50 protein-coding genes, 1 tRNA gene and 1 riboswitch (2 of these 52 cut by a window edge) are annotated in these 56332 nt (G+C 60.3%); of the genes, 22 read left to right on the forward strand and 29 right to left on the reverse strand.

From position 1 onward, the window contains the following. Positions 1 to 1155: the 3' portion of a DEAD/DEAH box helicase gene (locus tag LEPTO7104_RS0125420; protein ID WP_017301407.1), read on the forward strand. The gene continues 420 nt to the left of window position 1, outside the view; 1155 of the gene's 1575 nt are visible here — the last part of the coding sequence; the start codon falls outside the window, past its left edge; it ends in the stop codon at positions 1153 to 1155. 139 nt (positions 1156 to 1294) lie between these two features. On the opposite strand, the gene LEPTO7104_RS0125425 is transcribed toward LEPTO7104_RS0125420, so the two are convergent. Beyond that, positions 1295 to 2497 (reverse strand): glycosyltransferase family 2 protein, encoded by a 1203-nt coding sequence (locus LEPTO7104_RS0125425; RefSeq protein WP_017301408.1) that lies wholly within the window; start codon positions 2495 to 2497, stop codon positions 1295 to 1297. 193 nt (positions 2498 to 2690) lie between these two features. Beyond that, positions 2691 to 3512: an HAD-IIB family hydrolase gene (locus LEPTO7104_RS0125430; RefSeq protein WP_017301409.1), complete on the reverse strand. Its 822-nt coding sequence runs from the start codon at positions 3510 to 3512 to the stop codon at positions 2691 to 2693. 284 nt (positions 3513 to 3796) lie between these two features. Between LEPTO7104_RS0125430 and LEPTO7104_RS0125435 the strand changes: the two genes are divergently transcribed. Together LEPTO7104_RS0125435 and LEPTO7104_RS0125440 are read left to right on the forward strand one after the other, a co-directional pair. Then, positions 3797 to 4243 (forward strand): T3SS (YopN, CesT) and YbjN peptide-binding chaperone 1, encoded by a 447-nt coding sequence (locus tag LEPTO7104_RS0125435; protein ID WP_026073077.1) that lies wholly within the window; start codon positions 3797 to 3799, stop codon positions 4241 to 4243. A gap of 101 nt (positions 4244 to 4344) precedes the next feature. Further along, the gene (locus LEPTO7104_RS0125440; protein ID WP_225887044.1) at positions 4345 to 5127 is read left to right on the forward strand and encodes a peptidoglycan recognition protein family protein; all 783 of its coding nucleotides are present in this window, start codon (positions 4345 to 4347) and stop codon (positions 5125 to 5127) included. 139 nt (positions 5128 to 5266) lie between these two features. On the opposite strand, the gene LEPTO7104_RS35310 is transcribed toward LEPTO7104_RS0125440, so the two are convergent. From LEPTO7104_RS35310 to LEPTO7104_RS0125460, 4 genes are all read right to left on the reverse strand, one after another. Further along, the gene (locus LEPTO7104_RS35310) at positions 5267 to 5944 is read right to left on the reverse strand and encodes a hypothetical protein (protein ID WP_017301412.1); all 678 of its coding nucleotides are present in this window, start codon (positions 5942 to 5944) and stop codon (positions 5267 to 5269) included. A gap of 156 nt (positions 5945 to 6100) precedes the next feature. After that, complete coding sequence (locus tag LEPTO7104_RS0125450; protein WP_017301413.1) at positions 6101 to 6787, reverse strand: response regulator transcription factor; 687 nt, start codon at positions 6785 to 6787, stop codon at positions 6101 to 6103. A gap of 254 nt (positions 6788 to 7041) precedes the next feature. After that, the gene (locus LEPTO7104_RS0125455; RefSeq protein ID WP_017301414.1) at positions 7042 to 7803 is read right to left on the reverse strand and encodes a response regulator transcription factor; all 762 of its coding nucleotides are present in this window, start codon (positions 7801 to 7803) and stop codon (positions 7042 to 7044) included. Positions 7804 to 7917: 114 nt separating this feature from the next. Beyond that, positions 7918 to 9249 carry an aminopeptidase P family protein gene (locus LEPTO7104_RS0125460; RefSeq protein WP_017301415.1) on the reverse strand — a complete coding sequence of 444 codons (1332 nt, stop codon included), beginning with the start codon at positions 9247 to 9249 and terminating at the stop codon, positions 7918 to 7920. Positions 9250 to 9488: 239 nt separating this feature from the next. Here LEPTO7104_RS0125460 and LEPTO7104_RS0125465 point away from each other — a divergent pair, with 239 nt between their 5' ends. The 3 genes from LEPTO7104_RS0125465 to LEPTO7104_RS0125475 all read left to right on the forward strand — a co-directional run bounded on the left by LEPTO7104_RS0125465 (position 9489) and on the right by LEPTO7104_RS0125475 (position 11210). After that, positions 9489 to 9806, forward strand: a complete 318-nt coding sequence (locus LEPTO7104_RS0125465) for a hypothetical protein (RefSeq protein ID WP_155523775.1) — start codon at positions 9489 to 9491, stop codon at positions 9804 to 9806. Between the two features lie 171 nt (positions 9807 to 9977). Next, positions 9978 to 10181, forward strand: a riboswitch (cobalamin riboswitch). 116 nt (positions 10182 to 10297) lie between these two features. After that, positions 10298 to 10735, forward strand: a complete 438-nt coding sequence (locus tag LEPTO7104_RS0125470) for a hypothetical protein (RefSeq protein WP_017301417.1) — start codon at positions 10298 to 10300, stop codon at positions 10733 to 10735. 82 nt (positions 10736 to 10817) lie between these two features. Next, positions 10818 to 11210: a DUF1636 domain-containing protein gene (locus tag LEPTO7104_RS0125475; RefSeq protein ID WP_040697560.1), complete on the forward strand. Its 393-nt coding sequence runs from the start codon at positions 10818 to 10820 to the stop codon at positions 11208 to 11210. Positions 11211 to 11298: 88 nt separating this feature from the next. Here the strand turns inward: LEPTO7104_RS0125475 and LEPTO7104_RS0125480 are convergent, their stop codons facing one another. Next, on the reverse strand, positions 11299 to 11799 hold the full coding sequence (locus LEPTO7104_RS0125480; RefSeq protein WP_017301419.1) for an ureidoglycolate lyase: 501 nt from the start codon (positions 11797 to 11799) through the stop codon (positions 11299 to 11301). A 202-nt stretch (positions 11800 to 12001) separates the two neighbouring features. Between LEPTO7104_RS0125480 and LEPTO7104_RS0125485 the strand changes: the two genes are divergently transcribed. After that, on the forward strand, positions 12002 to 12244 hold the full coding sequence (locus LEPTO7104_RS0125485) for a hypothetical protein (protein ID WP_017301420.1): 243 nt from the start codon (positions 12002 to 12004) through the stop codon (positions 12242 to 12244). A 32-nt stretch (positions 12245 to 12276) separates the two neighbouring features. On the opposite strand, the gene LEPTO7104_RS40415 is transcribed toward LEPTO7104_RS0125485, so the two are convergent. From LEPTO7104_RS40415 to LEPTO7104_RS0125510, 5 genes are all read right to left on the reverse strand, one after another. Further along, positions 12277 to 12873: a hypothetical protein gene (locus LEPTO7104_RS40415; RefSeq protein WP_155523776.1), complete on the reverse strand. Its 597-nt coding sequence runs from the start codon at positions 12871 to 12873 to the stop codon at positions 12277 to 12279. 453 nt (positions 12874 to 13326) lie between these two features. Further along, a complete protein-coding gene (locus LEPTO7104_RS35315) occupies positions 13327 to 13614 on the reverse strand; it encodes a hypothetical protein (protein WP_017301422.1) in 288 nt (95 codons plus the stop codon). Between the two features lie 771 nt (positions 13615 to 14385). Continuing rightward, positions 14386 to 14802, reverse strand: coding sequence for a hypothetical protein (locus LEPTO7104_RS0125500; protein WP_017301423.1), 417 nt, complete (start codon positions 14800 to 14802; stop codon positions 14386 to 14388). Between the two features lie 31 nt (positions 14803 to 14833). Beyond that, positions 14834 to 15058 (reverse strand): addiction module protein, encoded by a 225-nt coding sequence (locus LEPTO7104_RS0125505; RefSeq protein WP_017301424.1) that lies wholly within the window; start codon positions 15056 to 15058, stop codon positions 14834 to 14836. Positions 15059 to 15250: 192 nt separating this feature from the next. After that, entirely contained in the window at positions 15251 to 19636 is a 4386-nt protein-coding gene (locus LEPTO7104_RS0125510; protein ID WP_071527306.1) for a tetratricopeptide repeat protein, read from the reverse strand. Positions 19637 to 20087: 451 nt separating this feature from the next. On the opposite strand from LEPTO7104_RS0125510, the gene LEPTO7104_RS0125515 reads away from it, so the two are divergent. Next, positions 20088 to 21236, forward strand: a complete 1149-nt coding sequence (locus LEPTO7104_RS0125515; protein WP_017301426.1) for a pyridoxal-phosphate-dependent aminotransferase family protein — start codon at positions 20088 to 20090, stop codon at positions 21234 to 21236. Positions 21237 to 21304: 68 nt separating this feature from the next. Here the strand turns inward: LEPTO7104_RS0125515 and LEPTO7104_RS0125520 are convergent, their stop codons facing one another. The 4 genes from LEPTO7104_RS0125520 to psbZ all read right to left on the reverse strand — a co-directional run bounded on the left by LEPTO7104_RS0125520 (position 21305) and on the right by psbZ (position 23129). Then, positions 21305 to 21976, reverse strand: a complete 672-nt coding sequence (locus LEPTO7104_RS0125520; RefSeq protein ID WP_017301427.1) for a MarC family protein — start codon at positions 21974 to 21976, stop codon at positions 21305 to 21307. Between the two features lie 203 nt (positions 21977 to 22179). Then, positions 22180 to 22251: transfer RNA gene (locus tag LEPTO7104_RS0125525), tRNA-Gly, on the reverse strand. Positions 22252 to 22351: 100 nt separating this feature from the next. Continuing rightward, on the reverse strand, positions 22352 to 22927 hold the full coding sequence (ribH, locus tag LEPTO7104_RS35320; RefSeq protein WP_051158538.1) for a 6,7-dimethyl-8-ribityllumazine synthase: 576 nt from the start codon (positions 22925 to 22927) through the stop codon (positions 22352 to 22354). A gap of 13 nt (positions 22928 to 22940) precedes the next feature. Further along, positions 22941 to 23129 carry a photosystem II reaction center protein PsbZ gene (psbZ, locus tag LEPTO7104_RS0125535; RefSeq protein ID WP_017301429.1) on the reverse strand — a complete coding sequence of 63 codons (189 nt, stop codon included), beginning with the start codon at positions 23127 to 23129 and terminating at the stop codon, positions 22941 to 22943. Positions 23130 to 23274: 145 nt separating this feature from the next. On the opposite strand from psbZ, the gene LEPTO7104_RS0125540 reads away from it, so the two are divergent. The 7 genes from LEPTO7104_RS0125540 (at position 23275) to LEPTO7104_RS0125570 (ending at position 33209) form a co-directional block, all read left to right on the forward strand. Next, entirely contained in the window at positions 23275 to 26067 is a 2793-nt protein-coding gene (locus LEPTO7104_RS0125540) for a CBS domain-containing protein (RefSeq protein ID WP_017301430.1), read from the forward strand. 87 nt (positions 26068 to 26154) lie between these two features. After that, positions 26155 to 27684 carry a hypothetical protein gene (locus LEPTO7104_RS0125545; RefSeq protein WP_017301431.1) on the forward strand — a complete coding sequence of 510 codons (1530 nt, stop codon included), beginning with the start codon at positions 26155 to 26157 and terminating at the stop codon, positions 27682 to 27684. A 123-nt stretch (positions 27685 to 27807) separates the two neighbouring features. Continuing rightward, positions 27808 to 28131: a DUF6825 family protein gene (locus LEPTO7104_RS0125550; RefSeq protein WP_017301432.1), complete on the forward strand. Its 324-nt coding sequence runs from the start codon at positions 27808 to 27810 to the stop codon at positions 28129 to 28131. Positions 28132 to 28445: 314 nt separating this feature from the next. Beyond that, entirely contained in the window at positions 28446 to 30161 is a 1716-nt protein-coding gene (locus LEPTO7104_RS0125555) for an ABC1 kinase family protein (RefSeq protein WP_225887106.1), read from the forward strand. A 20-nt stretch (positions 30162 to 30181) separates the two neighbouring features. After that, entirely contained in the window at positions 30182 to 30937 is a 756-nt protein-coding gene (locus LEPTO7104_RS0125560) for a protein phosphatase 2C domain-containing protein (RefSeq protein ID WP_017301434.1), read from the forward strand. Between the two features lie 514 nt (positions 30938 to 31451). Further along, positions 31452 to 31646, forward strand: a complete 195-nt coding sequence (locus tag LEPTO7104_RS0125565; protein WP_017301435.1) for an NblA/ycf18 family protein — start codon at positions 31452 to 31454, stop codon at positions 31644 to 31646. 690 nt (positions 31647 to 32336) lie between these two features. After that, positions 32337 to 33209: a universal stress protein gene (locus LEPTO7104_RS0125570; protein WP_017301436.1), complete on the forward strand. Its 873-nt coding sequence runs from the start codon at positions 32337 to 32339 to the stop codon at positions 33207 to 33209. Positions 33210 to 33418: 209 nt separating this feature from the next. On the opposite strand, the gene LEPTO7104_RS0125575 is transcribed toward LEPTO7104_RS0125570, so the two are convergent. Continuing rightward, positions 33419 to 34297 carry an IS982 family transposase gene (locus LEPTO7104_RS0125575; RefSeq protein WP_017296738.1) on the reverse strand — a complete coding sequence of 293 codons (879 nt, stop codon included), beginning with the start codon at positions 34295 to 34297 and terminating at the stop codon, positions 33419 to 33421. Positions 34298 to 34654: 357 nt separating this feature from the next. Here LEPTO7104_RS0125575 and bchE point away from each other — a divergent pair, with 357 nt between their 5' ends. Next, positions 34655 to 36670, forward strand: a complete 2016-nt coding sequence (gene bchE / locus LEPTO7104_RS35325) for a magnesium-protoporphyrin IX monomethyl ester anaerobic oxidative cyclase (protein ID WP_017301437.1) — start codon at positions 34655 to 34657, stop codon at positions 36668 to 36670. 320 nt (positions 36671 to 36990) lie between these two features. Here bchE and LEPTO7104_RS0125585 read toward each other — a convergent pair whose 3' ends face one another. Beyond that, entirely contained in the window at positions 36991 to 38415 is a 1425-nt protein-coding gene (locus LEPTO7104_RS0125585) for an MFS transporter (protein WP_017301438.1), read from the reverse strand. A 274-nt stretch (positions 38416 to 38689) separates the two neighbouring features. On the opposite strand from LEPTO7104_RS0125585, the gene LEPTO7104_RS0125590 reads away from it, so the two are divergent. Beyond that, positions 38690 to 39220 (forward strand): phosphoribosyltransferase, encoded by a 531-nt coding sequence (locus LEPTO7104_RS0125590; protein WP_017301439.1) that lies wholly within the window; start codon positions 38690 to 38692, stop codon positions 39218 to 39220. Here LEPTO7104_RS0125590 and LEPTO7104_RS37380 read toward each other — a convergent pair. The 6 genes from LEPTO7104_RS37380 to gloB form a co-directional block, all read right to left on the reverse strand. After that, complete coding sequence (locus LEPTO7104_RS37380) at positions 39186 to 40373, reverse strand: tetratricopeptide repeat protein (protein WP_196358151.1); 1188 nt, start codon at positions 40371 to 40373, stop codon at positions 39186 to 39188. The two genes, LEPTO7104_RS0125590 and LEPTO7104_RS37380, sit on opposite strands and share 35 nt — an antisense overlap. 249 nt (positions 40374 to 40622) lie before the next feature. Continuing rightward, entirely contained in the window at positions 40623 to 41270 is a 648-nt protein-coding gene (locus LEPTO7104_RS0125600; protein ID WP_155523777.1) for a hypothetical protein, read from the reverse strand. Between the two features lie 102 nt (positions 41271 to 41372). Further along, on the reverse strand, positions 41373 to 43010 hold the full coding sequence (locus LEPTO7104_RS0125605; protein WP_017301442.1) for a CHAT domain-containing protein: 1638 nt from the start codon (positions 43008 to 43010) through the stop codon (positions 41373 to 41375). A 46-nt stretch (positions 43011 to 43056) separates the two neighbouring features. Continuing rightward, positions 43057 to 45351, reverse strand: coding sequence for a protein phosphatase 2C domain-containing protein (locus tag LEPTO7104_RS0125610; RefSeq protein ID WP_017301443.1), 2295 nt, complete (start codon positions 45349 to 45351; stop codon positions 43057 to 43059). Positions 45352 to 45598: 247 nt separating this feature from the next. Beyond that, positions 45599 to 45946: an NAD(P)H-quinone oxidoreductase subunit M gene (gene ndhM, locus LEPTO7104_RS0125615; protein WP_017301444.1), complete on the reverse strand. Its 348-nt coding sequence runs from the start codon at positions 45944 to 45946 to the stop codon at positions 45599 to 45601. A gap of 107 nt (positions 45947 to 46053) precedes the next feature. Continuing rightward, entirely contained in the window at positions 46054 to 46827 is a 774-nt protein-coding gene (gene gloB, locus LEPTO7104_RS0125620; RefSeq protein ID WP_026073079.1) for a hydroxyacylglutathione hydrolase, read from the reverse strand. 230 nt (positions 46828 to 47057) lie between these two features. Between gloB and LEPTO7104_RS0125625 the strand changes: the two genes are divergently transcribed. From LEPTO7104_RS0125625 to LEPTO7104_RS0125635, 3 genes are all read left to right on the forward strand, one after another. Continuing rightward, positions 47058 to 47264, forward strand: a complete 207-nt coding sequence (locus tag LEPTO7104_RS0125625) for a hypothetical protein (protein ID WP_017301446.1) — start codon at positions 47058 to 47060, stop codon at positions 47262 to 47264. A 174-nt stretch (positions 47265 to 47438) separates the two neighbouring features. After that, positions 47439 to 48497, forward strand: coding sequence for a potassium channel family protein (locus tag LEPTO7104_RS0125630; RefSeq protein WP_017301447.1), 1059 nt, complete (start codon positions 47439 to 47441; stop codon positions 48495 to 48497). Positions 48498 to 48658: 161 nt separating this feature from the next. Further along, positions 48659 to 49441: a Uma2 family endonuclease gene (locus LEPTO7104_RS0125635; RefSeq protein WP_017301448.1), complete on the forward strand. Its 783-nt coding sequence runs from the start codon at positions 48659 to 48661 to the stop codon at positions 49439 to 49441. Between the two features lie 252 nt (positions 49442 to 49693). On the opposite strand, the gene LEPTO7104_RS0125640 is transcribed toward LEPTO7104_RS0125635, so the two are convergent. Continuing rightward, on the reverse strand, positions 49694 to 50755 hold the full coding sequence (locus LEPTO7104_RS0125640) for a Fe(3+) ABC transporter substrate-binding protein (RefSeq protein ID WP_017301449.1): 1062 nt from the start codon (positions 50753 to 50755) through the stop codon (positions 49694 to 49696). A gap of 303 nt (positions 50756 to 51058) precedes the next feature. Between LEPTO7104_RS0125640 and LEPTO7104_RS0125645 the strand changes: the two genes are divergently transcribed. Then, complete coding sequence (locus LEPTO7104_RS0125645) at positions 51059 to 51820, forward strand: hypothetical protein (protein WP_155523779.1); 762 nt, start codon at positions 51059 to 51061, stop codon at positions 51818 to 51820. A 97-nt stretch (positions 51821 to 51917) separates the two neighbouring features. On the opposite strand, the gene LEPTO7104_RS38625 is transcribed toward LEPTO7104_RS0125645, so the two are convergent. Then, positions 51918 to 52136 (reverse strand): NblA/ycf18 family protein, encoded by a 219-nt coding sequence (locus tag LEPTO7104_RS38625; RefSeq protein ID WP_017301451.1) that lies wholly within the window; start codon positions 52134 to 52136, stop codon positions 51918 to 51920. A 295-nt stretch (positions 52137 to 52431) separates the two neighbouring features. Between LEPTO7104_RS38625 and LEPTO7104_RS0125655 the strand changes: the two genes are divergently transcribed. Further along, positions 52432 to 53166 carry a GAF domain-containing protein gene (locus tag LEPTO7104_RS0125655; RefSeq protein WP_040697574.1) on the forward strand — a complete coding sequence of 245 codons (735 nt, stop codon included), beginning with the start codon at positions 52432 to 52434 and terminating at the stop codon, positions 53164 to 53166. Positions 53167 to 53357: 191 nt separating this feature from the next. On the opposite strand, the gene LEPTO7104_RS0125660 is transcribed toward LEPTO7104_RS0125655, so the two are convergent. The 3 genes from LEPTO7104_RS0125660 to LEPTO7104_RS0125675 form a co-directional block, all read right to left on the reverse strand. Further along, positions 53358 to 54788: a di-heme oxidoreductase family protein gene (locus LEPTO7104_RS0125660; protein ID WP_017301453.1), complete on the reverse strand. Its 1431-nt coding sequence runs from the start codon at positions 54786 to 54788 to the stop codon at positions 53358 to 53360. After that, a complete protein-coding gene (locus LEPTO7104_RS0125665; protein ID WP_155523780.1) occupies positions 54785 to 56083 on the reverse strand; it encodes an imelysin family protein in 1299 nt (432 codons plus the stop codon). Before LEPTO7104_RS0125665 ends, LEPTO7104_RS0125660 begins: the two co-directional genes overlap by 4 nt. Before the next feature lie 239 nt (positions 56084 to 56322). After that, positions 56323 to 56332, reverse strand: partial view of a Fe2+-dependent dioxygenase gene (locus LEPTO7104_RS0125675; protein WP_017301456.1) — the final stretch only. It continues 653 nt past the right edge of the window; the window shows 10 of its 663 coding nt (coding positions 654–663); the start codon falls outside the window, past its right edge — the gene reads right to left on this strand; the stop codon is at positions 56323 to 56325.

Genomic DNA, 56332 nt, shown 5'->3' on the forward strand with positions numbered 1-56332 from the left:
TGGCACCTGGTGATGACCGCTACCCCCAAGCGTTTGGGCAAAGAGCAGCTGGGCGACTATATGGATACCCTGGTGGCCTCACCTGTGCCCAGCGACCTGCAGCAGCGGGGCTTTTTGGCCCCGATGAAGTACTACAGCATGCCGCCGGATGGGGTCGCCAACCTGAAGGAAGTCAAAACCGTGCGGGGCGACTACGACGAAGCCGGGCTGAAAAATGCCTGCGATCGCCCCGAGCTGATCGAAAAAATCGTCCGCGAGTGGCAGCGCCTCTGCCCCGGCAAACGCACGATCGCCTTCTGCGTCGACATTGAGCACGCCCGCCACGTGGCCGATGCCTTCAATGCCGCTGGCATCACCGCCGACACCGTGGAGGGCGGCACCCCAATCAAAGACCGCAAGCGCATGTACAGCGACCTGCGGGACGAAAAAATTCTGGTGCTCACCTCCTGCAACGTAATCAGCATCGGCTTCGACGAGCCCAGCGTGGAGGTGGGGCTCATGCTGCGGCCCACCCAGTCCAGCGCCCTGCACTTGCAACAAATTGGCCGGGTGATGCGCATCTCGCCCCAGACGGGCAAGCAGTACGGCATCATTCTCGACCAGGCGGGCAACCTGGAGCGGCTGGGCTTTCCCGAAGACATCAAGGACTACCACCTGCCGGTGCAGGAGCAAAAGAACAGCGAGGGAGGCACACCGCCGCCGACCAAGCCCTGCCCCCAGTGCGGACGCATCGTGCTGTCGTTTATCGCCAAATGCCCGGACTGTGGCCACCAGTGGATCACCGAGCGCCCGCTCAACCTGGAAGACATGGTGGAGATCTATTCCGCCGACCAGGCCCACCAGATTAACGATATTCCTACCCTGGTGGAGCTGTTCCACAGCCACCGCCGCCGCGCCTACATGCGCCGCAACGCGCCGACCTGGGCGGAGCGATCGTTTTGGGAACACTGCGGTCGGTGGCCCAAGGATGCCTGGTGCTTTGGATCGATCTTTGGCCCTCGGCCTACCCCCACCCAAATGCTGGAGTATTTCGAGTACCTGCAAAAAAGCGCCAAGCGCATCGGCAAGCGCCAGGATTGGATTGTGCAGGAGTTTGAGAAGGAGTGCGGCCCCGGCAGCTTTAATCGCCTGGCCAACCTACGCCAGGCCATTTAGCATCACCCTCTGCGGTGCATGTGTCGAAGCACAATGCACCGCAGAGGGTTCGAGGTTTTCTAGAGCGGTGCATTGCTCCGCGAATGCACCCTACGCTACATAAACTCCAAACTCGCGAATCCAAACTCCAAAGTTGACCTCAGCCGTCGCGTTCGGTGCGGATCCAGGCTTCTTCTCGCTTGGTCAAAAACTTAGAAAAGATAGAAAACTTGCTCAGCATGTAGGCGGGCACCGCCAGAATGTCTCGCAGCGACAGATCAGCGCGACCGTAGCCCACCCAGGCCAGGCCAATGCCGACGACTAAGCAGGCCAGCGCCCCCAGGGCCAGGTAGGCAGGCAGCCAGCTAAGGCCAGCCAGGGCGATAACCAGGCTGAGGAGGGCGATCGCGACCACAGCCACCACCTGAAGCGTAATCGGCAGCACCGACAGCTCCAGGGCCAGGGCCAGCAGATCGAGGCGGCCTTGCCTGACGGCCTGGCCCAGCAGCTTGGGCACGTATTCGGTAAACATTTGCAGATGGCCGTGCTCCCAGCGGGTGCGCTGAGTGGTTGCCGCCTGGTCGCCGCTGGGCAGGCGGCTGGTCACCCAGGCGGCCTGGCAAAACTGAGGTGCATAGCCCGCCAGGGCCAGATCCAGCCCTAGCTTCATATCTTCGACGATGTGGCCGCTGGCGATGCTGACCGAGGTCGCCGCCGCCCAGGGCATGGCAATACCAGTGCCCGTCAGCAGGCAGGGCTGGCCCAGGCGGTACAGCCCCAGGGGGCGAACCCAGTTTTTGACTTTAAAGGCAAAGGCCGAAACACCGTCTTTCAGCCCAGGGTTGGGGGGCTTTTCCATTAAGTAAACGGCCTGCACAGGGCGATTGGTGCGCTGGGCCTGACTGGCCAGGGAGGCTAGAGCGCCGGGATGCAGGGTGCAGTCGGCATCGACAAAAACCACTACGTCGGGGGCCTCAGCGGCCAGGTGGCGGAGGCCAAAGTCGAGGGCATAGCCCTTGCCGCGCTGGGTCGAGTCCTGACGCTCGATTACCGTGGCCCCGGTTTCACGGGCTTCGGCGGCGGTAGCATCGGTGCAGTTGTCGGCGACCACCACCAGGCGATCGCCCGGACGCAGCTGCGGCGCAATGGTAGCTAGAGTTGGCCCAATGCCCCCCGCCTCGTTGTGGGCGGGCACCAGCACCGCCAGGGAGAGATCGGCAGGCAGGGGAGGGGTGGCCGGGACCGTAGATTGCGCCCCCAGGGCAAACAGGCACTCCAGGGCCAGCCAGGCCGAGGTGACCAAGAGCAGCAGTGGAACTATGGCCAGGGCAATGGCGAGTAACCCAGTCAAACTTAGATTCATAGCGGCCAATCTTCCCCGATGAATGGTTGCTTTCAGGTTGCCCCGATCGTCGCGTCCGAATCGGCTGGCCCGATCGCCCTGGTTCCTAGCTACCCTACCGAACCAGGGCGATCGCATCCTGCCTCGGCCAACCAGATTTACCGGAGCTTCAAATATCCGTGTAGCTGCGGAGGGTAAGGGGCTGCGCCTGGGGCTAGGCGGCAATTTTGGCCAGAATATCCTCAACGGCCAAGGCCCATCCCTCCGGAGCGGGGGCGAGGGCCACAGTCCAGCCCCGGTCGGCCAGCTGGGGGTGGGCGCCGTGGGCACCGGGCAGCACAATCGGGTAATCGACGTTTTCGAGCATGTCGAGGTCGTTGGGGCTGTTGCCCAGGCCGATGGTAGCGACGGTGTGGGCGTCGGGGTTGCTGGCCTGAAAGCACTGCACCAGCTGGTGGACGGCGTTGCCTTTGCCCGCGTCGGCACCGATCAGGTGAGAAAAGCGATCGCCCATCACCACCCGAAAGCCCATCGCCTCCACCGCCTGCCGCAGCTGCTCGGCGGGCACATTTTTGGGGGTCATAAAGGGTTCGGTAAATTCTCGGGCTTTGGCCTGCTTTGCCTCACCAGGCGACAGCCCGGTAAGCTGCACGATCTGGTCTACGCTCCAGTCGCCAAAGCCCTTGAGGGGGCGGCCCAAGTCCTGGGCGATCGCCTTTAGCCCGGCCCGCGCGGTGACGTAATTGCAGCCCAGCTGGAGCACCCGGTAGCCGTCGACATCTTCTCCCGGCGGCAGGGCAAAGCGGGTTTGGTCGATGGGAAAGTAGACGGCGCTGCCGTTTTCAACCACAAAGGGATCGCGCAGCCCCACCTCCTGGCGCAGCTGGGCCACCTCCTGGCGGGTTTTGCTAGTCACCGGCACCACCGGAATGCCCAGGGCGGTGAGTTTGGCCAGGGTGGGCAGGGCCGCCTGGTAGGCGTAGGTTTCGCCGTTGAGCAGGGTGCCATCGAGATCGGTAAACAAAATGCAGACCATAGGCGCGGTCGGGGTTAGGGGTGACAGAGAAAGCGCTGCGGCAGAGCGCGGCGGAAACCATAGCGTGTAGCTATCCAAAGCCTACCGCAGGACTTGCCCCCACCTCTAGCGGGGCAGGGGCGGGGCGATCGCGCCGCCGTCTCCCCAAAATTTTCCGCCTTCCCCACTGCAAAGCCGGAGTGAGACAATACCTGGGTAACTTTTATTTCGGCCCGGTCTAGAGCTAATCTGTTAAGGCTTAGCCTACGGCTGAGGTCTTGCAGTTTGCCCTCGCGATGATTGTTATGGAGTTTAAGACCCCCGGCCAGGAAGCGGTTTATCATCGGATTTTGCCCTGGATGCACGAGCTCTTTGGGGAATCGCTGGTGCTTTTTGACGATGAGCCCCTGTTTATTGTCAACCTGGGGTCGGCGGTAGCCTCTACCCGAGTCGTGGCCTGGCATGACGACGAAACCCTGATTACAACGCGATCCTACGTCGTTACAAATATTCGCCTAACCCCTGAACTGAGCTATTACCTGCTGCGCGAAAACAACGGCATTTACTTTGGCCGCTTTGCCTACGATGCCGAAGACGACATTGTGTTTGAGCACAGCCTGGTGGGCGAAACCTGCGATCGCCGGGGGTTAAACCACTCCGTCACCACCGTCATTCGCATCGCCGACAGCTACGACGACGAAATTGTGGCCCGCTGGGGGGGCAAACGCGCCCTCGATCGATGGGCGTCCTGAGGCGGGCCGGGCCTCTGGACAGTTTTATGCCAGGGTAAGCTTCCGTTTGACCCATTTCGCGCTACAAAATAAGCTAGCCAATTGCACTGGGGGAAGCCGCCGTGGCTCGTCGCTGGATTTGGGTCGGTTTGGGAGGACTGTTGATAGTGCTGCTGAGCGTGGGGTTGTCTCCGGCCCGAGCGATCGCACCGCCACAGCCGCAGCTCACGGTAAGCCACCTGTCTCCCCTGCGAACCGTCGCCGGGGCAGACTTGAATGTCCTCAAGGCAGAGCCCCCGGACTCCCTCGCCCAGGTCGCCCCCCCGCGCCAGGTTACGGCCCTGGCCGACCCTTCTAACTACGGCGATCGCTACGCCACCGACATCAACGGCCAGGTCCTGCACAACGACTTCATCGCCGTTCTACACGAGACCGTAGGGTCAGCCCAGAGCGCCCTCAACCTGTTTCGCACCCGCCATCCCCGCGACCAGGACCAGGTCAGCTACCACGCCCTGATTGGCCGCGACGGCACCGTCTACTACATCGTGCCCCCCGAAAAACGCGCCTTTGGTGCGGGCAACTCAGTTTTTGACGGCCCCAATGGCCCAGAAACCGTACGCACCAATCCGGCGTTTCCCCCGTCGGTCAACAACTTTGCCTACCACGTTTCGCTGGAAACGCCCGGCGACGGCATGAACAACCGCCGCAGCCACAGCGGCTACACCCAGGCCCAGTACACCTCCTTAGCCTGGCTGCTGGCCCAAACCACCATTCCCGACAGCCGGATTACCACCCACAAGGCGGTCGATCGCTCTGGCACCCGCATGGACCCACGCAGTTTTGATGGTCAAGATTTCTTTGCGCTGCTGCGCCGCTACCCCACCCGCAGCGGCCTGTCGAGCTAGGGGCTGTCATCAATTAGTTGCTGATGGCTCAAAAATCAGCGGTTACAGCCCCTAGCCTGTTTTTTGGGGTCGGGCGTGGCAATGCTGGTGGAATCAGGATTTTAGCCAAAATTGATGGCACGCCCTAGGGCTGGGCTTCCTAAAACTGGGCGTCAAAGTAAACCACCATTTCGTAGACCGATGGCTTTAGTACGTCTAGATTGGGGTTGTCGCTAGCAAATAGCTCATCGCCCATAACGGCCTGGTAAGCTTCGGCGTGCTGGGCTAGGGCCGCCTCCGAAGGGTTCAACCGCAGAATCAGGTAGCCGTTATACTGCTCCAGCTGGCTTCCCTCCAGCACCACGGTGCCGCCGTAGTCCCAGGCAAAGCCGTAGAGCTGAAAGCTGCCCAGGGCTGCCTTCACGGCGACATAGGGGGCACCTACCCCCAGCCCCTCAGGGGTTTGCCAGGCTGGGCCAAAGTCTTTAATCAGCTGGGGCCGGGTTTGGCTAGCGTCCTGCCACACCACCGAAAACTGGCGATCGGGGCCAGGGTTGACCACGGTTCCCGGCTCTGTGGTGCCTTCTCCCATCTGAATGGGGCCATCCTGTAGAGCCGCCGCACCGTAGCGGGCGGACAGGTCGGCGCGGCTGGTCTCGGCGGTAACCGGGCCAACCCGCTGCCCAGGAACGACTAAAAAATCGGTAGCGGGTTGAGCGGGGGTGCCGGGGGTGGGAGATGGTGGCTCAACGGTCGGGGCATGGGAGGGTGCGGTTGGGAGACAGCTGGCCAGCGGCAGCAGTAGCAACAGCAGAACGGGGGTCAAAAAACGCGCCACAGAGAGTGATTTTGAGGATTACTTCAGATTGGGCCCTGCGGTACTGGAAGATACTAGGGGTCAGTCGAGTCACGAACGTACCCAAGATTTTTGCTTCCACCCGGGGGCGCAAGACCTGCGCCCCTACCCTGGGGCACCGTCTTTTACCGAAACGGTCTAAGGCACCAGATGGTGGCTGATGGCAAACCGCAGCAGCTCTGAGCGGTTGCTGGTTTCGGTTTTGCGCAGCAGGCTGCTGACGTACTTTTCGACGGTTCTGGGGCTGAGAAAGAGGCGATCGCCGATCTGAGCATTGGAAAGCCCGTCGGACAGCAGCGCCAGCACATCCTGCTCGCGAGCGGTGAAGTCAGCAATCAAGTCGGATGGGTTTGGCGTCCAGGGAACGACCTCCGCCAGCGCCTCGCCCGGCTGCATGGCCCGCTGCTGAGCGGTGTTCAACGCCACCTGCTGAATCCAGGCCGACTGAATCAGCTGCGATCGCTCCAGCAAATTGCGCACAATCGCCCCAATCTCCTTTAGCTCAAAGGGTTTAGGCAGGTACAGGTCACAGCCCAGCTGGTAGCCCTTAATGCGGTCTTGGGTTTGGGTGTGGGCGGTGAGAAAAATTACCGGCAGCAGCCGAAAGGCCGGGTACTGACGCACCTTTTGCACCAGGGTATAGCCGTCTAGCCCAGGCATGCCAATGTCGGTAATAATGAGCTGAGGCTGGTGGCTAAACACCTGCTGCAGAGCCATTTCACCATGGCTGGCCATCAGTACAGAGTAGCCCTCAAGCTCCAAATAGTCACACAGCGAAAGGCGAGTCCCCTCGTCGTCTTCCGCAATTAAAACGGTGAGCGGCATGACGTTATCCCAGGTCTAAAGCATCGGCAGGTAAACCTTCAGCAGCCAGCGGCCACGATCTAAACCCTGGCGCGCAGCCCTACTTTGCAGCCCCTGCCTCTTTAGGCTAAACGAGAAAGTCGGGGAAGGGTTTATTTGTTGCTGAAGTTAAACAGCACCGGGGTGAGCACTCCGCCCCTGTTTACACAGATTGCATAGAGCCTGGGAGCCGCCTCCGGCAGCGGCCACGACTAAAGACTGCCGCAAAATGTCGCCTAGCCCAGGCGATAGCCAAAGCCCCGCACCGTTTTGAGGTACTCAGGGTGGCTGGGATCCGCCTCAAGCTTCTCGCGAATCCAGCGAATATGGACATCCACGGTTTTGTTGTCGCCCATAAAATCGTGGCCCCAAACCTGGTCGATGATCTGATCCCGCGACCACACCCGCCGGGGCTGTCCCATGAACATTTCTAAAATCCGAAACTCTTTCGGGGAGAGGTTGATCTCCTCGCCCTTGAGAAAAACGCGGCATTCCTGGGGGTGCAGCGCAATATCTCCAAACTTGAGCACGTTGTCTTTTTCGGCGGTGGACTTGCCCCGCTGCCGCCGCAGCAGCGCCCGACAGCGGGCCACCAGCTCTCGCATGCCAAAGGGCTTGGTGAGGTAGTCGTCGGCGCCAATTTCTAGCCCTACCACCCGGTCCGTCTCGGTGCCCTTGGCGCTGAGCACCAGAATCGGCACGTCAATTCCCTGGTGGCGCAGCAGTCGGCACAGGTCCAGCCCATTCATGCCGGGCAGCATCAGGTCGAGCACCACCAGGTTGATCTCTGGGCGATTGGTGCGACTCGATACAGAGGTGCCCCCCAGCATGTCCAGGGCAGTGAGGCCGTCCTCGGCTATTAAAATATCAAATCCTTCCTCGGCCAGCCCCAGGGCGACCGTCTCTCGAATCAGTTCTTCGTCTTCAACTACCAATACTCGACCTAAGCCAACCCTCAAGCTCGGCTGAGCCTGGGCTGCGAGATCTACAGAATCCATAGGGAACGGTTAAAAACTGCTCACTGCAATCATATCAGCCCACTAGAGGGGTGAATAGCCCCAGGAAAGCTAAGACTTTATAAACTCTGGGTACCCAGGCACTCGCCCGGGTCGCTAAAGGCCTCCCACCAGGGCCTCGATGGCGTCGGGCCGGGTGGGGAGCGCCTCGGTCAGGACCGTGCAGCCGGTGGGGGTAATTTGGACATCGTTTTCGATGCGAATGCCGCGCACCCCCTGAAAAGCGTCCAGGCGATCCCAGTTGACGCTATCGCCATACTGGCCTGACTGCCGGGCCGGGCCTAAAATGCCGGGTACCTGATAAAACCCAGGTTCGATGGTGACGACCATATTGGACGACAAGGGCCGATCGAGCCGCAGAAACTTGAGCCCAAAGCGATCGCTGCGCACCCGCCCCGGCGCGTACCCCGCTTCATCCCCCAGATCTTCCATGTCGTGCACGTCTAGTCCCAGCAGGTGGCCTACCCCGTGGGGAAAAAAGAGGGCGTGGACATCCTGCTCGACCAGACTGTCGGGGTTGCCCCTGAGCAGCCCCAGATCGACTAACCCCGCCGCCAGGGTGCGGCAGGCCAGCAGGTGCAGGTCGCGGTACTCTACCCCCGGCTGGGCGGCGGCAATGCAGGCGTCGTGGGCGGCCAGCACTGCACCGTAAATGTCTCGCTGGGCCGCCGTAAACCGCCCCGAGACTGGCCAGGTGCGGGTAATATCTGAGGCCCAGCCGCTGGGGGCCTCGGCGCCAACATCCGCCAGCAGCAGGTCACCGGCGGCGAGGGTGTGGTGGTACCGCTCGTTGTGGAGCACTTCGCCCTGCACGGTGACAATGCTGTTGTAGGCGCAGGTCATGCCCTGGGCCATAATTACCTGCTCCATGGCGGCCCGCACCTGGGCTTCGGTGGTGGCTGGCTGGGTCGCGGCCATGCCTGCCCGGTGGGCCGCCACGGAGACCGCCGCCGCCTGCTCAATTTGCTCTAGGGCATAGTCGTCGTGGTGCAGCCGCAGGGCCACCAGGGCATTGACCAGCGCCGGGCTGGAATGGGGCGCCTCGCGGGTCTGGGCGGGCAGGGTGGCGGCTTCGGCCAGGTGGGCTTCCAGCGCTGGGTACGGATAGGCCGCCGTCGCCCCTATGTCTGCGGCAATGGTCTCGCGGCTGGGGGTGGGGCCATGCCACAGGGCCGCCTCGGGGGAGGTGTCATCCATAAACAGGGTCAGCCGACCGCCCTCTAAGTGAATGGCCGCTTTGGCCAGGGGCAGCCCCGCAAAGTACAGAAAATGGCTGCTGGCCCGAAAGGGGTAGACATTGGCCGGAAAGTTGCGCGCAACGGCCTGGCCCGACCACAGCACCACCGGCCCTGGGTGTAGCTCGGCCAGGCGATCGCGGCGCGCCTGAAGCACCTGGGCTAGCGGCAGCGCAGAGGTCTGAAAGGGCATAGGAACCGGCACCAACAACTTCCTTAAGTCTGCCACAGGGCACCAGCCCTGGGACAAGCGGGCAGCGCCAGTTCTAAATGTAGCGTTAACCCCCCAGCGCTACCCGTTAACCCCAAACCTTCCTGACATCTCCTAAAATAAAACCAATAATTAATTTTTTGTATATGCTCAGTTCAAAAATCAGTTCAAATGAACTATTGTTGGGTCTATAACGGCTAGCCTATTTCAGGTGCAGCGCTATGGCTTCCTTAACAGTTCGTCCTGGATCTCGGGTCCGCCTCAAGGGGCAAGATGACCATGTGCCAGATTTTGTCGTTGTGCGATGCGATCGCGATCGCTGCTGGATTCGCCAAGAGGGTTGGGCCCCCGACGCAGAGCTCAACGTCAGCTTCAAGCAGCTCTGGATTCCCCCCGAGCCCGGCTCTAGCCTGCCCCTTGCCCTAGCCAAGCAGGTCAAGGCGGCGGGGCTAGTGGCCAGCCACAGCGATCACCGGGCTGGCGACAACGTGGTCTATATGGCGGCCTACCGTCGCCACCAGGCTCCCCAGGGGCGCTAGGACTCGAAGGCTGAACTATGCCGACTGTGCCAGCTCGCTTGGCTCTCTAGCTCCCTTGCGCCCTTGCGATTGGCAATAGTCGTCGGACCTGTGCCGCAGTCTACCAGGGCCAGACTATGTCGCCGCAGGTCAAGAATGCAGGCGGCTGCGCGCCGTCTTACCGCCGAGGTGTTACCATGCAACTCTGTCGGTTTCAGCGGGGATCAGCCGCTGAAGGAAACGGGGAAAGCGCAGTGAAAATCTGCCACTGTCCCGCAGCTGTGAGCCGATTTTAGATTCTGGATTTTAGATTTTGGACAGATATCAATCCAAAATCGCAAATCTAAAGTCCAAAATCGTGTGAGTCAGAATGCCCGCCGATGGATGTTCACCTCATATTCCATCTGCGAGGTACAGATGACCGCTGGTAAAGTTTTAGCTGTCCTGGAGTGTTGTAGCCCAGGACTCTTTTTAATCGCTGCGTCCCCCCAGCCTCCCACAGGTTAAGGGCTATGCGTAGTCAAGATGCTGTGTGGCAGGGCTGCTTTGGCAACTGGCAGCCCCTGTTCATTGGCGAATACTGGCTGCCCATCGGCCACGCCGCCTGGCAGGGATTTGTCGAGCACGGTCGGGGCATGGTCGTGGGCGAGGTGGCGGGCGTTACCGCAGCGGTGGATTGGCGCTGTACCGCCGTATCCTACACCCTCTGCTTTGCGGCCCAGGCCGAGCTGGCGAACTGCTGGCGTCGCCAGGGTTTAGCTGCCGAGCAATGGCCGCTGCTAGAGGAGGCCGTTGCCGCCTATGACCCCGCCCAGGACGTAATTTTGCTGCTGGTGGGTGATTCACCCCCATACATCACCTACTTAAAAGGGTGGGCCGTGCCGCCGCCGGAGTGCTTTCGCCAAATGGGCGCTCGCCAGGCGGAGTTCAACCTCGCCCCAGCCCCCTGAATCTACTGCTACTGCTTTAAGTCAGCCGGTCTCGACCGATAGATCGGTGGCGATCGCTAATCACTTTATTCACCTAAACCCAATGACCCAAACGCCCACGCTATTTGTCTGCGCCCTGTGCAAATTTCCCGCTGCCGAGCCTGGCGGCGGAGATACGACCGGGGGGCAGCGCCTGCTCGACCAGCTCAGCGAACACCTGAGCGAGGATATTGCGATTCAGCCGGTGCGCTGTATGGCCGCCTGCGATCGCGCCTGCAATGCCGCCCTCACCGCCCCCGGCAAGCTCACCTTTATCTTTAACGACCTCTCGCCCCAGCAGGCGGCCCCGGAACTGGCCGAGTTTTGCCGACAGTACGCCGAGGCTGAGATGGGCAAGGTGCCCTACGGGCTGCGATCGCCCGCCATTAAGCAGGCCACCGCCTACGTGCTGCCGCCGCTGGTGGCTGAGGCGGTGGAGGGGGCGATCGCCCGGTAGTGGGGGAGTGGATGAGTAGGAGGGTGGGAGGGTGGATGAGTGGGATCTATACCCATCACCCATCTACCCCATCACCCCATCCACCCCATCACTCCCGCCCGACAATCTCAAACTCCAGCCCAAACCCCCGCGCCAAATCACAGGTCTGGTGGTCGGTAATATTCGTATCGCTCAGCTCCAGGTTGTAGAAGCTGACGGCGGGGTGGGTGAAGTACGGCCCGGCGTGCCAGGTGCCCACCTCCAGCTTGATAAAGCAGTTGCCGGGGATATGAAAGGCCCGAATTGATGGCGGGTTGGGCTGCTCTGCTGCCCCGGGCGGAGCCACCGCCATTAGCCAGTCTTTGCCCTCCAGCGCTCCCAGGCACTGAGTGCAGCGCTGGTGCCGAGTAACGGTGCGAAACCGGGTGCCTCTATTTTTCAGGGTCATGATGTAGAAGCGGGGAATGCCAGCATCCAGCTTGAGTTGTGCATCGGCAGGGCCAAAGGGAGCTTCATCATGGCTGGGGAAGATGACTTGGCCAAAGGGAGCAAAGTCTGCCGCAGTAATGGGTTGGGCAGAGAGTTGGTAGAGGGTCAGGGGTAAGGCCATAGTGCTCCTCGCTTTGAATGGGCAGAGGATAGAAGCTTTGCGCTGGTATTAGGCAGCCCGCGCCATGAGGTTGGTTTCACACAGCTAGAAGCCAACAGCCACGGCTCTTTCTCCCCTGACAACAGATTTAATTCTAAAGGGTGTAGCAAAGGCCACTGGTTATACCCCTACGAAAGGTCGTAATCGAGGAAGAAGATGCGTTATGACCTGTGACCATGCCAGAGCGTTAGCCCTGGCCAAAGCAGGGCAGTGGGATGCTGCCCACGAGCTAGTGCAGCCCTATAGCGATCGCAACTCCTGCCTGATTCACGCCTACCTGCATCGGGTCGAGGGCGACCATGGCAACGCTCGCTACTGGTATCGGCAGGCTGGGGAAACCATGCCTGCCAATACGCTGGAGGAGGAATTGGAGCGCTTAGCTGATGCGATCGCGGGCCAGGCGTGAATAGATTCATTGGCTCGCCGTTGGGCAGCCTGTCACGTACGGCCACTATGGCGTAGAGCCAGCAACCGATGCATCACCATAGCGGTCATGGTGGCAGAAATACCCCACATCATGGCGATCGCAACGGAGCCCGCCAAAATCAACCCGGTGGTTGTGTGGCCGATAGCTCGGGTAACAGAACCCAAAATAAACCAGCCCAGCCCCCAGCTAACCGCGCCGCTAATAACTTGAATTAAAACCCACCAGGCCATGCCAGGAATCTGGGTATAAAAGACCAGCCCCTGAATACCACCGATTATCAGGCCCCCAACGGCTCCACTCATAATTAAGCTGCTGTGAAAGGCAATGTAGGGCCGCACCATTCTGCTCAGCACTAACCCTAACATCGTGGCCAGGGTCCATCGCACCGTTCCCGAAGCTCCCAAACGCAGCATTGACCCCTGCAAGAGACCGACTGCAGCTCCCAGAACGTAGGGAATGACTAGGTTTTGCCCAGCAGGGACGCTAATTGTGGCTAATCCACAGCCTAAAACCGTCAGGCCAACCCAGAGGGAGCAGAACGTCCAGGCCCTGTGAGGGGGATAGTTGGCGGCCAAAAACAGGGGACGATTAAGGGTAGAAAGATTCATGGGGATGGTGTTGACCTAACGTTGGGTCAGGGACGATACCGTCGATGGCGACTCTACCCCCTGCCAACAGCATACCCTTGCATCCTGAGGCGATAGCGTGATGCGAAACCACAAAACCCACGGGTGAGACGGCATGGACCGTTCCCCCCGTGGGTCGCCCTGCGGTTGACCCACGCTACGCTCAGGCACAACCGAGCCGCGTAGCGTGGGTAGAGGCACGAGACCCACGGGTGAAACAGCACAGCGAAGGGGAATGCTTCACTTTTTTGGAAACAGACTCGCCGTCCCCTCTTGGGAGGGGCTAGGGGTGGGTTAGTCTCGACCGTTGAACAGCTCATCGGTAAGAGCTGGCTGCTTTGGTGTCATCGTTTTGCCCCACCCCGCCCTCCGGGCACCCCTCCCAGGATGGGAAGATGTTATCCCAAACTGAGGTTATCCAAATAGACGAGGGCCCTAAGGGGCCGGTCTTTGACCAACGCGCTGCAGGTAGCGCAGCACATCGCCGGGGTCGGGGCGAATCATCACTCCGGTGGCGGGCAGGGCGATCGCGCTTGGGTTCCACTCGATGCGATCGATCGCGTGGTACAGGTGCAGGTGGTCGATGGTGTGCTGGGTATCGGTCTCGCTGCCGACCAGGTACAGCCGCAGCCGTCTGCGCCTGCGCTGGGGCATGTCGTCGGGCCGCACGGGCAGGGCCGCCTCCGGTAACGGGGACGGCAGGAAGTATTGAATCTGTAGCATCTGAGGGGATTCCTCCACGAAGGGTTGGTAGGAATCCCCGAATATTCGGCCACCCCAAGACGCAGAGCTAACGCAGGGTGGCAAAATAAGCACAGCCTGTGGACAGCTTCGACCTGTCTACGGGTTAGGCGCTGGTTGGTGTTGCAACCACCTTCCAGTGCCGACCAAATGTTCGGGGATGAAGTTGCACGGAAACAACTCTAGTCAAAAACATTACCCCATTCGCCCATCGCACACAACCGTAGGGCGACTTTGGATTTTGGCGACAGATTATGAGCAGCCGTAGGGTGCATTAGCGGTCCACAAATCCGCGCAAAGCCCCACAGTCTCTGCTTTTGGCCGCAATGCACCACTCGCGATATCGGGCCTATTGCTTGATGCTGGGTTAGGTTTCCGTCGCTACGGAGGTTTAGGGCTAAAACTTGGGCGATAGTCGCTAATGCCCTGGCGTTAGTTAAAAACGGGTAGGCAATCTGGACTATTGCTTATGCGTTAGTGACTACGACTTAAGCAATACTAATAATTGGAGCAAAATTTCTGCGGTTTGTGCGGAGGTTGGGGCGAATTGGGCGGGCGATCGCTCAAAATGTGCACCCAACTATAGGCGTTGCTTAAGCGTTAGTTGATATCGCTTAAGCGTTAGTTATAAACGGAGAAGTCTTACCCCCGTGGGTCGCCCTGCGGTTGACCCACGCTACGATCAGCCAAACCGAGCCGCGTGGCGTGGAGGGAACTGGTGCTTATTGGGTTGTAGCACCAGGGCAGAGGTGCTTACTCAAGATAAACTGCGGAACACGTGAATGCTTCCTCTGGGGTGCCGTAGAAGGTTCCGTTTGCGAGAAAACAGGGTTCATATTTTTCGTTGCTGTAGGTGTAGAAGGCGAAGCTCCAGCTATCCTCGTCGCCGAAGTAGCGCAGCCGGCACAGATGAAGCGGATTATTTCGCATCCGCTCTAGGCATTCTTCCCGTGTTTCGGGAAAGTCTGGGGGTGGAAAATCAGGAGCCAGTACCGGCTCGACATAGGCGTCGATGTAGCAGAATTGGCCACGGAAGCGAATATCGAGGCGATTATATTTGCCCACATAGTGTGTCTCGGCATAGCTCAAAATCCGCTGTCTGGTGCGCTCTTGAACTGCTTTGGGGACTTTAATACCGCCTGAATGAGGGTCATGGACCCAGGGTGCCATAGAGTTCCTCCTGATTGGGGTTGGGCATAGTTCATTGCTGGCCCTTGATGGACGCTTTAACGTCGTCCCAGGTCATAACATTGTCTGGATTGGCTTCGGTATCGTCGATTCGTCGATCTAGCTCTTGTTTTTGGGCATCGGTGAGATCGGGGTAGGCCTGTTCAGCGGCAATGCTGTCCCAAATGGCCTGGACGATATGGATTCTCTCTTCAAGAGGAAGGGAGGTGATTTCCTGGAGGGTGGCGGTGACATCCATGGTGGTAACCGGGCAGGACGGCAGACAAAAAGGCTCTCTCAACTATAGATGCAACCTACACTGGCTTTGGTGCATTGGCGGGCATGGATATTGGTTCATTGCCCAGCTTGCCTACCGCCGAATGCACCCTACCGTTCGCGGGTGAGGTACCGGGTGCCTGGGCAAACCTGTGAACTCTGCTACACAGCCCAATTAGGCACCCGGTACCTGGGGGGACGATAGCCGCTCGATGAGAAACAACACCTCTGCTGCGTCGGCGTAATTGAGGGCGGGGTCGTCGGCCAGGGCCGGGTCGCGGGAGCCGTTGAGGATGGCCACCATCACCTGGATGAGCTGCTTGAGAGAGTCGGGTGCTTCTGGGTTGTTGGCCAGCTCGGCAAACAGCGACTGGATTTCATCGACCTGCTGCTGAGCCAGCAGCCCCAAAACGTGATCGACCAGCTTGCCGCCACCACCTTGCGCATAGCCCCCCTGCTGCCGGTAGGCCAGGTAGGCATCGCGGGCCTGCTGCCACGCCGCCCGCGCCGCTGCGGGGTTGCCGGTGGCGGTTTCGATGTCGTGCAGGATGTCGAAGGATGTCCACGGTAAAGCGGCATGGCCAAAGGGTTGCTTACACGCGATCGCCCGCTGAATCTCCCCCCGTGCTTCGTCGTACCGCTGGAGCTTGCGCAGTGTATTAGCAATGTTGTTGCGGGTAACACCTTCGTACCGCAAGTCACCCTGCTCCACATAAATATCCGCCGCCTGCCGGTAAAAGGTCACCGCCTCTTCCGGTCGGTTTAATTTGCTGACGTAGAGATTCCCCAACTGACCCAAACTACTTGCCTGCCCCGCCCGATCGCCTCGTCGGGTCTTAATCTCCAGAGACTGGCGGTAGGCGGCTTCGGCAGCGTCGTAGTGGCCCGCCTCTTGATGCACCCAGCCGATCCCATGCCAGGATTGAGCAACCGAGTCAGGTTCGTTTTGCTGTTCAAACAGGGTGCGAGCGGCTTCGTAACCGGCGATCGCATCCTCATACCGCCCCTGCAACATCCGCACCGTGGCCATTTGCCCCTTGCCCACCGCCACCTGCCGAAAGTCTTCCAGCTTTTCAGACAGGGCGATCGCTTCCTCATACTTCGCCGCCGCCTCATCCAGCTGCCCCAACGCCTGCAGGCAGTCGGCCTGTTCAGCCAGGGTCACAGAGGCCATACGCTCTCCCCGTTCCCCTAACGCCTCAAATTGCTGCTGGGCCGTGACCAACAGCTCCAGGGCCGGAGCCGCCTGCCCCCCGTTTTTCAACACCCGACCGAGTAGAAAATGGGCGATCGCCAAATCATAATCCGCCCCCCGGTAGGCGGTTGGCCCCACCGCCTGGGCCTTTGCCAGCAGCGCCTGGGCCTGCTCATAGGCCGCCTGCAGTTGCCCCTGCTCCAGCAGTCGCTCAATCTGCAAGCGCTCGTTTTCAAACCGGGCCTTGCCCCACTCCGGCATTGCCGCCGCCGCCCGCTCCCGCAGGGCGATCGCCCGTGCCAGGGCCTGGGGCCGGTTCAGGTTGGCCAGCAGTTGCTCGATGTACCGGGCAGTTTGGCTGACTGCTTCAGCCTGGTCACTATCCGCCTCTAGCCGCTGCCCCAGCCAGTCGAGCAGGGCCATCAGGTTGGGCAGCTCCAGCAGCGTCAGCCGCAAAGCCAGTCGGCTATCCTTGCTCCATTGCTGATACAGGAAATCGACCAGTTGCACCATGGCCTCGGCCCAGGGGGTGGTGAGCTGGGCCAGGTGCTTTGGGGGTTGCCCCAACTGCAGGTAGGCGGGCAGAGCCGGGTCGAGGCGCAGGTAGGTGTACTCCTGCTGTTCAGCCATACCCACTTCGATTAGCAGGGTCGCAATAGCTTGGGCTTCCTCGACTTCGACTCCCAGAACCTCGCTCAAGGTGACAACATTTGCTCCCCCATGCACCACCGCCAACCGCTGCACCCGCTCCCGCACCGCCTCCGGCAATCGCCGCAGCGACAGCTCCACGCTGGCATACAGCGAGTTCTCTCTATCACCGGGGTTCTCTGCCTGTAGCTGCGCCATCAGCTGCGCCACATTTCGTGTCGTCGCCCGCACTCCCTTCGCCACTTCCCTCGCCAGCAACACCAGGGCGCGGGGGTGGCGGTTCACGGTTTCCACCAGTTCGGTAATCTCCTCCGGGGTGGTGGCGTTGTCGCTGGCGGGGGGTTCCCAGCCGTGCTGGGCCATCACCTGCTCCACCAGTCGAATGGCTTCGACTTCGCTCAGCCGTCCCAGTTCTACGGTGCATTTGGCCTTGGCAAAGGGGACGGGCAGGGATTCGCGGCTGGTGAACAGCAGGCGGCAGCGGCTATCGGCAGCGAGAAATTTCTGACAGAGGGCCAGCAGCTCCGTCACATCCGCCACACCAGCGGGGTTGTTGCCTTCGCTATCGGGCAGCACGCTCTCCATATTGTCGAGCACGATCACCGTGGAGAAGTCCCGCAGGGCGCGTTCGATGGGCTGCAGGGCTTGGGTCTGGTCGTCGCCGTACTGGGCCACCAGATAGTTCGGCACCAGTTGCCCACCGATCGCCTGCAACACCCCCTTCACATCCTGCACGTTCTGCGGCTCCACGCTGACAAAGGCCGCCCGCCCAAATCGGCCCGACTGTACCAGCCAGCGGGCCAGCTCTGTGGCCAGAGCCGTCTTACCCAGGCCGCCGCTGCCGCGAATTACGGCGTAGGGTTCTTGCTGTAGCAAGCGCTCCAGGTGCAGCAGCTGGCGACTGCGACCGACGAAGTGGTGCTCGGGTTCTGGGGGGAGCTGGCCCAGTTGTTTCTGTCGCCGCTCAGTCTGTAGTCTGGCAGCCGCTTCCCCCACGATGACGGTAAACAGCTGGGGGTCGGCTTCATCCTGGTAGAGCACCGGCACAAACCAGTCTTGCAGCTCCAGGTTGCCCGCCCCCATAATTTTGCCCCGATCCGGGTCGCCATAGAGGGCTTCCTGCCCGGCCAGCATGGCATCCCCCACCCGTTTGCCCTCCGCCAGGGTGCGGTAAAAGGGCTCCACAAAGCGGCGGGCGGTTTCCACCAGCACCGAATGGCTCATCGCCACCACAGACCCCACCCCTTCTTCCAGCAGCCGGGCGGCGACGGAGGCCATCGGGTCGGCGGTGGCCTGGGCAGTCTGGCAGGCTTCTAGAAAAATTAGCGGCACGCCGTAGTGCCTCAGCTCCGCCGCCAGCTCTGGGGCATGGATGAGTTTAAGCAGCCGCTGGCCCAGCTTGTCGCTGTCGCGGGGGTCTTCAAAACAGAGGGCACCCAGCCCCACCCGGCGGTCATAAACGCCGTGGCCATCGAAGTGGACGATTTCGTAGGGGTCGTTTTCTTCCCTGGCCTTTTTCAGAGCATCCTTCATCGCTGAAAAGGTGGGCGGGGAGGGCAGATCCACCTTCACCAGGTCTTCCCCCAGTTCCTCCACCGCCTGCACCAGGGCTTTGGCGCTGATGCGGTGGTCGATGTAGCCGACAGCGTGACCGTCCTCATCCACTTCTGGCCGAGGACTGATCAGCAGCACCCGAATGGGCAGGTCAGCATGCAGGGTTTCTGTGCGCTTGCGGTTGGGCAGTCGCCGCCGCACCCGCACCCCGTTGGCCCCCTGGGAGAGGTAGCCATCGCCGTCGTGCAAAATTTCCCAGGGCAGCGAGAGCAGGTCGTTAGCCGCTTCGCGCACTTTGGCCGCTTCTTCGTTGGGGGTGCCCTCTGGGGGTTCGCCATCTACCTGCACAGAAAAGCGGCGATCGCCCCTGGTACGCTTCCATTCTTCTAACGGTTCTCGGGCAGAGTCCGCGATTGTAGCGGCCCGGTAAAGTTCCTGGCCCCACCGAGGTAATGCTGCTTCGGTCTGCGTTGCCCGCTGTTTAAAGACACCTGTAGGCCACTGGTAGTACCGCTCGATGTACCAGCGAATTTCCTCTAGCTCTACCGGCCCCAGCGGAGCGGTGAAATGATACTGGCGGCTGGTGATGGCGCGACTGTTGCTGGCAGGGAGATAGGTGAGTTCGGCAGTAGCGGTAGCACGCCTGACGCCAGCGCTTTCGACAATTTGCGGATTTTTCAGCTCTAGCAGCAGTTCTGCAACGGGCTCAACCTCGACGATTTGCCCCGATCGCCAGTCGTTAGGCAGCTGTAGCCCCAGTGCCGCCGCGATTCTGGGAATGGCCTCGTTCAGTCCGGTCGGTCCCTCTTCCACAAAAATGTAGAGCGGGTCGTTGGGGAAGTAGCGCTTGAGAATGTTTTGTCGCGTTCCTGGCAAAACAACCGGAATCACCTTATAGCCGTCCGATCGCTGCGCTGCCGTCTCCAGCGCCAGATCAATCTCGTCGGGCACCCAGTTTGAGTCGAGGGCATCCAGGCTGACTACAACCAGGAAATGCCGCGCCGTGCGAATGGCATGCTTGATGGTGTCCGTCAGCGCGTCTCCCCCCGTCAGCTCACGGGAATCCACCCAGGATATCTGCCCGTGGGCCTCCAATATTTCCCGCAGCCGTCTAACCGTATCGTCGTCCCTAGTCGAGTGAGAAATAAAGATGTGATCACTCATACCCTGGTGATGCCCGATAAAGTGCCGACTCAGCCCAAATAGCCAGATTTATGCCTAAGCTACCTAATTACCACCAAGATAGCCGACCGCTTTCCGGAAAGCTTTGCCACTTACAGCATTTTCCATACGGATGAGGTGCATCGAGATGATCCCCCCTACCTTCCTTATTAAGGAGGGACACATGATCAACCGTTGACGGCGAGAGACTTGGGGGATCAGATCTCATCATTGGCATACCTCACTTGGTTGAGAAATGCTATATCTTCGACAATTGCTGAACTGCCCTGAAAATCACCCTGGCCCTAGATCCACCAGCCACATCTAAATCCGAAATCCAAAATCTAAAATCCCCTGACAGTTCTTACGACACCGCGAAGAAATGCAAAACCTCCCATCCTTACTTGGTAAGCTGGAGGTTTGTTTCGTTGATTGCAGAGTTGGGCAGTAAGGCATGGATAACAAGTTGATGCTGATGATTCCGGGGCCGACCCCCGTACCAGAGCAGGTGCTGTTGGCCATGGCCAAGCACCCCATGGGCCACCGCAGCGGCGAATTTAGCGCCCTAATGGCCGAAGTCACCGAAAACCTCAAGTGGCTGCACCAGACCCAAAACGACGTGCTGGTGCTCTGCGCTAGCGGCACCGGGGCCATGGAAGCGGGCATTATCAACTTCCTCAGCGCGGGCGATAAGGTGCTGGTGGGCAACAACGGCAAGTTTGGCGAGCGCTGGGGCGACGTGGCCCGCGCCTACGGTCTCAATACCCAAGAAATCACCGCCGAGTGGGGCAAGCCCCTCAACCCCGATGACTTCAAAACGGCCCTGGAGGCCGATACCGCTAAGGAAATCAAGGCGGTGATTATTACCCACAGTGAGACCTCCACGGGGGTACTCAACGACCTGGAAACCATCAACCGTCACGTCAAGGCCCACGGCGCATTGATCATCGTCGATGCGGTGACCAGTTTGGGGGCTTGCTCCGTACCTGTCGATGAATGGGGCCTGGATGTAGTGGCGTCTGGCTCCCAGAAGGGATACATGATTCCGCCCGGTCTGGCTTTCGTCAGCGTCAGCGCCAAGGCCTGGGAAGCTTACGAAACGGCGACCCTGCCCAAGTACTACCTCGACCTCAAGCCCTACAGCAAAGGGGCCGCAAAAAATACGACCCCCTTTACGCCGCCCGTAAACATGTTCTTTGCCCTCCAGGCGGCGCTGCAAATGATTCAAAAAGAAGGGCTGGAGGCCATCTTTGCCCGCCACGATCGCCAGAAGCGAGCCACCCGCGCCGCCATGGCTGCCCTCAACCTGCCGCTGTTTGGGGCCGACGACTGCGCCAGCCCGGCGATCACTGCCGTCATGCCCCAGGGGGTAGAGGCCGAGCAAATTCGCTCGGTGATGAAAAAGCAGTTTGACATTGCCCTGGCCGGAGGCCAGGACCACCTGAAGGGCAAGATCTTTCGGATTGGTCACCTGGGCTTTGTGGGCGATCGCGACGTGCTCACCGCCATTGCATCGCTGGAGGCCACCCTCACCCACCTGGGCTTCGACCAGTTCACCCCTGGGGCCGGGGTAGCCGCCGCCGGGCAGGTGCTGCTGGCGTAGAGACCAGTTTCTTGTGATTGCATGCCCCAGAGTTTTTCAAAAACCCTGGGGCATTTTTTTGTGAGTTTTTATGAGTCCAGCGGCTCGATATCAATGCCAAAGGCCTGGGCAGGCGGCAGCTGCAGCACGCTGAGCAACCCGTCGAGCATGTACTGCACCGCCAGGGCCGCCAGCAGCACCCCCAGCACGCGGGTGACCACGTTGATGCCGATCTGGCCCAGCAGCTTGCCCAGGGGCTGCGACAGCAGCAAAAAGATATAGCACAGGATCAAAACGACCCCAGCCGCCGCCAGCACCACACTCAGACCCAGGTAGTAGTTGGTTGACTCCCGCGACAGCACCAAAATGCTGGCCAAACTGCCCGGCCCCGCAATCAGCGGAATCGCCAAAGGAAAGACGCTCACGTCCTGCCGCGCCTCGGCCTCTTCGGCTTCGGCCTCGGTCTCTCGCTCCTGGTGGATAAAAATCATGTCGAGGGCAATCTTAAACAGCAGCACCCCCGCCGCAATTTGAAAGGCTTGCAGGCTAATGCCCAGGTTGTGCAGCACGTAGGCCCCCGTCAGCCCAAACACCAGCAGAATAGCGGCAGAAACGACAACGGCTCGGGTGGCAATTTGGGTTTGCTCCTCTTCGGTGCGATCGCTCACCAGGGCCAGGTAAAGCGGCGTCAGCCCCACCGGGTCAATGACGACAAACAGGGTCAAAAAGGCCTTGGCAAACAGCGGCAAAACAACGGGCATAGGGTCGCCTGGGAAATTTTCTAAAATCTAGCGCCGTTTGGACCAGATGGAAATTTTTTGTCGACAGGAAAACTCTGAACACAGCTCAATACCGTTCGTCCCCCGGCGACCTGGCCCTAGTTATCGAACGCTTGGCCAAGTCAAGCCAGCCCCATTGCTGGAACAGGGAGCCTTGGCAAAGACCTACAGATTCAACCTTAATAAGCGGGTAACGCGATTCGAACGCGCGACATTCACCTTGGCAAGGTGACGCTCTACCACTGAGCTATACCCGCACAAAAACCAGACCTGAAAACAACCATCAGCTGGTTTTGACTTTATCTAGAATCTCAAAAAAGTGTGACTATGTCAACATTTTTTTGAATTTGTTCGAGCTTACACAGAGCCAGCATCGGGGGCAATGACCGGCTGTGCTGACACCGCAACTCCAGGCCCCAGACGGGCGGCACCGTTACCGCTGCCGCTGCCCAGCGCCGAGTGGATCCCATCCATGAGGCTGGCCATTTCCAGAGCGCTCATGGCGTAGTCCCACCCGTGGTTAGCTTTGATGCCAGCCCGCTCTAGGGCCTGCTGGAGGGTGTCGGTCGTGAGGACGCCAAAGATAATGGGGACCCCAGTCTGAAAGCCCGCCGCCGCTATGCCCTTTGCCACCTCTGCCGCCACATAATCAAAGTGGGGGGTGGAGCCGCGAATGACGGCCCCCAAGCAAATAATGGCGTTATAGCGCCCGCTGAGGGCAAGCTGCCGCGCCACCAGCGGAATCTCAAAGCTACCGGGCACCCAGGCATAGTCGACCTGAGTGCCCTCGGGGTTAACGTCGATACCGTGACGCTTGAGGCAGTCTTGACAGCCCTCCAGCAGTTTGCCCGTAACTAGATCGTTGAATCGGCCCAGCACGATGGCAAATCGGGGAGACCCTGTGGAAACTAACGTGCCTTCAAATACCGCCATAAATAATTAGTATCTACACCACAAAGTAGTTGAGGCCGCCAACGACAACCACCAGCGCACCCCAGATCACAGAGCCAAACAGAATCAGCCGCTTAGACTGATCCCAGTCTTGGGGAGAGGCGTAGGCTACGGGCACATACACCACCAGCACAAAAGACATCAGCACCAGGGCAAACAGCGCGAGTTGAAACAGAATTACCATTGGTTTATCTTTGCTCTCTCAAACACAGCAGCGGAGACGGCGGTAGGCAACCCGGCGAGTAGCCCTAGCCCAGGTTAACAGCCACACTACCCTAACCAGTACGCTATCAGAAAGAGGCGCCCCCGAAAAGCATGATTTCAAAAGTATGGACCTAGTCCTTTGCCACACCACCGCCGACTTCGACACCCTGGGAGCTGCCGTGGGTTTGGCGCGGCTACAGCCGGGACGGCGGATTGTGCTGACTGGGGGCAGTCACCCAACGGTGCAGCGGTTTTTGGCCCTCTACCGGGACGAGTACCCGCTGATTGAGCGGCGAGCCGTAGACCCCGATCTCATTCGCCAGCTCACCCTGGTCGACGCCCAGCAGCCCGATCGCTTTGGTCCGGCGGCAGAGTGGATTGTTCGGGCCGAGCACAATCAGGTGCCTGTCACCGTGTACGACCACCACCCAGCTTCCGGTGAGGCGCTGGCCGCCACCGCCCAGGAGCAGATCATTGAGGCGGTGGGGGCCGCCACAACTCTGGTGGTGGAGGCGCTGCAGCAGAACGGCATTGAACCCACGGCGGCGGAGGCTACGGTCATGGCCCTGGGCATTCATGTCGATACTGGGTCGCTGCTGTACGAGACCGCCACCGCCCGCGATGCCGCCGCCCTGGCCTGGCTGATGGCCCATGGGGCCAGCCTTGGCATGATTGCCGACTTTGTGGAACCGGGGCTAAGCCCGCCCCTGCAAACGTTGCTGACGGCGGCGCGGGCGGGGCTACAGGTGGAGACCTTAGAGGGCCACAGTCTGGCCTGGGTACTGCTCAAGGTCGATCGCTATTTGCCCGGCCTGTCGGGGCTGGCGGAGCGGCTGATGTCGCTGGCCGATGCCGACGCGCTGCTGTTTGGGGCCTATTATTCTGGCCAGGAAAAGACAAGCCAGCCACAGGAGGCTTCTACGCCGCCAGCACAGGCTGGTGATCCATCAATTCCCCAGTCCGTCCCTCAAAAGCTGACCTTAATTGGGCGAGCTCGGGGCCGCCTGGGCGACAGCCTCGACTGGGGCGCGCTGCTGACTGCGTTGGGCGGGGGCGGCCACCCGACGGCGGCCTCGGCAGCGGTGACTACCACCGATCCAGAGGGGCTGGTGCAGCAGCTGCTGGAGAAGGCGCGATCGCAGCTTCCCCCCCAGCCCAGGGCCGTTGACCTGATGTCGTCGCCGGTTCGCACCCTGCGCCCCGACACCACTATTCGCGAGGCCCAGCGCATTTTGCTGCGCTACGGCCACTCGGGCCTGTCGGTGGTGGATGAGGGCGATCGCCTGGTGGGCATCATCTCGCGCCGCGACCTGGATCTGGCTCTGCACCACGGGTTTAGCCATGCCCCGGTGAAGGGCTATATGGCCACTAACCTCAAAACCATTGCCCCCGACACTCCCCTGGCCACCATTGAAAACCTGATGGTCACCTACGATATTGGCCGTCTGCCGGTGCTGCACCAGGGCAGTCTGGTGGGTATGGTCACCCGCACCGACCTGCTGCGTCATCTGCACCAGGGGTACGGCAGCCCCAGCGCCAGGCTAGCTCAGCCAACCCTACCTGCGGCCACCACCCTCCAGCACACGCTGGAAACCAGTCTGCCGCCGCTGCTGCACAGCATTCTTCAGCAGATTGCCGCCGCCGCCCAGGAGCGGGGCTGGCACCTCTACTTGGTAGGCGGTGCGGTGCGCGATCTGCTGATCTGTAGCGATCGGGCCGCCGCTGCGCTGCCCGACATCGATCTGGTGGTCGATGGCTGGGTTGGTACCACCGGGGCCGGGGTCGAACTGGCTGCCGCGATCAAAACGCGGTTTCCAGAAATTGACTTGCAGGTGCACGGGCGGTTTCAAACCGCCTCGCTGGTGTGGCGCAAAGACCTCGACCATCCCCTGGCCGGGGTGATGATTGACATTGCCACCGCGCGGACTGAGTTTTACCCCTATCCGGCGGCCAACCCCGAGGTCGAAGCCAGCTCCATTCAGCAGGACCTCTACCGCCGCGACTTCACTATCAACGCCCTGGCCCTGCGCCTGACTGCCCCTGGGGCCGGCCAGCTGCTGGACTACTTTGGCGGGCTGATGGACCTGCGCCAGGGCGTTATTCGGGTTCTGCACGCCAATAGCTTTATTGAAGATCCCACCCGCATCTACCGGGCGGTGCGGTTTGCGGTCCGGCTGGGGTTTAGCCTCGACGCCCAAACCGAAGGCTATATTCGCCATGCCCTGGCCAGCGGTATCTACGCGCAAATGCAGCGCCAGGTCAAGCGTGCCCCCGCTCTCCAGACCCGCCTCAAAAATGAGCTCAAATACATTCTCGAAGCCCCCTACTGGCAGGCGGCGCTGGCTCTGCTCGACCAGCTTGAGGCCCTGCGCTGCCTGCACGAAGACCTGGCCATGACGCCGACCCTGTGGCAGCAGCTGCGCCGCCTCAGCCGCTGGGGCCAGCGGTATGGCTGGCCAGAGGTAGGCCCCCCCTGGCTGCTGCGGCTGGAGGGGTTGTTGGCAGCTCTGCCACCGGCGGCGCGATCGCCCCTGGCCGCCAATTTACAGCTGCCCGATCGCACCCTTGAGCGCCTGGCCCACCTCGACAACCGAGAGCACAGCTGGCAAGCTCTGGTGACAGCCAGCCCCACCCCTGGCATTTTGTATACCGCCTTCAGCCAGGCCGATACCGCTACGCTGCTGCTGGCCAGCGCTCGACACCCTCACGCCCTAGGCCCGGCTATCTGGCAATACCTGATGCAGTGGGCGGTTACCCCACCGCTAGTAGACGGCAACCAGCTTAAGGCCCTGGGCTACCGACCGGGGCCACGCTTTCGGCCCATGCTAGAGGCGGTGTTTGCCGCCCAGCTCAACGGGGATATTGCCACTCCGGCGGAGGCAGAAGCGTTTCTGGCCCAGCACTACCCCAGCCCCTAGGCAGGGTTCAAGATATTGGCACATCCGATCTCTGAACGGGTTAAGAACGGGTTACAGTGGCGAAGATATTGACTGCTATCTGCTGCTATGACCCTAGCTGTGGGCACTGCCCTACGAAACGGTACCTACGTGATCGACGCCTGGGTGACCGATGACGCCATCGGCCCCCTCTACCTCGCCATGGATGTGCCTAGGGGTCAGTGGGTACAGCTGCGGGTGCTGGGCAGCCGCAACCCAGAAACAATCCCCGACGCCCCCGACCGCGAGGCATTTTATCGGTATCTAGAGCAGGTCAACGGGCTGAAGCACACCGCCCTACCCCAGCACCTGGGCGGTTTTGAAGAAGACGGCGTCTGCTACCAAACGTTTAGCGGCCCGGCGGGGACTCCCCTAGACCGTCTGGTGGCAGAGACCCAATTCATTACCCCCCGCTCCAGCCTGGCGATACTTCGCCAACTCATCGGGGTTCTGGAGAGTCTGCGCTCCTTGGGCTGGGCTGGGCTACGGCTCACCCCCGATCAGGTGTGGTATGTGCCCGAGACTCAGGCCCTGACATTCACTGGGTTCGATCTGGCCCAGGTCACCCCCGATCTCACCAGTTCACCTGACCAGTCAGATCAACCTGACCAAAAAAAGGAAAACAATCTGCCTTCTGCTGAAGAGGCCACCCTGGTCCAGGAACTCAGCTACCTGCTGTACTTTTTGCTGACTGGGCAACGGGCCGAAGCTACTAAAGCTCCCCTCGCCGTGGAGCTACGTCGCTGCCAGCCAGCGCTGCCAACCAGCCTGGATGCTGCCCTAGCAGCGGGCAGTTTCGCTGCTGGAAAAACGCCCAGCATCTCTCTGGCCGAATGGAGTGCTCTGCTGCCTAGCGACGCTCAGCTACCTGCCGACCCACCCCGGGTATTGCCCACCAGAGGTGAGCCTACCGCTGTCGTTTCGCCCGCCACCGCTTTCGGGATGAGTGCCCCAGCGCCTCAGCCAGAGAGCAGCACTATTCCCGCTGCGATCCCCGCTGGCGCGCCGTCACAGCGACGCGCCAAGACGGCCTTAGCCTTAGTTTTTACCGGCCTGGCGGCCACCGCCAGCGGCCTTGGCTTTGGCCTCTACACCCGGTTGCAGCCCGCCAGCTCCGCCAGCTCAGAGCGCCTCAACCCCAATCAGTCGTTCCCCCCCCTGCCCGACTGGAACGGTGATGAGCTATGGCAGCCCTGGGATCACGCTCCGACGCTCCGCAGTCGGCCCGACTACGGCACTACGCCGCCGCCGCATTCTGCGCCCGCTCCGGAGGTTACCCCCAGCCAGCCCGAACCCGCTGCGCCGCCCCCGATCGTAGCCCAGCCAGAACCCACTCCCGAGCCAAGCACTGAGCCTGACGACGCCTTACCCAATCCGGCTGAACCCTGGCCCCAGCCCAAACCCGACTCAGAACTGCCGAACGTACTGGACCCCTCGCCTAGCGATGCTCCAGCCCCGGCTCCGGCCCCGGCCCCGGCCCCGCTGGCGTCCCCTGCACCGATCGAAGCACCCCCGACGCTCCCCCCTGGCGATGGAGGTGTTCCACAGCCTCTTCCCAAACCCCTGCGGCCCCCGGCCCCGGCCCCGGCCTCTAGCTAGACTGCCTGCTGGGCAGCTCTAAATTTACCTGGAGATCTGTCCGGTGTTAGATGAAGAAGAACGTTATAATTCTCTACAGTTAAACAAATTTCTGTTACATGACCCGTTTACCTGAGGTTTGCCATGAGTAGCCCTGTGCTGCACGCATTTTATGTTGGTCGCGCTCTGGCCGATGCGGTCAACGAGCGTGCCGAGCGGCTGCTGACCGATGGCCTGAGCCTAGTGGGCAAATTTGACGCTGAGCAGCGGGAATACTTCCGTCAGTTCACCGAGGAAGTCATGGTCAGAGCCCAGCAGGCTGAAGCGGAGGCAGGCGTCTCCTACGCTGGTACGACCCCAGCGGCTGGCTCAGGGACCGACCTCCAGGCCACTATCGACACCCTGCGAGCCGAAATCGCCCAGGTTCGGGTAGCCCTTCAGCAGTACCGGACCACGTCCCAGGTCTAAAAGCCCGCTGAGCTCCCCTTGGGAGATTCATCCCCCATGCCGCTGTCCAGCGGTCGGGCAGGGCTGTTTGAGGCTATTGCCATCGCCGCTGTTTTTCTCTTCTAGGAGCCTGAGTGCCTGCTGTTTCCGATTCTTCTGCCTCGTCCAAGCTGCCTTCCCCTGCGGTAAACGGGGGCGGGAGCGTAGGGCATGGCTCCGAGAGCACCGGCAATGATCTGGGCGCCCCGCCCTTGAGCGATCTGACCGCTGAGGATTTGCCCTACAGCGGTTTGGAAGAAGGCGAAGCGATCGCTCACTTGCCCTTGGCCAGCGCGATTGGCCTGGAGGCGTCCTCAGGAGAAAAGGGGTTGCCCTTTCGCCAGGAATCCTACCGCTGGAACCAGGGCCACTACTCGCGCCAGCGCCGTTTTGTAGACATCTGGAGTTTTGTGCTGCGGCTGCTGTGGGCTCGCTGGCGCTACGGCAAGGCCTGGAGCTATGGCGGCACCATTACCCCAGAGGCTCAGGCGGCCAGGCGGCGGCAGCTGGCGGTGTGGATTCGCGAAACGCTGCTCGACCTAGGCCCTACGTTCATTAAGGTGGGTCAGCTTTTCTCCACTCGGGCCGACATTTTTCCCATCGAGTTCGTTGAAGAACTCTCTAAGCTTCAAGATCGAGTGCCTGCCTTTAGCTACGAGCAGGCCCGCGACATTATTGAGGCCGACTTTGGCAAGCCCATCCATATCCTTTACCGGACCTTCGACCCGATTCCCCTGGCGGCGGCAAGCCTAGGTCAGGTGCATCGAGCCCAGCTGCACAGCGGCGACGAGGTGGTGGTAAAAGTGCAGCGACCCGGCCTGCGATCGCTCTTCACCATTGACCTGTCGATTCTCAAGGGCATTGCCCACTATTTTCAAAGTCACCCCACCTGGGGCAAGGGCCGCGACTGGATCGGCATCTACGAAGAGTGCTGCCGCATTCTTTGGGAAGAAATTGACTATCTCAACGAAGGCCGCAATGCCGACACCTTTCGCCGCAACTTCAGGGGCGAAGACTGGGTCAATGTGCCTCGGGTCTTCTGGCGGCTGACCTCCTCGCGGGTCGTTACGCTGGAGTACATGCCGGGCATTAAAATCAGCCACTACGACGCCCTGGAGGCCGCCGGACTGGACCGCAGTCGGCTTGCTCGGCTGGGTGCCCAGGCCTACCTGCATCAGCTGCTCAACAACGGCTTTTTCCACGCCGACCCCCACCCTGGCAACATTGCCGTCAGCCTTGACGGATCGCTAATTTTCTATGACTTTGGCATGATGGGGCAGGTGCAGCCCCTGACCCGGCAGCGGTTGATGAATACGTTTATGGGGGTGGCCCAGCGCAATGCCGAGCAGGTAATGGAGTCACTGGTGGAACTGGGGGCGCTGGCCGAAATAGACGATATGAGCCCGGTGCGCCGCTCGATCCAGTATATTTTGGATAACTTTATGGATAAGCCCTTTGAGGAGCAGTCCATAAACGCCATTAGCGATGATCTGTACGCCGTTGCCTACGATCAGCCCTTTCGCTTCCCGGCTACCTTTACATTTGTCATGCGAGCTTTTTCTACCCTGGAAGGGGTGGGGAAAGGGCTTGACCCCGAGTTTAACTTTATGGAAGCGGCCAAGCCGTTTGCTGCACAGCTTATGTCCAATGGCAATCCGACCGATGGGGCCAACAGCCTGCTAGGGGAACTCAGCCGTCAGGCGGCCCAGGTAAGTACCTCTGCCCTGGGCCTGCCCCGGCGCATTGAAGATACCCTCGACAAATTAGAGCGCGGCGACATTCGCGTGCGGGTGCGGTCCATTGAGACCGATCGCGCCCTGCGACGCATCAGTGGCGTCACGATGGCCAACAACTACGCCATTTTGGTGGGGGCATTTACGCTGTCGGCAACCGGGCTACTGCTGTCAAAGTTTGTCTGGCTGGCGGTGGTGCCGGGGGTACTGGCACTGGGCACTGGCATCGCATTTGTGCGATCGGTGCTAAAGGTTAACCGGGCCGATCGTCTGCCCTAGTGGTTTAGTCCGAGTTTGCCATGGTGGATTGCGTTTTTTCAGGACTATCGGACCCAGGGCTGCTGCGGACCAGCAACCAGGATGACTATCACATTGACCCCGACGGGCGGTTTTTTATTGTCGCTGACGGCATGGGAGGTCATGCCGGCGGGCAGGAGGCCAGCCGCCTGGCTACGGCCGCAATTAAATCCTTTCTAAGCTGCCAGTGGCACACCGAAACTGCCACGGCGCTGCTGCTAGAGCAGGCGCTAAAGCAGGCCAACAATGCCATTCTGGAGGATCAGCGGCGCCACCCGGAGCGGGCCGACATGGGCACCACTGTGGTAGTAGTTACCTTTCGCGACGGTGATCCCCAGCCCTGGTGTGCCCACGTGGGCGACTCGCGCCTCTATCGCCTGCGGGGCCATCATCTGGAGCAGCTGACCGAAGACCACACCTGGATTGCCAAGGCTATTCGAGCGGGGGAGGTATCCCCCGCCCAGTCGCGCAACCATCCCTGGCGGCACGTACTCTCCCAGTGCCTGGGGCGCGACGACCTGACCGAAATTGATATTCAGCCAATTGAGGTGCACAGCGGCGATCGCCTGCTGCTGTGCAGCGATGGCCTCACCGAAGAGCTGTCAGACCATTTAATTGCCTCTCACCTAAAATCTATTCGCGCCTGCGAGGCCGCCGCCACCGCCCTGGTCAACTCGGCCAAACAGCGGGGCGGCCGCGACAACATTACGGTGGTAGTGGTGAGCGTATCGCCACCCCTGGGCACCGCCGAGGGCTAATTGCAGGTGGGGCATCCCTCTTTCTGGGGACAGATCTTTTAGGCTCCGTAGATCGGCTTTTGGGGCAATGACGCCTGGGCCAAAACGGCACCATTACCGCCTCAATCACTGCTCTTGCGCCACCGAGGCGCTGAATGGGCCTGCGCAAAAGGCCATTCTGCGCTCAGGGAAGGAATATAGCAAGAAGTTTGCCTTGAGCATTTTTACTTAGCCACCGTTGCTAAAAATTGTAAATTCCCACCCGACAGATGACGGATTTGGGATGACTTGTTATATTCGCTCATAACGCCAATAACTGGATCTTTGTCAAATGATTGTTATAATTTGTAAACCATAGCGCATTGATCGCGGTTGGCGTTGTGGTTAAGCCCATTCCAGTCAAGTGGCCCGGTGCGTTCAGCCTGGTTTTCCCGTACGGATGGCTAGTTGAGCAACCCTGGCTTGGCACCCTGGACGTTTTCGTCTCAGCTGCCGATCTCGATTGGGTGTTGTTCTCTCTCTCAGGAGTAAATCCATGAACGAACCGATGCAACTCTCTTTGGAGCAGCAGTTTAGTCTGCGATCATTTGAATCTCAGGTAGACAAAATGAGCCGTGAGCAGGCTCAGCAGTTCCTAGTCAAGATGTACGAGCAGATGATGATGCGAGAAACCATGTACAAGCACTTTCTCAAGCACGAATGGGGCATTGGGCCAAATCCCCAAATTTAAGCCCTGACCGCGCTCAGGACAGCATGAAGACGACGACCTCCCTCTCTTGCGGGGTTACCTTGAATCAGGCCGGGGATGTCGGGGCGTCAGCTTCAATGCTAAGCAGCAGGGTTGGCAGGCTCAAAGCACAGAGCCGAAGATACGGCGCTTAAAGTTACAACGTTACAGTCATAGAGTTTTTAGGCTGCACGGCTCAAAGCCTAGAAAAGCGATCGCCGAGCCAGACAGTCCATTTGGGACTGCTCCCACACAGGCATTAGGCAATTTAGATATTTAGATATTTCAGGGCTGCGGTAGGGCAAAATCATCGCCCGTCGGCCCGGCTTTATACCTGCGCTACAGGCCATCGGTAGGACTGGCAGAGCGGACAAAAGTTTTTTGCTATAGCGCACAGACGAGATCGGTCCAGTATCAGAACTGCTGCTGACAGATGGGGCGGCCAGGCGATCGAAGACAGCCCCTGGGCTAAAGGCCTGGGTTGAGGGGGCTGGCTTAGCTTTCTGGGGTTGAAACAGCCCGGTCAAACGCTATGGTAATGGAGAGGGGTTGCCCCGCCGCTGGTGATGGGCCGGGAAAGAAAAACCCTCTCAGTCGCCGAGTTCAACTGCTGAGCCAGGTGATAGCCCCTTGGGGGCCGGTCTTTGACCACTGAATGCCTAACCACTTTTGTTGCACCTGAACGGGGGACCTATGTTTCAGCGCGCGCTCATCTGTACCGACTTCACCGATGGCATCTACCGTCTTGCCCAGTTTGTGCCGAGTCTAGCCGCTGGAGGATTTAGGTCGCTGGTGTTTTTTCACAGCATCTCGGTAGAGAGCGGGCCAGAAATTCCCCGGGAGGACTCAAAGACGCTGGAACCGGCCCGCCGCCGCCTGCAAGAGCTGCTGCGGGAAGCCCCCGAGGACATTGAGGTCACCATTGAGGTTCAGCTAGGCCGCGCTAGCGACTCTATTTTGCGCCTGGCCAAGCAGTACAAGGTGGACGTTATTTTCCTGGGAACTCCCACCCGCACGATGCTGGAGGAAAAGCTGTTTGGCAGCACGGCGGCTACCCTGGCGGAAAAGGCCGATGTGCCAATCGTTATTTTGCGCCCTCAGCTGATGTCGACCTACACCACCGCTGAGCTTGAGCTGCGCTGCGCTAACCTGTTTCGCTACCTGCTGGTGCCCTACGATGGCAGCCAGGCGAGCAAGACCCTGATTCAGAAAATTCACCACCAGGTCAAGAATAATCCTGACTCTGTGCTGGAGCGAGTGCGGCTGCTGTGGGTTATTGATGATAGCGGTCGCCGCGAATTTAAGGGCGACAACCCTGTGGGGGAGGCCCAGCAAAAGCTCGACAAGATTCAGGCCGAACTGGCGGAGCTAAATTTGGTGGTCAACACCACCGTTGTGGAGGGCAACCCCTTAGAAGAAATCATGAAGACCGCTGAGTTGCACGACATTAGCGCGATCGCCACCTGCCCTAGGGACCGCGATGGCATTCTCAAATGGTCGTCCCCCAGCCTGACGCGGGAAATTCTTCGGCGCAGCTGGCATCCGGTGCTGTTTTTTCCCAACTGACTATTTTTTTAGCTGAATAGGGCTGCCGCAGCTATAGCCAGGGCGATTGAAAAAATTGCCTGCCTTCAGCGCGGGGTTTCGGAGTTCAGACTTGGTGCTGGCCCCGCTGCGGCCTGGCGTCAGGCCGTTATGCCTCTAGCCATAAGCTTAGAAAAGCCGCTGGCCAAGGTTTTTACGGCCTTCGTCACGTTAGTTAACCTGAGTTCGGGTTAAGCCGATGGAGGAAGAGCGAAGTCAAGATTGAGGGAAGGCTTCTTGGGCTGATGGCAGTAGGCAATCAAGCCACAGATGACATTGACCATGAAGTTGGTAGGGCTGCGATGCCTGGAATGCTCAATCTGGGAGATGTTCTTGAGCTGGTCAATGACGGTTTCGACAATGGCGCGCTTGCGGGCCAGTAACTTGTCGGTGAGCCGCATCAAGTGGTTTGTCATGTTGCGCCTGGGTTTGGCAAAGAACTCGATGCCACAGGTCTCAAAGAGGCGTTCTGCCAGTGCTTTGGAGACATAGCCCCGGTCAGCAAAGACCTTGCCATAGAGGCCTTGAAGCAAGTCACAGGCGGGCTTGCGGTCGTCGGTATTGCCCGGCGTGATTTGGATGTTGAGCAACTCCCCTTGGTCATTAACCACCAGGTGGAGCTTGAAGCCAAAGAACCAGTCAACTGAGGTTTTGCCCCGAGCCGCCAGGCCGCGAAACACCTTGTGGCGTCGAATCCGACGGTTGTGGCACACCTTGAGGCTGCTGCTATCGATAAAGCTGATGCCGCTACAAGCGCCAAAACAGTGCTTCAGGTACACGCATAAGGGCAGCAGAGCCGACGGCATCCACTCCACAAAGCGGTGATAGCTGACCAGGCCAGGAAAGGCCTCTCGCCAGTGCACGCAGACATGCTTGTTGTAGAACGCCTTGAAGTTGCGATAGTGCTGCTGGTGGAAGCACACCAAGATTGTCATCACCTCGCTTAAGCTCAGCGATCGCTGGCGCTGACGGTGTTGAACGCCTTCACCCAGCAGCATCTGGTGCCATTTCGGCTCGAACTGACAGCAGAAATCATCAATGTGGCAAAACAGCTCTTCTAGACTATCCATAGGGGGGCCTGCTGAATCATTTACGTGATATAGCCATAGTCACGTTGGTTAGGACATCCAGGAACCCTATGACCGTTCAAACGTTTGAACGGTCATAGGAGACATGTCTTAACCAGACTGGCTACAGCTATATCAGCTTACAGAGCCCCTCCTTTCCTTATCCCGAACTCAGGTTAGTTAGGACACTGAGAGACGTTGAGAACATTCAACCGTTTGAACGCTGGCTCTGAAAAATGCCGTAACCTATCCGTCGGCTGCCATAGCGCCAAAACTGTAACGTTTTAAAGCTCCAGATTCGCTTAATCGCTATTGAGCAATAAAGTGATTAAATCAAATTGGCCGTGGCGAGGGCGATCTATGCGCATTCTGATGATTCAACCCAATTACCACTCCGGCGGGGCTGAAATCGCCGGTAACTGGCCGCCCAGCTGGGTGCCCTACGTTGGGGGTGCGCTAAAACAGGCCGGGTTTGGCGAGATTCGCTTTATCGACGCCATGACCAACTACATTGAGGATGAGCCCCTGGCGGCCCTGATTGCTGACTATCGGCCCGATGTGGTGATGGCGACGGCGATTACGCCGATGATTTACAAATCCCAGGATACACTGCGGATCGCCAAGTCTGTGTGCCCGGGGGCTACCACGATTATGGGCGGCGTGCACCCCACCTACATGTACCGGGAGGTGCTGGCGGAGGCACCCTGGGTGGACTACATCATTCGCGGCGAAGGGGAAGAAATTAGCGTCAACCTGATGCGGGCGATCGCGGCAGGCAGAGACCGCCGCGATCGCGAATCCATCCTGGGGCTGGCCTACCTGGATGACGCTGGCCAGGTGGTGGTAACGCCCGCCCATCCCCCCATTCGCGACCTCAATACCCTCGCCCCCGACTGGACCCTGCTCGACTGGGACCGCTATATTTACACCCCGCTGAATGTGCGGGTGGCGGTGCCTAACTTTGCGCGGGGCTGCCCTTTCCGCTGCCGATTTTGCTCCCAGTGGAAGTTTTGGCGCAAGTACCGCGCCCGCAGCCCCAAACAATTTGTGGATGAAATCGAGTACCTGGTCAAAGAGCATCAGGTGGGGTTTTTCATTTTGGCGGACGAAGAACCCACCATCAGCAAAGCCCGGTTTGTCAAACTCTGCGAAGAGCTGGTAGATCGCAACCTGGGCGTACACTGGGGCATCAACACCCGCGTCACCGACATTCTGCGGGACGAGGCGGAACTGCCCCTGTACCGCAAAGCCGGGCTGGTCCATGTGTCTCTGGGAACCGAGGCCGCCGCCCAGCTCAACCTCAACATCTTTCGGAAGGAAACTACCATTGCCGACAACAAGCGGGCGGTGAAGCTGCTGCGCGACAGCGGCATCGTGGCGGAGGTGCAGTTTATTATGGGCCTCTCCAACGAAACCCCCGAGACTATTGAGGAAACCTACCGCATGGCCCGCGACTGGGGGGCCGACATGACCAACTGGAACATGTTCACCCCCTGGCCCTTTGCCGAACTGTTTCAGGATTTAGAAGACAAGGTGGAAGTGCGCGACTTTTCCCACTACAACTTTGTGACGCCGATTATCAAACCCGACCATATGACGCGGGAGGCGGTATTGCAGGGAGTGCTGCGCAACTACGCCCGCTTCTACGGCTGGAAGTTTCTGGAATACTGGTTTACGCGGGATGGGTTCAAGCGGCGATACCTGCTGGGCTGCCTGGGGGCCTTTGTGCAAACTACGCTAAACAAGCGCTTCTACAACCTCAAGCGGGTCAAGCGTAGGGGTATGCACACCGAGATTGAGCTGGGCTTCGACGAATCGCGCATTCTGTCGGCGGAAGCCATGGCTCAGCTCAAGGCGGCCAAGCTGGCGGATGTGGAATTTGCCGGTGAGGTGTCCAGCTGCGGCCCGTCTGGCAACCCGCTGCCAGCGGCGAACTCGCCTACCGATACCAAACAGGAGATTCAGGTGGTGATTGTCAATGGCGACGAGGCCGATCGCATTGCCCTGCGAAAAGGACTGCGATCGCACCCTGGCCTTGAGGTAGCCAGCGAAGCCACCAATGGCGCAACCGGGCTGGTGCTTTTAGACTCCATTGCGGTGGATGTGGCGGTTATCTGCGACCCGCTACCGGATATGACCCTGGCGGAGTTTTTGCACCAGCTGCACCACCTGGAGGGCTGCCAGCACTTTAAGCTACTGGTGCTGAGCGATCGCCGCGAGGCCCTGCCGGAAACTGAAGCTGGGGCCGTAGCCAGGTGCGATCGCCGCGCTACCCTGCTGGACTTAGCCCAGGCCATTCGTGACCTATCTTTGGAAAATGCTCTGACGCCTTCAGCTACGGCTGCGCGAACTGCCGCGCCAGCGACCTCCCCTTAGTCAACCCCGACATACGTTTATTAATCGCCAGGGGCAGGGGGCTTGTAGACTATGGCAAAAGTGTGGCGACTGTTGTCAATCGCGAGGGAACCAAGCGAAGTGGAATAGTCGGCATCTTTCAGCCTTCGAGCAATAGGGAATCAGAGCGGTTGGAGCGGAGGCTCAATTTCCGCCCAGCAGCATCAGTCCCACGGCAAACTTTCAAGGCCCAAAAACTGATCAACAGCTGCCGACCATTCGATCGCTCAGTCCAGTACAGAGCTTTGCTTAGTGTCTACTCTTGCAACCTACCGAGTCATTCCTCAGAATGCCAACAGGTCCTAGTCCAACGGCTCGTCCTGCTCCTGGGCGCGATGGCGCTCGCTCAGCTGCAGCAGAATCTCCCCATGGACCTGGCGGGTAATTGGGTAAAACCGGGCCAGCCCAATGGCGCACAGCAGCAGCACCATCGGCACCGGGCCAATAAACACCCGAATCGCCATCAGCGCCGAATCGGACTGCTGGGTGGCTTCGCTGACGAACCCCGAAAATTGCAGCGCCAGGCTGACCAAAAATAGGCCCAGGGCCAGCCCCACCTTTTGCAGCAGGGTCATAAATGCGTAGAAAACCCCCTCGCGCCGCTGACCCGTTTTCAGCTCGTCGAGTTCAATCACATCGGGCAGCATGGCCCAGGGCACCACGTAGGCGGTAGCCACCCCAAAGCTAATCACAATGCACAGCAGGTACAGAAAGGCCACCTGCCCCGGCTGCACAAAAAACAGCGCGATCTGGGCAATAATCCAGACGCCAATGCCGATGTAAAACACCTCCTGCTTGCCCAGGCGGCAGCTGAGCTGGTTGACCACTACCATCATAAAAATGGCGGTGCCCTGAACCAGCAGCGCCGCCAAAAAGTACGAGTCGAGCCCCATCCAAAACGTGGCGTAGAAGGGAATAATGCTGGCGGTCATTTGCAGGGCCAGCCAGGCAAACAGATAAATGCCCACCACAAACAAAAAAGCCCGGTTGGAAAAGACAACTTTGACCTGCTGGGGAAACGAAAGCGCTACTTCGTCGGTGGGGGCGGGCTGAAGGGCGTGGCGCTGCACGGCGTAGGGGTAGGTGCCCCACACGCACCAGAACAAGGGCAGTACCGACAGCACCGCGCAGATGCCCCCCAGCACCAGATACTGCTGGCGCAAATCGCTGATCATGTTGGTAATCACCAGGCCCAGGCCCAGGGCCGCGATCGCCCCGAACAGCGACGACCCCAGCCGAAAGGCCGTCAGCTCCGTGCGCTCGTCGTAGTCCTTGGTCAGCTCGGCGGTGAGGGTGGTGTAGGGCAAATTCACCACTGTGTAAAACACCTGAAACAGCAGCGAAATCACCACGTAGTACCAAAACCGGGCGGTGTCGCTCTCCCACCCTGGCACCACCCAGGTGAGAAAAAACGTCACCCCAAAGGGAATCGCCCCCAGCACAATCCAGGGGTAGCGGCGGCCCCAGCGGGTGCGGGTTTTATCGCTCAGGTAGCCAATGAATGGGTCGTTGACAGCGTCCCAAATCCGCCCGATCGCCAGCACTGAGCCTGCCGCTACGGGACTCAGCCCAGCGGCGGTGGTCAGAAAAATCAAGAACGAAAAGGCCAGCAGGTTGGCCGTCATGCCTGGCCCAATGTCTCCAGCCCCAAACGCCAGCTTGCCCCAGAGGGAAAACGGTTTGGGAACAGGGCGGTCTGCACTGGTCAACGGAACATTGGAGGCCATAGGTCGATACGGTGTAAATCAGGATCTTAAAGGCGGGTGAATCGATGGGGGATGCATAACAATTCAGGCAGCGTCCTCAGTGTATTATTTCCCCATCACAAAACGCCTTATACCCAGTCCAGCTTAGGAACTGTGGCGTTATACCTGGGCAAAACTTTACACCTGGGCCAGGCGGGTCGGATGCCCAGAGCCGGCGGGCCAGGTCAATGCAGGTTAACGGGCCAGGGCAGCGGGCTGGGGCAATGGGCCGGGGCTATTCTACTGGAGGCAACGCATGGTTGATTTTCACGTAAGTTGGGACGACTACCACCGGGACATTGAAAAGCTGGCCATCGCGATCTACGAATCGGGCTGGGAGTTTAACCAGATCGTCTGCTTGGCCAAGGGCGGAATGCGCATTGGCGACACCCTCTGTCGGCTGTTCGATGTGCCCCTGGCCATTTTGTCCACCGCCTCCTACGGTGGGGCCGACGGTCGCACCCGTGGGGCAATTACCTTTTCCCGCGATCTGAGCATGACCACCCCCAGCCTGGGAAACCAGGTGCTCATTGTGGATGACCTGGTCGATTCGGGTTACAGCCTGAAAAAATCCATTGAGTGGCTGCGCCACAAGTACGGCTTCTACATCGAAGACCTGCGCACGGCGGTGCTGTGGTACAAGGCCGACTCCATCTTTAAGCCCGACTACCACGTGGTCTACCTGCCCGACAACCCGTGGATTCATCAACCCTTTGAGCGCTACGAAACCATGACCCCCGCCGAGCTAGCGGCTAGCTATCAGCCGCAGCCGGAGCCTGCGGCTTAGCTGGCACCACCGGAGCCGGGAGGAGCTGGACCGGAGCAGCGGAGGCCTCGGGGGTGCCGTAGAGGCGCTGGTAGCCCCAGTAACTCACCAGCAGCGTCACCAGGGTTAGAGACGCAATTCCCCCGGCGCGACACAGTCCCTGGATGGCCTTAGACGCCCGCAGGGCGGTGATATAGTCGCCCTGTCGGTAGGCCTGGCGCAGGTTCATGGCGTAGGCCAGGGCTGGAATGCCCAGGGGCGGAAAAATCACGAAGGCGGTGAGCAGCACCCGATGCCATCGAGCCGGGGGGCAGGGCTGCCCTTGAAAGAGCTTGTAGCTGCCCCGCCACTCTACCGTGGGCTGATCCTGCACCTGGCCGATGAGATCAAAGCTGTGCACATCGTCCAGCTGCCATCGAATGAGCAGGGCGCGAATCTGATTGGGCAGGGTGAAGTAGTTGATGCCCACCCCGATGGGGCGATACACCTGAATTTGGAGACCGCCGTCCTGGTACTTGGCTTCGATCGCAATTTGCCGCAGCCCCAGTTCCCTCAGCAGACGCTGGGAGAGCAGGCGATCGCGGTGGGCCTGGTGCAGATGGTGCAGCTTCAGGCGCGCCTGGTCGAGGTTGAGATCGTTGCAGAGGGCCAGTTCCCAGTTGTGGGCGGCGGCGGCGGCGTGGCCCAACTGCTCGTGGGCGTGGCCCCGGTGCAGGTAGGCCTCCGCCAGGTTGGGGTTGGCGGCAAGGGCGCTGTCAAAGTCGGCCAGGGCCGCTGGGTAGTTTTGCTGCCGAAAGTGCAGCAGCCCCCGGTTGTAGTGAATTAGAGCGTGGCCGGGATGGTGCTCCAGGGCCAGTTGCCAGTCGGCAAAGGCCCTGGCCTGCTCACCCTGCTGGCAGTAGAGCAGGCCTCGATTGCCGTAGGCGCGGGCGCTGGTGGGATCTTGGGCGATCGCAGTGGTGAAATGCTCCAGCGCGGCGGCGGTATCTCCCCTTTGCCAGTGAATTTTGCCCAGCTCAACGTGAATATCCGCTGGGCAGGGATAGTTGTCCAGGGCCTGGAGCAACACCGCCAGTGCCGCATCGACATTGCCCTTGCGAATCTGAGTCAGGGCCTGCCGATAGTGATAGCGAGCCTGCTGACGCCGCCACCAGGGGGTAAGGTAAAGTCCCATGAGCATTGAAACGTAGTGTATAAGGAGAAGCAACCTTCCCCATGGTTCCCTGGGAACCCAGCTCTCTCAGAGAAGCTTTACAAGATCGTAATCGGGGGCGGCTTCGCCTTCAACCGGAGACTGCGTCGGCGGGAATCGCAGGCCCTAGTATTCGAAGGCTGAAATATCTCCACCGTTTTGGCGCTTGGCTCCCCTGCTCCCCAGCTCCCTGGCTTGCAGAAACAGTCCCTAAACTTCCGCCTCAAGATACTAGCTTGCGCCCCGCTCCTCCTGAGCCGCTTTGAGGGCCACCGAGGCAATCGTCAGGGCCAGCCGCGCCTGCTCCAGGCTAGACAGCGACTCCCAGTCGGCGGCTGGAATCGCCCGCAGGTTTAGCTCTAAAATTTCGCCACGGCCATCGCGCAAGGAGTAGGCCAGCGGTCGGGCCAGCACCGCCAGGTCATCGAGGTTCCAGCCGGGCAAGGTGTCGCCCACACACTGCACCAGCTGATCGATTAAGGGCTGGCCGCTGCGGACCAGGCCGGTGGCCGTGGTGGCCAGCCCTTGCAGCAGCCCGCCGGGCATGCGCCCCTGAAACTGCCGCAGCTGATCGAGCACCGAGGTAACTGCTGCCGGGTCCACGGCTGGCGTGCTCTGGGTTGCAGTCTGGGCCGCGCCCATCTGATCGGTCATCTGGGCTGCCAGGATTTGCCATCCCGCTGCGATCGCGGTGTTGAGATCGCCATCCGCCAGGGCGTCAAACTCCGCTTCGAGGTGGCTCAGGTAGACCTCTACCTCGGGGGCCATCGGTTGCCATGGGTACGCCGGTTCAGGGTTGAGAATAGCGGCAAGCAAATCGTGTTCGGTGGCCATGGCGGGCTCAGAAGCAGAATTGGGATGGTGGGAAGGCTGAGTCATAGCGTTTACTTTAGATGCACGAGATGGTAACAAAACCCGACAAGGGTGGATACATTGCGCTTTCAGGGGATTCCGTACAGGATGAACAATTTTGTGGTTTTCCTAGCAGGTCAGCGTCGACTTGGGGTTACCCTCCAGGGTAAATTCCATTAACTCCCCCTCGGGGCTGCCAAAGCGAAGGGCCGTACCCAGGGCCAGCGGCACCTCAGCCCGGTGGACGTGGTTCCAGCTTCGCCCGTCAAAGTAGTACGACCCATAGCGTGACATATCGCGTAGATAGTAACAGGTCTCTTGGACACCGTTGTCAAACTGGGTGCGGCAGAAAATTTCAGCGTGCTGCCCCGACACCCAGGGTTCTAAAATGACCAGATCGTTGTCGGGCAGTCGCCCCACCCGCAAATAGCCGTCGTAGAGTCGCCACAGGCGGGTTGGCGTATTCAGGCAGCGCAGCACCGCCGCCTGGGTCGACTGCACATCTTGTCCAGGCAGCTGAGTCACCGCCAGGGCGACCTCGCGCAGCAGGTGGCCCTCAAACTGGGGATGCTGATAAAGCACCGGCAGCGTCCAGGCCGGGTGGTTAAATCGGTAGGCCGTCATCAGATGCTGGCGGGCCAGGGCGACCGCCTGGGCCACCGGCTGGCGCTCAGCTAGCCCCCGCGCCAGCACCTGAATAAAGCTCAGCGCCTCGTGGTCTGTAATCGAGTCGCGCATCGCCAGCACCGCCGGTACGCCGTGGTGCAGCAGCACCTCCGCCAGGCTGCTGCGGGGGATAATCTGCTGATGTTTGAGATCGGGCTGCGCCCCCCAGCAGGTGTTAAACACTGCCAGGCGAATGCCGTTGCGGGCCAGCCCCTGGGCCAGTTCAGTGCCGCTCAGGCTGCCCCCCTGGCTCAAAAACAGCAGCCCCCCGTCGGGGGCAGGCACCCCGTGGCCCGCGTAGAAAAACACGTTAAAGTACCCGGTCTCTAGAGCTTTCAGCAGGGTCTTGGCATCGGGTTCTAGCAGGGTTTGAACCTGGCAAACCACCGGGCTGGCCCCCTGGTAGCTGAGGCGAGAGGCGCTGAGTTCCAGCAGCTGTTTTAGGGCTTCGGCCTCCTGGGGCAGCTGCAAGACGTTTTTTGACCCCTCCGCCGTGCCGGGGTCATCCTGGCCCAGCACCAGCAAAATGCGCAAAGAGTTATCGAGCTCGGCCTCGGGCAGTGGTTCTACGGCGCTGGCCGTGCGGCTAAACAGCACCTGCGGCCCCAGCGACAGAGCCGGACAGCCGGGCTGGGGCTGCATAATCTCCCAGGGCAGGCTAATCAGTTCCGGGGGACGCACCTCAAGCCGCAGCTTAAGCGGACGATTTTGGCCGATCGCCATGCCCAAGCTGCGCTCCAGGGTTTGCCGAATGGGGCCGTCAAACAGCCATTCCCACAGGCCCACCCCCATCCCCTGCATCAGCCGCCCGGTGTTGCCGCCCGCCTCTGCCGCCGGGGCCACCCGGTCGAGCAGGTCATCGAGGTGAAACTCGGGCACGTAGGCGGAGGGGACATGGGGCACCTGGGGCAGGCCCCGCAGCGAAAAAAACTGCTGCCAGTTTGCCCAGAGTTGGGCCATCTGGCTATCCCAGAGGCGATCGTGGTGGGCATAGCCGCCTGGGAACGGGCTTTCTAGCACCCAGATCGCGTAGTGGCTGGAGTCAGCCTGGGTGAGGCGATCGATCGCAAGGTGGAGGGTGAGAGCATCGGACGACAGCATAGGCAGGCCGAAATCAACAGAGCCAAAGCATAAGGTCTGGGGCGACTTAAGGGGCGCAGCGGCCCGACTGGGCCGGGGTAACCAGCTCTAGAAAGGCGGCGGCTCCGTACAGGTGGCGGGTCTGCACCCAGCCCTCGTTGCCCGGGGCCAGGAGCCGTTGACTGAGGTCAGGGGCAGGGGCTGAGTTCTGGGCAGCCTCTAAACTTTGGGCCGACTCCTGGGGCTGCTGCTCTAGGGATACCCCAGAGGGAATAGAGCAAACCCGCAACCGTACCCAGTCGACATTGTCGGCTGTAGTTTGGCGGCTGACAACCCTGAGCACGCTCCCCGTCGCAACCGATGGCCCGGCAGGCGCGGCACCCGCTGGGATGGTCGGCTGGGGCTGGAGCTGTAAGCGGCGATCGCCAGCTATGACCTGCTGCGCCTGCCAGTAGGACCCGACGGGCACGTCAACGGTAGCGGCCAGGGCGGCGGCAGGCAGCGGCTGGCCCGCCAGGGCCAGCGGCCACCGAGCCTGGAGGGACTGAAATGCGATCGGGGCGGGCAGGCGCCGACTCAGGGCCAGACCCAGCGCCCCTAGAATAGCCAACACTACAGCTATTCCCCCTAAAAATGGTCCCCAGGCCATCCCTGAGCGGGTAGAGGCCGATGCCATGTCGGCCTGAGAGGCCGGAGCCACAATCCGGGTAGAGGGCGGCACTGCCCCTGAGAACGACGATCGGGCCGTGCCTGGGGCATGATCGGGCGCGGTGACAGCCTGCCCCAGCGGGCCAAGGGGCAGGGTGGGCAGCGGGCTAGGCCGGGGCATAAATCGCATTAGCCCGACGGTGACATTGTCGTGGCCATTGAGCCGATTGGCCTGCTGAATCAAGGCGTCAACGGTGAGGCTGAGGGGATCGGGGGTGGTGGTCAGAGGGGCAACCAGGTGCGGGGCTAGGGCTTCAACCCGGTCGTAGTCGCTCAGCCCGTCAGAGCAGAGCAGCAGCGCTGCCCTATCGTCCAGCAGGAGGTGCTGCACCGAGGGGTAGAGAAAGTCAGAGTCGCTAATGCCGAGGGCCTGAATTAAAGCGCCGCCGCTGGGCAACTGCACCGCCTCCGAGTAGAGAGCGTAGCCCATCTGGGCCTCCCGCGAGGCCACGTCGTCATCGACGGTAATTTGGTAGCAGGTGTGGGGGCTAACCCGGTAGGCGCGGCTGTCGCCGACGTGGGCAATGGAGACGTAGGGGAAGTGCACCAGGGCCACCACCACCGTCGTACCCATGCGGGCGCGGGCGGAGCGATGCTCGTCGTTGTTGCGGGCGGCGATCGCGTCGTTGGCTAAGACGATCGCCTGCCGGAGGCGCTGGGCGATCGCCTCGGGAGGCAGGTGGGGGCGCTGGGTCAGGGGTTCTAGCTCCTCCTGCAGCAGCTTAATCGCGGTTTGGGAGGCCACATTGCCCTGCTCATGACCGCCGATGCCGTCGCAGACCAGCAGCAGGGGCGGTGTTTCCAGGTTCTCGGCCCGGCCAGACAGCTGCTGCTGGCGCGGCTCTTTTTCGGGGTAGCAGGCGTCTTCGTTGCGATCGCGGGTTGGCCCCTGATCGGTATCCGCCGCCCAGTCCACCGCCACCAGCAGGCCCTGGGCAAGGGTTTGAATCGCCCCCTCCAGCTCAGCCACCAGCCCCTTCGCGGAGGCCATCTGCCCCTCTTTGAGCGCCTTCAGCAGCCAGCCCAGGTAGGCCCGCACCGGTGGCTGCGCCGTCGCCAGCAGTCCCTCCCAACTCTGCCCCAGCTGAACCAGGGTGGGGAGCGCCTCATCGGCGGTCAGGGCGGTCAGCCGCAGCAGCGCTCCGTCAGTCCGGAGTTCGTCTTGCAGCAGCAGGGTCGTAGCTACTCGCTCTGCGATCAGATCTGGCCACAGAGCGGCAATTTGGCGCAGCCAGTTGAGCTGCTGTAGGGCCGAGCCCCTGGGCCAAACCTGGGCCAGAGGCGGCAGCAGCGCCACTTCCACCTTGCCCTGATCCGGCGGCAACCCCTCTTTTGCGGCGGCTGGGAAGCTGGGACGAAAGCTGATTGGGGCCATGTCCAGCAGCAGCACCGTCGTCGCTAGCCCCGTCTGCTCTGGGGTCAGGTAGGCGTAAGGCCGGGGCACATGCTGAGCCAGCGAAAACAGCTTCAGATAGGTTAGAACCGTAGCCGGAATCTGCTCCAGGGGGGGAATGGGGTTGTCGGGTCGAGTGTCTAGCCAGAGCCGATGCCCCGCCGGGGAAGGGTTTGACCCATCGCCCCAGACCAGAAACCGCCCGGCGATCAGCGTCCCAGGGCGCGATGTCAGAGGCCCATTTTCTCCGACCGCCAGCAAAAATCGGTATAGCAGGGGAGTCTGGCAGACCTTACAGCGGCTGGCAGGGGGGGTCGCAATCGACCGACAGGAGGAATTAGAGCACTGGATCACGATCCTTTAGGGGCAGATAAACAGCTTGTAATCTTTCATGGTATCTAACCCCAGCGTATCTAACCCCAGTCTGAATCGGTGGAGGAGCGCTAAACCCTAGCCCAGGGGGCGATCGCCCCGACCCTGCTCATCAGCGCACAGATCGCCTGCGGCCCTATCCTGCGGACTCCTCGGCCTCAACCCGCGGCAGGCCCATGCTGTAGTTCAGCGCCCGGCTCTTGAGGTTGTAGCTAATCGCGCCCTGCTGCAGGAGCTGTCGCACAAAATGCTCTAGATCTGAGCCAATGCGGCGCAGGTTGTAGTCGGTTAAATCTTCTCCAGCGGCGGCATCGACCAGGCGGTCAAACTCGGCATAGACGGCCTTAAGGGCGTCTTCAGACCAGTTGAACTCATTGTCGGGGTCGATATCTAGGGTGAGCTTATCGTCGCTGGGCACCAGTTCATTGTTGGCAACGATCGCTGTATAGATATGGACGTGGCGGGTAGTCGATTTGAGCATCATGGCCAGGTTTTGCCCCTCGTATAGTCGTTTTAGGGTGGTTTGCCCCCGGGATAGCCCAGAATGGCGCTGCTGTTGTGATTGTATAGCAAGCCCTCCCCCAGGCGGGCTTAAAACAGGTCTTTTTTGCCCCGCAGCCGGGCAAAGGTTTGCACCGCTGCGGTACTGTTGGTGGCCCGCTGAAGGGCGGTATCATCCCACCGGAGGAAAGGGTTGGTCTGCTTTTCTAGCCCCAGGACGGCGGGGACCGTGGGCTGATTTTGGCGGCGGGCTGCCTGTACCTGGGCGAGGCGATCGCGCAGGGCGGCATTGTCACCGTCTACCGTAATGGCAAAGTTGAGGTTGTTGAGGGTGTACTCGTGGGCGCACCACACGCGGGTGGTGTCGGGCAGCTGCCGCAGCTGCCGCAGCGACTCCACCATTTGCTCGGGAGTGCCCTCAAACAGACGGCCGCAGCCGCCAGCAAACAGGGTGTCGCCGCAGAAGAGCTCTCCCCAGCCTCCAATTTCGACGGGCGCAAAGTAGTAGGCAATGTGGGCGCGGGTGTGGCCGGGCACAAACAAGACCTCCCCCTGGCGTTCGCCAAAGCGCACCCTGTCTCCCGCCTGCAAAAAATGGGTCTGCCCTGGAATGCGGCCCCGGTCTTCGGCCCCGCCATAGACCTGGGCCGTGGGGAACCGCTCTAGCAGGTGGCGATTGCCCCCCACGTGGTCGCTGTGGTGGTGGGTATTAAAAATGGCGGTGAGCGTAGCGCCAAGGCTGTCTAGGGCTTGCAGCACCGGCCCGGCGTCACCGGGATCGACCACCGCCGCCTCGGCCTGGGCCACATTGTGGAGCACAAAAATATAGTTGTCGCTAAAGGCCGCTAGCCGGTGGATCTGCATGGCGATTTCCTTGATTTGCACCGTTTTTCCGTAACTTTTCTGTGGGAGATGGCCCCTTGGCCGGGCTTTAATACAGGTTTACTGAATCTTTATCGGTAGCTCAATCCCGGCGTTGGGGGATGGGGCATGCTAAAGGAAGATAAAACTGTAGCCATAGCTACAGCGCTGATCCTATTTTTTGGGGCCTGCCCCGTCTACTATCGTCACTCCTGCATCGAGGATTTGCAATCATGGTGTCGTCTCTACCCCAAAACCCTGCCTCAGACATTCAGGCCCTGGTCAACACCGTCATTCAGCGGGGCATACTGAGCCGCCACGACCACCTCATTCTATCGACGGCGATGCTCAGCAACCCGGCACTGACTCCAGGCGATCGCAAACACATCAACCAGGTGTTCGACAGCATTCGTTCCGGACGAGTGCGCCTGGCCGACTAGATTGACCGCTGCAATGGGGAAAAAAGCGCCCTGGCTAACCCCGGGGCGCTTTTTGATCGCTACAATTTAGGGCAGCTAGGGCGGCCGATGGGCCAGGCTGCACCACCTCCTAGGGCCAAGCTGCCGTCTCGGGTCCAGGCTTTTTGGGGGGCTAAGTTTCAGGGGTTAACACCTGTGCGTCAAAAACGCCCTCGCTATGGCGAAACCATCGTTGAAGAAAATTATCGGCACACCCGGCGACATCTCATTCGCGGGGCGATCGCCCTGGGGTTTGTGGTTTTCTCGGGCATACTCTGGTATCGCTTTGTGGAGGGGTGGAGCTGGCTGGATGCCACCTACATGGCGGTGATCACCCTGTCGACCGTGGGCTTTGGGGAAACCAATCCGCTCAGCCCTCGGGGGCGGCTGTTTACCATCGTGCTGATCATGATGGGGGTGGGTGTCCTGGCCTATATTCTCAACAACATGACCGAGGCGGTGGTGCAGGGCCACTTTCAGGCGGGGCTACGTCTTTTAAAGAAGCGCAGGTTTATGGAATCGTTGCAGGGCCACTACATTATTTGCGGCTTTGGCCGCACCGGGCAGCAGGTGGCCACCGAGTTTGCGGCCGAAAACATCTCCTTCGCTGTCGTAGACTCCGCAGACAGCGCCGTCCATGCGGCCCAGCAGCTGGGGTACACCATTCTCCAGGGCGATGCCACCCAGGATCAGGTGCTTATGCAGGTGGGGGTGCAGCGGGCCCGCTGCCTGGTGGCGGCGCTGCCCTCCGATGCCGAGAATCTCTACATTGTGCTCTCGGCCAAAACGCTGTCGTCGGAGATTCGCACCATTGCCCGCGCCAGCACCGAAGAGGCCATTCTCAAGCTGCAGCGGGGCGGGGCCGATGTGGTGGTATCGCCCTACATTACCGGCGGCAAGCGGATGGCAGCGGCGGCGGTGCGTCCCCAGGTGGTCGATTTTTTAGACGGCATTCTCACCGGAGCCGAGCGCACCGTCTATGTCGAAGAGTTTTTGCTGCTGCCCGACAGCTGCCCCATCGTCGGCAAAACCCTGGCCGAAGCTCAGCTGGGTCGCCAGTCGGGGGCGCTGATTTTGGCCATTCGCCGCGACGGGGCGCTAATTTTTGGCCCCACGGCCGACACTCGCCTCTACCCAGGCGACGTGGTCATCACCATGGGCAACACCGACCAGCTGCGATTGCTGAGCCAGATTATTAGCCCCATTGAACCCTAGGGAGCGCTACAGGGTACTCCGCTGCCGCCGTGCCGGGGCAGCGGTCCGGGCGGTGAAACCAGCCGTGGGGCACCCGTCAAAAATCTTTGAGGGATACTAATTCTTCGCCATACTTTTCGCCATACTAAAATCAACTATCCACGCCAGGAGGGACGCTTGCCATGACGGCAGACACCCACCCCAAACCTGGGGTCATTTTCTATCCCGAATCTGACGGCCAGCCCATGACCGAGAGCGACCCCACTCGCGACTATTTAATTTACGCCATCGAGGTGCTGCGACAGTTTTTCCAGAGTCGTCAGCAGGTTTACGTGTCTGGCAACTTGTTTATTTACTATCGCGAAGGGGACCCCAAAGCCGTCGTTTCGCCGGATGTGTTTGTGATCTTTGGCGTCAGCAAGCGCCAGCGGCGCAGCTACAAGGCCTGGCAGGAGGAGGGGAAACTGCCCTCTTTTATTCTAGAAATTACCTCCCGCACGACGCGCAAGCAGGACGAAACCGAAAAGCCCGCCCTCTACGCCCAGCTCGGCATTCGGGAATATTTTCAGTACGACCCCACGGGCGACTATCTCAGCCCTCAGCTCAAGGGGCGACGCTTGCAGGATGGGGTTTACGAACCGATCGCGCCAGAGCGCGAGGGGCTTAGAAGCGAGGTGCTGGGGCTAGACCTGCGCCTGGTTGACCCCGTTTTTCCCGTCGATACGGCGGTACCTGGGCTGACCTCAGTAGCCAAGGCCCTGCGGTTTTTTGACCCCCAGACCGGGGAAAAGCTGCTGAATTACGCCGAGGCCGAGCAGGCCCGTCAGCAAGCCGAGCAGGCATTGGGAGAAGTAGAGCAGGCTCAGCTCAACGCCGCCACCCGACTCCTGCACCGGGGACTGACGGCGACGGAGGTAGCCGAGATTCTGGAATTGCCCCTAGAGGCTGTTTTGGCGCTGCTGTAGGTGATGGCTACCCTCCATCGAGAATCAAAGCGCTGCTGTCTGTTCTGTCTGTAGGGCATGCCTAGGCGCGCCCTCAGCAGGCCGATATGGAGCATCTCAGCCGCTACAGAGCGCCTGCGACCAGTACCAAACTCTGGTTGAACAGTTGGCAAGTGGCTCAACCTGAGAACCAGAGCCGGTCCTGATTATGCGAGAGCGCGCGATCGCATTCACCAGCTCGATAAAATGCCCGAGGCTCAGCCCCTTCCACCCCTACGTCCAGCCAGCGCGATCGGTGATCCGCAGGGCTTCGGGGTTGTTGCGGCCAAACACTGAGGCATTCAGCGGGTCTGCTTTGAAGTCGCCAAAGCCCGCCACCACCGAGTCCACCGCAACACCTTCAACCACGGGGTACTCATTGTTGCTCTCGGCAAAAATGCGCTGAGCCTCGGGGCTGGCCAGGTATTCCAAAAACTGGATAGCGGCGTCGGCGTTAGGAGCGGTCTTAACTACCCCCGCCCCGCTGATGTTGACGTGGGTGCCGCGCCCCTCCTGGTTGGGGAAAAACACGCCCATCGCCTCGGCCACGGCCCGATCTTCGGCCTGGTCAGACTTGACCAGGCGGGCAAAGTAGTAGGTATTGGCGATCGCAATATCTCCCAGTCCGGCAGCAGCGGCCTTGATCTGGTCAATATCGCCTCCCTCCGGAGCGCGGGCAAAGTTGGCCACCAGCCCCCTGGCCCATTCCTCGGTGGCTTCGGCCCCGTGGGCGGCAATCATGGAGCCCACCAGCGATTGGTTGTAGATATTGGTTGAGCTGCGAACTAAAATGCGCCCGCGCCACTTGGGGTCGGCCAGGTCTTCGTAGGTGGAGAGTTCGGCGGGGTCTACGGCGGCTTTGTTGTAGACAATCACCCGCGCCCGCTTGGTCAGACCAAACCACAGCCCGTCGGGATGACGAAGGTTTTCGGGAATGGCATTGTTCAGCACAGTCGAGGTCACGGGCTGAAACAGGTCTTCCTGTTCGGCTCGCCACAGGCGACCGGCATCGACGGTCACGAGAATGTCGGCGGGGCTGTTTTGTCCTTCGTTTTTAATTCGCTCTATGAGCTGGTCGGCCTCGGCCTCAACCACGTTGAGGCGAATGCCCGTGGCTTCCCTAAACCCGTCGTAGATGCGGTCATCGGTATCGTAATGGCGGGACGAATAGAGATTGACCGCCGGGCCGCGACCAAAGCCAAACTGGGCACTGGCCGGGCGCTGGCGCAGATAGCCTGCGGCTACGGCGGTGGCGGCAGCACTGGCCCCCAAAAATGCGCGTCGTCCTAGTTTCATCGGGTATTACCTCACAAAATCAAACGCAACTCGGCCTCTGGGCCACTGCCTGTAGGCAGCCCAGGGTGGTTGAAAGATCAGATTGAATTGTATCGCTTATTGCGACCACTTCTTGATAAAGATGCTTTTTATCTCGGTCTCGAAGCGAACAGTTGCAAGACCTTGGGGGCGGAGCGCAACCACTGTCGTTGAAATAGCCGCCTGAATATAGGCACTTGAGGCAATGACGCAATGGTATTAGAATGACCTATGAAGAATAAATCCTGTTAGCTTAAGCGCATCTGCGATCGCACCCTTTCGACAATGACTCCCAGAGTAACGGCCCCTTCATTGCCCCTTAGTCTGTCCTCGCTGCGGTCCAGGGCGCGATCGCGATCGTGGTTAGGCCTTGCCTGCGTCGTCGCTTCTCTGGCGGCCCATGGCGTGCTGCTGGCCCTGGCATTGCCCGCTACCCACCAGCGACCAGATACCCTGGCCGAAGCCCCAGAACCCGAAGCCCCAGCGCCCGAGAATGTCGCGGTTACGGTGCTGCCCAAACCTGTGGCTGAAGAGGTTCTAGCCGAACCGGCCCTGGTCGAAGCGACCCCGGCGGCCCCTCCAGTTTCCCCAGCGCCCCAGGCGGCGGCACCCGCTACCCCAGAATCTGCACCAGAGCCGCTCCCTCAAACCGCTGCACCCGCTCCCAACCCAGCGTTTGAGCCACCCCCCGCCCCCCCGGTCGAAACCGAACCCACCGAACCCTCACCCTACGCCAACTTTCCCCACTTAGAGGGGGCTCAGACCACCTGCGAAGGGCTGACCGACTGCTGGCGCAGCCCCGTAAGCAGCAGCTGGCGTGGAGCCGCTGGCGACCTGCAAGAGCGACTAGAAGCCCAGGGCTATCGCGTCGACAACGTGACCAGCGAGGTGCTCTCCGTCGACTCTGGGGTCCGAGTTTACGCTGTCAGCAAGCCCGGCGAGGCGGACTATTACCTCAATCTTGTTTCGGTGCAGGATGGTGTGCTCTACACCATGACCACCGCACCCATAACCACCGAGCAGGTTCTGGCTTTGCAAAGGTCCTAGACGGGTTTCTGAGCAAAAAATCAGGCAAAGGCACAACATCTGCACCTTTGCCCGGAATCAACATGCTTGGGTATTTTTGTGGCCAAAACAGGGGGTGCTAACCTTCCGCCAGGGCCTCGCCCAGGATATCCACGTCCTTGCCGATGCCCCAAGCGTCTTTAAGGATTTCACGGAACGTGGTGGTTTGATACAGCATGGATTCTTTCAGCTGCACCAGAAGCATCTGGGCGTCTTTTTGGGAAAGACCTTGAACTTGTTTCTCGAATACCTGAAGTTCAAACTGCTGCTCCAGGGGCAGCTCTTTGCGAATATCCATAACGACATCCCTTTCACTATTGCTTCATATGAATTAATGTAACGCTTTTTTAATATTTCTGTGAGTATATCTGTCTTTCGTGATAACTATTTTGACTCAATAGCTCTATTAAAGCCGCTCAATGCCAGTCAGCTTGTTCGGTATCGAGCTATCCAGGCGTTTTTCCCAGGCAGCAGCAGCTTTCGAAATGCGATGAGACATTAAGCACTGTCAAGTCTTTGGCCGTCAGGGCCATTTTCCTGAGAGAGCTTTTTAAAATGAATGCTGTAAACCTGTGCAGCACCGCGGCAACCCGATGAAAGCCCAAATACTTGCCCAGGAAAAGGCCCGACTTGAAGCGCTGAGGCAGTACAACATCTTAGATACGCCTCCTGAGCATTCCTACGACGACATCACCTCTCTGGCGGCGTTTATCTGCGATGTACCGATTGCGCTGATTAGCCTGGTTGATGCAGAACGCCAGTGGTTTAAGTCAAGGGTGGGGCTGGCGGTTCAGGAAACCAGCCGAGACGTTTCATTTTGCGCCCATACCATCTTGGATTCAGGCATCATGCTGGTGAATGATACGTCCTGTGACGAACGGTTTGCCGACAATCCTTTAGTTACCGGTGAGCCAGGAATTCGCTTTTACGCTGGCGTTCCTCTGATTTCTCCTGAGGGCTACCCGCTGGGAACGCTGTGCGTCATTGATAGAAAGCCTAAAACCCTAAATAATCACCAGGTTAAAACCCTGGAGGCTCTAGCTCGCCAGGTGGTGGTGCAGCTGGAGCTAAAGCGGGTGTCTTCACAACTGGCAGCGGCGCTGGAAAAGATGGAGCTGATGGCCGGTTTGATTCCAATCTGCTCCTATTGTAAATGTATCCGATCTGACCAGGGATACTGGTCTACGGTGGAGGCCTTTATCCAAGAGTATTCGGATGTTGGGTTTACCCATGGAGTCTGCGACAGGTGTATGCAGCAGCATTTCCCTGAGGTCGCCGATATTCTGCTATCAGCTCCCGAAACGAGCGGCATTATCCCAGACCAGTAGGCGCTTCCCCCAAGGCGAGTGGCATTCGTCCTGGGGGAAGCTGGGGAATCCAGCGGGACTGAGGCTTAGGGCGTGTCATCAATTCTGGCTAAAATCCTGATCCCACTAGCCTTGCCACGCCCGACCCAAAACACAGGCTAGGGGCTGTAACCGTTGATGTTGGCCCATCAGCAACTAATTGATGACAGCCCCTAGAGCGATCGCAGAAACCGAATCAGCGCCGCCCGGTCATCGGTCGCCATGGTCCGAAAGGTTTCTTTCGCCCGCTCCGCCTCGCCGCCGTGCCAGAGAATCGCTTCTTCCAGGGTGCGGGCGCGGCCATCGTGCAGATAGCCCGCAAAGGGCAGCACCGTTTGGGTTAGCCCCACGCCCCACAGCGGCGGCGTGCGCCACTCGCTACCGGAGGCCTCAAAATCGGGCCGTCCGTCGGCCAGAGCTGGCCCCAGATCGTGGAGCAGCAGGTCGGTGTAGGGGTGAATGGTTTGATTCACCAGGGCCGGAATTTTGTGGGGGCCGGTGCGGAGTTCGGCGACGTGGCAGGCGGTGCAGTTGGCCGCTGCAAACAAACGTTCGCCGCGCTGCACTCGCGGGTCATCCATTAGCGTGCGGGCGGGTACGGCGATGGTCTGCACGTAGGCTTCTGCCGCCTCCAGGGTGTCCATGTCGATATCCGTCTGGCCATCGGCGGTGGGGAAGAGGGGATTGGTGACGCCCATGTCGTTGACGTAGGCCGCCGCCGACTGCTGCAACAGGTTGGGGGTGTTGGCCTTCCAGCCAAAGCGACCCAGCACGGGGCGCTGCTCTACCACATCCCACACCCGGTTGGGGCGACCTGAAATGCCGTCGCGATCGCGATCGCCCGGATCGGCCCGCCCCACAATATCAGCCTCGGGCACCGCCTCCAGCAGGCCCGCCCCAAACACCGGCTGCGGAATCCGGCTGGAGGTGACAATGCTGGTTGGCAGAGGTGTGCCATCGGGGCGCAGCAGGGTGAACTGGGGCGATCGCAGCCGATAGGCCGTGCCATCCCCGTAGGTGCCCGACTGCTCTGCCCAGGTGAGCTGCACCATGGCTTCGGGATCGTGGCCATACACGCCCAACTCCTGGAGCTGGGTGCCAATGCCGGGGACCGCTGGCGCGTTGCCCCCTGGGGCATCGGCCTCTTGGGCGTAGGGTGTGTGGCCGTGGGGGCGATCGTCGACAGTCGGTTCATTGGGCTGAAGCTGGCTCACCCGCAGCACCCGCTGCCCCTTCTCCAGCAGACCACGCCCGTTTTTGATGTGGCACCCGGCACAGGCCGTGCCGTTAAAGAGAGGGCCAAGACCGGGGTTAACCGGAGCCGGGGCGGTGACAAAGGCGGCCTCAAAGGCCAGATCGCCCGCGGCATGGCGATCGGCCCAGTGGGCATCGAGGTTGGGGGCGGGCTGCTCAAAGGCGCGGGAGGTGCGGCTGTAGACGGTGGTGTCGCCGCCCGCCTGGGGTCGGGTGGTTTGCCCATAGGCGGGCGATCGCAGCAGCGCTGAAAGGGCAACCCCAGCCGCCAGGGCGATCAGCCCCAGGACTAGCTGCCGATGCCAGGGATTCCGCCCCCGGTATCGGCGGTTCAGGACGGATCGGATCATTGCTGCACCAGGGGTAGCACCTGCTCCTCAAAGGTTTCGTACAGCGCCAGAATGCTGCCCTGGGCGGTTTCGATGTGGGGCCGGGCGCTGGGGTCGCACAGGGTGACCTCAATCGGGCCGGGAATCGCGGCTACGGCCTTCTGGGCGGTCTCTAGCTGGGCCATGATCTGGGCATCCAGGGCCGGGTCTACCGAGGCGACAAACGCCTGCAACCCTTTGCCCTGGGTATTGCCCGCCGGAAACTCACCCAGGTAGGCATTTTGGGCGCTGAGCAAGTTGTTCTCAAAGTCTTGCAGCGAGCTTTGGGCAAAGCGGGCCTCTAGCAAAAACGGGTTCTGGGTTGCCAGCGCCTCGCCAATTTTGACGTTGCCCAGCTCGTCTAAAAGGCCGAGAATGCCCTGGACAATTTCTTCCCCGGCAGCCTGCACCGTCAGGTAGGCACCGCTGTCTTCCCCAGCCGCCACAAACTCAGTGCGGTAGGCCGGGAAGCCGTCGAGGCCCTCTGTCCAGCTGGACAGTAAGGCCTGGGCGGTTTGATCAAACACGGGGCCAATGGCCGCCAGATACTCTAGATCGCGATCGCTAAAGGCAGCTAGAGACTTGTCGGCGTCGCTGCCGAAGAGGAGAAACGCGATCGCATGAAACCCCTTCTGACTGGTTTGCAGACCGGCCACATGCTCGGGCGTCAGGGCATTGCCGCTCTCCAGCACCGCCTGCACGTCGGTTTCATTTAGGGGCCAGTCGTCGAGCTCGGCATCCAGCCCCAGGGATGCGGCGGGGCCAAAGGCAAAGGCTTCGCTCTGCTCCCAGGGCTGGCGGGTGGCCAACCAGGCCTGGCGGGCAGCGGCCAGGGTATCGTCGGTGGGGGTTTCGACAAAGGCGGCGATCGCGTCGGATAGCTCGCCCGATCGCTGGGCCAGCAGCTCGTAGTTTGGCACTACCACGGCATCGACAAAGTCAGTGAGAATGGCGCGATCGCGAAACTGCTGCTCCGGAGCCAGGGTCACAGCCCCAAGGGATTCTGCAGCGCCTTCCCCACCTTCCCCACCTTCCCCACCTTCCCCGCCTTCCCCACCTTCTCCGCCTTCCCCACCTTCTGCACTGCCGCCCTCGCCGCCGCCATCCACGGCCACAGCGCGACAGCTAGAGCCCTGGCTAACCAGGGTGGCCTCGGCCCCATTGATGCCCTGCCAAGCGCTTCCAGAGACAACCTCCGCCCTCACAGCGGTCTGCGCCCCCGCAACTACCAGCCCCGTAGCCAAAAACAGGTCCACTGCCTTATATCGAGCGTTCATGAAAAATCCAGGTCAAGACTAAACGATAGTTTCAGACTCTATTGCAAATGCGAATCACTGTCAAATAGGAATCAAGCCTAGATCTGGCTAAAGGGGCTAAATTGTTGATTCAAAGGACTTTTGCGACACAGAAATCCACAGAATTTGCTTTTATGCCCATCCTGTAGTTAATAACAGATTGTTTTGTTGATAGCAGTTCTTGCCTGGGGCAGACACCGTTTGTCCCTGCTGGGTCTCGTTTACTCGGCC

The sequence above is a fragment of the Nodosilinea nodulosa PCC 7104 genome (genome assembly GCF_000309385.1).
Lineage (GTDB): Bacteria > Cyanobacteriota > Cyanobacteriia > Phormidesmidales > Phormidesmidaceae > Nodosilinea > Nodosilinea nodulosa.

Excerpts from the sequence above, each read along its gene's own strand:
- LEPTO7104_RS0125425 (WP_017301408.1), bottom strand. The coding sequence starts at position 2,497 with ATGAATCTAAGTTTGACTGGGTTACTCGCCATTGCCCTGGCCATAGTT.
- LEPTO7104_RS0125430 (WP_017301409.1), bottom strand. The coding sequence starts at position 3,512 with ATGGTCTGCATTTTGTTTACCGATCTCGATGGCACCCTGCTCAACGGC.
- LEPTO7104_RS0125435 (WP_026073077.1), top strand. The coding sequence starts at position 3,797 with ATGGAGTTTAAGACCCCCGGCCAGGAAGCGGTTTATCATCGGATTTTG.
- LEPTO7104_RS0125450 (WP_017301413.1), bottom strand. The coding sequence starts at position 6,787 with ATGCCGCTCACCGTTTTAATTGCGGAAGACGACGAGGGGACTCGCCTT.
- LEPTO7104_RS0125455 (WP_017301414.1), bottom strand. The coding sequence starts at position 7,803 with ATGGATTCTGTAGATCTCGCAGCCCAGGCTCAGCCGAGCTTGAGGGTT.
- LEPTO7104_RS0125460 (WP_017301415.1), bottom strand. The coding sequence starts at position 9,249 with ATGCCCTTTCAGACCTCTGCGCTGCCGCTAGCCCAGGTGCTTCAGGCG.
- LEPTO7104_RS0125465 (WP_155523775.1), top strand. The coding sequence starts at position 9,489 with ATGGCTTCCTTAACAGTTCGTCCTGGATCTCGGGTCCGCCTCAAGGGG.
- LEPTO7104_RS0125470 (WP_017301417.1), top strand. The coding sequence starts at position 10,298 with ATGCGTAGTCAAGATGCTGTGTGGCAGGGCTGCTTTGGCAACTGGCAG.
- LEPTO7104_RS0125475 (WP_040697560.1), top strand. The coding sequence starts at position 10,818 with ATGACCCAAACGCCCACGCTATTTGTCTGCGCCCTGTGCAAATTTCCC.
- LEPTO7104_RS0125480 (WP_017301419.1), bottom strand. The coding sequence starts at position 11,799 with ATGGCCTTACCCCTGACCCTCTACCAACTCTCTGCCCAACCCATTACT.
- LEPTO7104_RS0125485 (WP_017301420.1), top strand. The coding sequence starts at position 12,002 with ATGACCTGTGACCATGCCAGAGCGTTAGCCCTGGCCAAAGCAGGGCAG.
- LEPTO7104_RS40415 (WP_155523776.1), bottom strand. The coding sequence starts at position 12,873 with ATGAATCTTTCTACCCTTAATCGTCCCCTGTTTTTGGCCGCCAACTAT.
- LEPTO7104_RS35315 (WP_017301422.1), bottom strand. The coding sequence starts at position 13,614 with ATGCTACAGATTCAATACTTCCTGCCGTCCCCGTTACCGGAGGCGGCC.
- LEPTO7104_RS0125500 (WP_017301423.1), bottom strand. The coding sequence starts at position 14,802 with ATGGCACCCTGGGTCCATGACCCTCATTCAGGCGGTATTAAAGTCCCC.
- LEPTO7104_RS0125505 (WP_017301424.1), bottom strand. The coding sequence starts at position 15,058 with ATGGATGTCACCGCCACCCTCCAGGAAATCACCTCCCTTCCTCTTGAA.
- LEPTO7104_RS0125510 (WP_071527306.1), bottom strand. The coding sequence starts at position 19,636 with ATGAGTGATCACATCTTTATTTCTCACTCGACTAGGGACGACGATACG.
- LEPTO7104_RS0125515 (WP_017301426.1), top strand. The coding sequence starts at position 20,088 with ATGGATAACAAGTTGATGCTGATGATTCCGGGGCCGACCCCCGTACCA.
- LEPTO7104_RS0125520 (WP_017301427.1), bottom strand. The coding sequence starts at position 21,976 with ATGCCCGTTGTTTTGCCGCTGTTTGCCAAGGCCTTTTTGACCCTGTTT.
- ribH (WP_051158538.1), bottom strand. The coding sequence starts at position 22,927 with ATGGCGGTATTTGAAGGCACGTTAGTTTCCACAGGGTCTCCCCGATTT.
- psbZ (WP_017301429.1), bottom strand. The coding sequence starts at position 23,129 with ATGGTAATTCTGTTTCAACTCGCGCTGTTTGCCCTGGTGCTGATGTCT.
- LEPTO7104_RS0125540 (WP_017301430.1), top strand. The coding sequence starts at position 23,275 with ATGGACCTAGTCCTTTGCCACACCACCGCCGACTTCGACACCCTGGGA.
- LEPTO7104_RS0125545 (WP_017301431.1), top strand. The coding sequence starts at position 26,155 with ATGACCCTAGCTGTGGGCACTGCCCTACGAAACGGTACCTACGTGATC.
- LEPTO7104_RS0125550 (WP_017301432.1), top strand. The coding sequence starts at position 27,808 with ATGAGTAGCCCTGTGCTGCACGCATTTTATGTTGGTCGCGCTCTGGCC.
- LEPTO7104_RS0125560 (WP_017301434.1), top strand. The coding sequence starts at position 30,182 with ATGGTGGATTGCGTTTTTTCAGGACTATCGGACCCAGGGCTGCTGCGG.
- LEPTO7104_RS0125565 (WP_017301435.1), top strand. The coding sequence starts at position 31,452 with ATGAACGAACCGATGCAACTCTCTTTGGAGCAGCAGTTTAGTCTGCGA.
- LEPTO7104_RS0125570 (WP_017301436.1), top strand. The coding sequence starts at position 32,337 with ATGTTTCAGCGCGCGCTCATCTGTACCGACTTCACCGATGGCATCTAC.
- LEPTO7104_RS0125575 (WP_017296738.1), bottom strand. The coding sequence starts at position 34,297 with ATGGATAGTCTAGAAGAGCTGTTTTGCCACATTGATGATTTCTGCTGT.
- bchE (WP_017301437.1), top strand. The coding sequence starts at position 34,655 with ATGCGCATTCTGATGATTCAACCCAATTACCACTCCGGCGGGGCTGAA.
- LEPTO7104_RS0125585 (WP_017301438.1), bottom strand. The coding sequence starts at position 38,415 with ATGGCCTCCAATGTTCCGTTGACCAGTGCAGACCGCCCTGTTCCCAAA.
- LEPTO7104_RS0125590 (WP_017301439.1), top strand. The coding sequence starts at position 38,690 with ATGGTTGATTTTCACGTAAGTTGGGACGACTACCACCGGGACATTGAA.
- LEPTO7104_RS37380 (WP_196358151.1), bottom strand. The coding sequence starts at position 40,373 with ATGGGACTTTACCTTACCCCCTGGTGGCGGCGTCAGCAGGCTCGCTAT.
- LEPTO7104_RS0125600 (WP_155523777.1), bottom strand. The coding sequence starts at position 41,270 with ATGACTCAGCCTTCCCACCATCCCAATTCTGCTTCTGAGCCCGCCATG.
- LEPTO7104_RS0125605 (WP_017301442.1), bottom strand. The coding sequence starts at position 43,010 with ATGCTGTCGTCCGATGCTCTCACCCTCCACCTTGCGATCGATCGCCTC.
- ndhM (WP_017301444.1), bottom strand. The coding sequence starts at position 45,946 with ATGATGCTCAAATCGACTACCCGCCACGTCCATATCTATACAGCGATC.
- gloB (WP_026073079.1), bottom strand. The coding sequence starts at position 46,827 with ATGCAGATCCACCGGCTAGCGGCCTTTAGCGACAACTATATTTTTGTG.
- LEPTO7104_RS0125625 (WP_017301446.1), top strand. The coding sequence starts at position 47,058 with ATGGTGTCGTCTCTACCCCAAAACCCTGCCTCAGACATTCAGGCCCTG.
- LEPTO7104_RS0125635 (WP_017301448.1), top strand. The coding sequence starts at position 48,659 with ATGACGGCAGACACCCACCCCAAACCTGGGGTCATTTTCTATCCCGAA.
- LEPTO7104_RS0125640 (WP_017301449.1), bottom strand. The coding sequence starts at position 50,755 with ATGAAACTAGGACGACGCGCATTTTTGGGGGCCAGTGCTGCCGCCACC.
- LEPTO7104_RS0125645 (WP_155523779.1), top strand. The coding sequence starts at position 51,059 with ATGACTCCCAGAGTAACGGCCCCTTCATTGCCCCTTAGTCTGTCCTCG.
- LEPTO7104_RS38625 (WP_017301451.1), bottom strand. The coding sequence starts at position 52,136 with ATGGATATTCGCAAAGAGCTGCCCCTGGAGCAGCAGTTTGAACTTCAG.
- LEPTO7104_RS0125655 (WP_040697574.1), top strand. The coding sequence starts at position 52,432 with ATGAAAGCCCAAATACTTGCCCAGGAAAAGGCCCGACTTGAAGCGCTG.
- LEPTO7104_RS0125660 (WP_017301453.1), bottom strand. The coding sequence starts at position 54,788 with ATGATCCGATCCGTCCTGAACCGCCGATACCGGGGGCGGAATCCCTGG.
- LEPTO7104_RS0125665 (WP_155523780.1), bottom strand. The coding sequence starts at position 56,083 with ATGAACGCTCGATATAAGGCAGTGGACCTGTTTTTGGCTACGGGGCTG.